Below are 57,671 nucleotides of genomic sequence, written 5' to 3'. Positions count from 1 at the left end.
GCTGGCGAGATCGCTTTCACTGAGACCCGAGGTCGAGTCGGACGAACTCGACGACGAAGACGAGGATGACGAAGACGAGGATGACGACGACGACGAAAGGGCCTCGGTCAGGGCATCGAACAGGGTCGATGCCTGATCGGACGAAACGTCCGTGGGACGGCCGGTGACGAATTCAGATTTGGAGACCGAACCGTCGCTATTCGTGTCCAGTTTGCTGAACAACGATTGCAGGTTCGATGCACCTCCGCTGATGGATGTGATGCTCATGACCAAACCTCCTGTTGGTGCGGCGCACCTGCACGATGTCCGCACCCCTTGATACGGTCGAGCCGGGGCGATCCTGTCGCGGAATTCGTCATTTATCCAACGCGAGGCTTTGGGCGGTCGTGTCTGGGGCGGAAATGTAAACAAAAGTAAACAAACCGGCCGTCGTGACCGAAAGACTTGCTGATTGCAGCGAAGTGCGTAGTATCGATCCGTTGGTCATTCCGGCGGAGAGATCATGTCCTTTGATCGTGACATTTCAGATGTCAAGAACTGGATGAACATGTTCCGGTGGGTGGTCAAGTTGATTCGCGATGATTACGGCGTCGAGGAAGAGAAGCTGACCCGGCATGCGCATATCGAGACCGATATCGGCCTCAATATGGAACAGGTCGAAGAAGTGCTGGAGATCACCTCGGCCGCTTTTTCCATCCGCTTTCCCCCCGGAACCCTCGACGAACTGGTCAAGTTCGAGGAATTGTGCATGCTGGCCGCGTGGCTGCATGGACTTTACAAACGGCCGGAATTTCTGGGGGCGGATTTTGCCGCCAAGGCGGCGTCGCTCAATCCCCGCGCTCAGGCAGGGTAGGGATTGGGTTAGTTAGGCCAGGGAATCGAGCCCGTTCTTTTCGGTCTCGGCGATGGTCGAATAGGCCTTGGCCATCGCCTCGAAGCTGGTCTTGGCCACCATCATCGACACGATTTCCTGTGCCGGATCGACCTCGCCCTCGGGCGGGAGCGGGACATAGGCCGCGCCCTGCAACGGACGCGACACCAGTGACCCACGTGCCGCCTGATAATCGGGAGTGCTCTGGTTGGCGATATTTGCCGCCGCCGTTTCGACCACACGAGTCTGGGCGTTAAGGCCGCTGACCAGCGAGGTGGTTGCAACCGGGGAGATCATAGCCGGGCGCCTTTTAGAATCATTTCATTCAATATAGTCCTCTTGCCGATCAAACAGCAAGCGGTGCGCTTCGTTTGTGTCGCGGCCGCCGCTGTTTTAGGATGGCGGGTACGATGTCCCATCCGCCGCATCCCGATCCCCTTGCCCCGCTCTTGTCCGATGCGCTTGTCCACGAACGGGCCGGTCGCTTCGCCGAGATGGAGCGCTGTTTGCGTACCGCGCTGCGCACCGTGCCCGATCATCCCGGCGCACTGTTCGCGCTGGCCCGGCTGGGGGTGCGTTTCGGTCATTACGAAGATGCTCTGACTCTGGCTGGGCGGGGCTTGGTCCGCGCTCCTCGTTCGCCCGAACTGCACCATCTGCGCGGGGTGGCCCTGGCTAATCTCGGGCACCCGGCCGAGGCGATCGCGGCGCTGGATCAGGCCCTGGCCCTGGCTCCGGGGTGGATTGACGCCCTGGTCGATCTCGCCCAGTTGCTGTTCCAGGCCGAACGCTACGAAACCCTGCTGGAGCGGCTGAGCGGGCTGGAGGGCAGGACCCCCCGCCATGCCGAGGCCCATGCCCTGCGCGGTCGGACCCTGTCGGTGCTGGGGCGGCAGGACGAGGCGCTGGCTGCGTTCGAGCAGGCCCGCGCGCTGGCGCCCGACGATGGCGGGATCGCGGCCGATCTCGCCGCGCTGCATATCGAGGCGGGGCGGGCAGAGCCTGCGCTGGAACTGGTCGAACCGTTGCTGGCCGCGTCCGATCCACCGCCGCGTCCGCTTTATCTGCACGGGATCGCGTTGGGGATGCTGGGCCGCGAGGCCGAGGCCGAGGCCGATATCGCCCGGCTGCGGGCGATGATGCTGGACGGGCTGGCCCGGCGCGGCGGCCTGCCGACCGAAGTGTATGTCCAACTCAGTCGGCGCTGTAACCTGCGCTGTACGATGTGCGGCCACGGGGTGTGGAAGGAAAACGACGGCTTCATGTCCGAAGCGGTGTTCGGCCGCGTGCTCGACCGTTGCGAGGAGGTCGGCATCCGCCGCCTGACCGTGCTGGCCGCCCAGGGTGAGCCGTTCTTGCATCCCCAGGTGTTTGAATTGCTGGAAAGCGCGGTGGTGCGCGGCTTTGTCGTTTCGGTCGTCACCAACGCCACCCCCTTTACCCCCGAGCGGATCGCCCGGCTGGCCCGGTTGGGGCTGGAGAGTCTCCAGGTGTCGTTTGCCGGGTGGGATGCCGCCAGCTACGAATCCGTTTATGTCGGGGCCAAGTTCGACCGCACCGTCCGCACCCTGACCGCGCTCCATGCGGCGCTGGCCCCGACTTCGACCCGTCTGGTGGTCAAGGCGGTCGCGCCCGACAATTCCCCCGATTATGTCGGCCGCACCCGCGCCTTCCTGGCCGGGCTGGGACTCGCCGCGATCACCACGGTTGCCCCCAACAATTTCGCCGGAACCGTCGAGACCGGGACATATTGGGAGCGGACCGGGCTGTGGTCCTATCGCAATCTCGACCGTCATCGCCGCACCGTCTGCCGTCTGCTGATGCGGGCGGTGGGGGTCTATGTCGATGGGACGGTGACCGCCTGCGGCTGTTATGACGCCAATGGCGCCCTGACCATCGGCGATCTGATGCAGGACAGTCTGAAGGACATCCGGAGCGGTGCGCGCTTTACCGCGATCCTGGAGGCATTTCGCTCGGGCGATCTGTCGGGGGTGCCGTTGTGCGGCAAATGCGACGACGCCTTCGGTTGACGAAGGCGCGAACGGGGAGGGGGAACGATGCGCTTCGTCTTTGCGATCCTGGCGGTCCTGCTGCTGGGAACCGGTTCCGCGCGGGCCGCCCAGGAGGGCGCGATATGGTCGGCGGCGCGTCACGGGCTGTCGGCGATGCCGATGGAGACTTGGCGCGACGGCACCACCGACAAGCCGTTCGCCGCCTATGTCGCCGATACCAAGGCCGCGCTGGATGCCGCCCGCAAGGCGATCGAGCCGGACGATGCCGTCCGCGCCGCCCATGTCGAACTGGTCGCGCCCCGGCAATGGCCGTTGGCCGAGGAATGCGGCGGTACCGCGAAGGACGGAGTGCTGCTGATCCACGGTCTCAGCGATTCGCCGTTCCTGATGCGCGATCTGGGCGACGCCCTGGCCCGGCTGCCGGGCAAGTGTCTGCTGGTCCGCTCGATCCTGCTGCCGGGGCATGGCTCGGTGCCGGGCGATCTGGTCCGCCCCACCGCCGCCGAATGGAAAGCCGCCGTCCGCTATGGCACCGACAGCTTTGCCGGTCAGGTCGGGCGGGTCCATCTGGTCGGCTTTTCGACCGGGGCGACGCTGGCGCTTGATCTGGTCCTCAACGGCACGCCGACCGCGCCGCCGGTCGCCTCGCTGATTCTGTTGTCGCCGTCGATCGGGCTGACCAACCGCTTTCCGCTCCACCGCATTCCGTTCGGGTTCGAGCTGTTTCAGGCGATCATGACCGCCGCCTCGGGCTTTGGCCCCGAAGGCCATTGGCTGCGCCTTGATGAGGATCAGGATTTCGCCAAGGCCGAATCCTTTCCGGTGATGGCACCGCGCCCGCTGATGGAGGTGATGACCGAAGTCGAGACCGCGACCCGGCCGCTGACTCTGCCGGTGCTGATGGCCTTTGCCGCCGAGGACGTCACCGTCGATGCCAAGGCGTCGATCGAGTTCTTCCGCAAGCGGGTCGGCAATCCCGACAGCCGCGTCCTGCTCTATGTCGCGCCTGCCACCCTGGCGGCCCAGCCCGATTATTACGGCGCGTTGGGGGCCGAGGACCGCCGCATCACCTGTTTGCGCGGTCTGGGCACGCAGGATGTCGGCTGCGCTCCCGAGCGCGGCGGCGCGGCCAAGCTGTGCGCCTTTGGCGATGCGCCGGGACTTTGCGTCACCAGCCTCAGCCATATCGGGGTGCCGGTTTCTCCCTCCAACCGCCATTACGGCATCGCGGGCGATTACCGCAATTGTCTGGCCTATGCCTCGAAGAAGGACTGGTCCAGCTTCTGCGGCTGCGTGACGCCGGAGCAGCGGGCCGGGGCGGCGCTGTGCCGGGGCGTTGCCCCTCTGGCCCAGGGGCCGCAGCGGCTGGGCGAGCCGACCAGGGCCGAGATCGACGCGGGTGGGCCGCTGACCGCGCGGCTGGGCTATAACCCGCTGTTCGACCAGATGGTCGGCTCGATCGCCGCGTTCCTGAAATAGGGGGGCGGTCGCGGCGCCAGGAAACAGACGGGGACAAACAAAAACCCCCGCACAGGGGGGGTGTGCGGGGGTCGTTGTGTATCTCTTCGGAGGGGGGGCATCCGAAGAGAGAAGCGTCGCGGCCCGGGAGGGGGAAGGCCGCACCATGGACGAGGCGGGGAGTTCAAGTCCGCCGAGGATCGAGACGCTTGTTCCGGATCGGGGTGACCGTTTGACCGAAACCTTATGATGACAGTATGCCCCGCCCGAGATTACCGCGACATTTCGCCAACATGATTTTTCTGTAATGAGGTCGGGGCGGCCCAAGTCCGTCCGCCGGGGACGCATGCAGCGCAAAACAGGCTGAACTGCTTGACTTCCTTTGCATTTCGCTGCATTCCCCGCCGACCGCGCCGGTTTCGCGCGGCGGTGATCGCTACGGTTACAACCCTACGATCTCTCTCTGCCCCTAAAAAAACACCTGATGAGGGCCAAATACCCGGACTGGCCCTTGATATATGCCGTGTGCATAGCTAATTCGTACTATGCTAATAGTATGCAACTCAGTTCGGGTAGGACCCATCATGATCGCTAAAAACAAAGTTGATTCATCGACAGCTGACGCTGCCTCGGCGACGCCCGCCCCTGCGCGTCGGAAATCGACTCGCGGCCGTCTCGACGATGGCAGCGCCAATCCGGTTGATATCCATGTGGGGTCGCGCGTCCGTTTGCGCAGGACCCTGTTGGGGATGAGTCAGGAAAAGCTGGGCGAGGCCATCGGCCTGACCTTCCAGCAGGTTCAGAAATACGAGCGCGGGGCGAACCGGATCGGTTCCAGCCGTCTGTTCGATCTGGCCCGCATTCTCGACGTGCCGATCTCGTTTTTCTATGACGACATGCCCGAGGAAGTGAAGGCGCTGTCGCCGGTGTCGATCGTCAAGGGCGACGCCACCTCTGCCGCGGTGGCGCATCAGGAAAAGGACGTGCTGGCCCGGCGCGAGACCCTCGAACTGGTTCGGGCGTTCTATAAAATCTCTGATCCCAAGGTGCGGGCTCAGGTCTATTCCCTGGCCAAGTCGCTGGCGAAGGCGTCTGGGGACGAGTGATCTTTTCCGGTCTCCCACCCCTTCGCCGTCGGCTTCGGCGGCGAAGGGGTCGAACCCGGCCCGTCCGTGTTATCGTTCGCCAAGGCGAGGGATGACGCGGGGAGGAACGGGTGATCGCATATGACTTTCCGCTGTGGCGGCCGCCGTCCGAAGGCGACAATCTGATTGTGCAGGCGACGTTGGGCTGTCGCTTCAACGCCTGCACCTTCTGTTCAATGTACAAGTCGAAAACGTTCCGGGCCCGGCCGCTGGCCGAGGTGATGGCCGATATTGACCGCGCCGCCGCCGACTGGCCCGATGCCCGGCGGGTCTTTCTCGCCGATGGCGATGCCTATTGCCTGCCGACCGAGGATTTGATCGCCCTGTGCGACCATCTCGCCGCCCGCTTCCCCGATCTGCAACGGATTTCCGCCTATGCCACCCCGTTCGACATCCTGCGCAAGGGAGCGGACGATATCGCCCGGCTGAAGGCGCGGCGGCTGGGTCTGGTCTATCTCGGGATCGAAACCGGCTGGGACGATCTGCTGAAACGGATATCCAAGGGATCGGCGGCGCAGATGGAAGCGGCGCTGGCCCTGGCGCGGAGCAGTGGCCTGAAAGTCTCGGCGACGCTGATCCTGGGGCTGGGCGGACGGAACGGGTGGCAGGAGCATATCGAGGCCAGCGCCGATCTGATCAACCGCGCCCCTCCGGTCTATCTCTCGACCCTGCAACTGGGGTTGGAAGAGAGCGTCGCTCCGCGCTTCCTCGACCGGATCGGCCCCGATTTCGTGCCCCAGGATGATCGCGGCGTGCTGATCGAACTGCGCGCTCTGATCGAGCGACTGGCCCCGCTTGCTCCGGTGATTTTCCGCTCCAACCACGCCAGCAACGCCCTGGCCCTGGCCGGAACCCTGCCGCGTGACCGCGACCGCTTGCTGGGCGAAATCGACGCGGTGCTGGAGGGCCGCGCCGGGGTGCGGCCGCGCTGGCTGCGGGGGTTTTAGAGTTTGTCCAGGTTCAGGGGGAAACACCTCACCCGTCTTGGCCGGGCTTGACCCGGCCATCCCCATGGCACCGGCCAATCCACTGTTTCCAATCAAGTTTCGACTCTGCCCCATTGACCACCGGGTCAAGCCCGGTGGTGACGGCCCCAAAAGCGATTCTGTGAAGATCTGACAACCTTACGTCACGCTCTATCCCACGACCGAGGGAGGGATGGCGCGGCGGGCCTGCTCGGCCAAAGCGGCAATCCGTTCGATGGCGTCGATGATCGGACCGTCGGCCGGGTCGTGCCGTTCCAGCCCGAGCAGGTGGCGGCAGAGCAGGGGCAGCCCGAGATTGCCCGCCGCTCCGGCCAGGGCGTGGGCGGTGGAATTGAGCGTGGCGGGATCGCCGGAGGTTGCCGCGAGACGCAATTGCTCGAGCGAGGCGGGAAGCGTGCTCCAGAAGCGGTCGAGCAGGCTTTGGAACGAGGCCACTCCCAGGGCGTTGCGCAGATCGCTCATCGCGGCAAGATCGACCAGCGCCTCGGTTCTGTCGTCGCGCCCGGTCCGCGCCCGGTCGCTCCATTTCGTCAGCATGTCGATCAGGCGGCGCAGATCGATCGGCTTCGAGATGTAATCGTCCATTCCGGCGTCAAGGCAGGTGGTGCGGTCGCCTTCCATCGCATTGGCGGTCATCGCGATGATCGTCACCTTGGCCTTGGGTGAGGGCAGGGCGCGGATTTGCCGGGTCGCCTCCAGCCCGTCGATGCGGGGCATCTGCATGTCCATCATCACCAGATCGTACTCGCCCGCCATCACCCGCTCGATCGCCTCGGCCCCGTCATCGGCGATGTCGGCGCGATGGCCGAGCTTGGCCAGTAATCCGACCGCGACCTGCTGATTGATCGCGTTGTCCTCGGCGACCAGGATGCGCAGCGGATGCGTGGTGATGGGAAAATCGGTGGTGGGGACGATTGTCTGGGCCGTGTCGGGGGGAAGCCGCCCCAGGCAGCGCAGCACCGCGTTCAGCAGGGCGCTTTGCCGCACCGGCTTGACCAGAATCTCGTCGATCCGCAGCCGTTCCATCTGCGGCCGCACGGCGGACAGATCGGCCGAGGTCGCCATCACCACCGGCAGCGACGCGGTGGCGGGATCGTTGCGCAGCAACACGGCGAGATCGAGGCCGCTCATCTCCGGCATCAGGTGATCGAGGATCGCGACGTCGAACCGGTCACCAGCGGCCACGTCATTGCGCACCGCCTCGATCGCGGCGGGGGCGGAGCCGAATGCGGTGACCAATGCTCCCCATCCTTCCAATTGCTGGCGCAGGATGTCGCGGTTGGTCGGGATATCGTCGACCACCAGAATCCGGGCACCGTCAAGTTCGATGCCGCTGGCCGCTTCGGAGGGAAGTTCGTCCGACCGCCGCAGCGGCACGGTGAACCAGAAGGTGCTGCCCTCGCCCTCGCGGCTGTCGAAGCCGATCTCGCCGCCCATCCAATCGACGATTCGCTTGCAGATCGCCAGCCCCAGCCCGCTTCCGCCAAAGCGCCGCGCCATCGAGGCGTCCGCCTGGGTGAAGGTGTCGAACAATTGGGGCTTTGCCGAATCAGGAATGCCGATCCCGCTATCGGCAACGGTGGCGGTCAGGAGCGTCCGCCCATCGGCGGCATCGCTGACCGCGACCACGATCGAGATCGTGCCACGTTCGGTGAATTTGACCGCGTTGCCGACCAGATTGAGCAGAACCTGACGCAGCCGTCCGGGATCGCCCCGGAACACCCCGCAAGCGCCGGGGGGGATCAGGCAGGTCAGGTCAATGTCGCGGCCACGGACCCGGGGGGACAGGATATCAATGACGCCTTCGAGCAGTGGGCGAATCTCGAACGCGGTTTCCTCGAAATCGAGTTTGCCCGCTTCCATTTTCGAGAAGTCGAGAATGTCGTTGATCACCGACAGCAGGGATTCGCTCGAATCGCGGATAGTCTGGGCGAAAATCCGCTGCTCTTCGGTCAGCCGGGTGTCGAGCAACAGGCCGGTCATCCCGATCACCCCGTTCATCGGGGTGCGGATTTCATGGCTCATCGTCGCCAGGAATTCCGACTTGGCCTGATTGCCCGCCTCGGCCTGGAGGCGGGCCTGATGGAGTTCGGTGATGTCGCTGGAGACACCGATATAATGCGTCACCACGTCGCCTCGTTTGCGAAGCGCACTGATCGACAGCAATTGGGGATAGATCTCGCCCGACTTGCGGCGGTTCCAGATCTCGCCGCGCCAGACTCCCTCGCGCCGCAGCTTGTCCCACAGCGCCTGATAGAATTCGGCCCCGTGTCGTCCCGAGCGGAGAATCGCAGTACTCTGCCCGATCACTTCGGGGCGGGAATAGCCGGTGATCGCGGTAAAGCCGGCATTGGCGGTGACGATCCGGCCTTCGGAATCGGTGACGACGATTCCTTCGCGGGTGGCGTCAAACACCTGATTGACCAGTCGGCGGTTTTCTTCGGTATGGCGCTGGAGCAGATAGAGGAACGACAGCAAAGCAAGACTGAGGCCCAGATAAGACACGCCGTATAGGACCGCCTTGCGCCGCCAGCCGCTCATGAATTCCACCTGCGCCCGCCCGATCACCACCACATAAGGCAGGCGATCAAGCTTGCGATAAGTGAACAGGCGGTGGACCCCGTCGATGCGGGAGTCGCTTTCATAGCTGCCGGAGAATTGTTCTCCGGCCAGCCCGGCCCGCAATTCCTCGCTGTTAACGGTGGTGCCGATCAGTTCGGGCCGCGCTGGATAGCGGGCGAGCAGGCGCAGATTGGAATCGATCAGGGCAACCGAGCCGAGCTTGCCGGTATCGATTTCGGCAAACAGGTTTTGGAAATAATGGGTGGGCAGGGCGGCCTGCATCAATCCGAGGAATCGGCCGTCAGGGCCGTTGATCCGCTGGCTGAGCGAAACGACCCAGACGTCGTTGATCCGGGCCTTGATCGGTTCGGAGACCAGCAAGCCGATATTGGGACTGGCTTTCTGCTGCTGGAAATAGGCGCGGTCGCTGACGTCGATCACGGGCAGATCGTCCGAATTGCCCGCATTGAATACGACCCGTCCGTCGACATCGACCACCCGCAGGCTGTTTTCCATCGCTTCGGGGGCAAAGGCCATCAGGCGCTTGAGGTCAAGATTGGCCGCCAGCCGGTCGCGGCGGCGGGTGCCGTTCATCACCGGGGCAAAATCATTGGCGGATTCGCCCAGGAGAATGCCGATCTTTTCCACCGCCGAGACGACCTGACGTTCCAGCACGCGGGACAGATTGTCGGAATCCCGCTGGACGATTTCGTATTCATGCCGATGTGATTCGACCAGATCGACCGAGAGCAAGGCCCCGAACCCGCCCAGCAGCAAACAGGCGGCGACATAGGTCGCGGTACGGAGCCAATAGCGGTTGTCGATCGGCTGGTGCGGTTTGAGGAACCGGGACAATCGAGGTGCCTTTGGGTCGGTCTGGTATAATACCGAAGATATGGTCATTCTCAGACGTACGTCTAGTCCGGGGCGCTGCCATCCGATAAAAAACCCCCGCACCAGGGGGGAGGGTGCGGGGGCTTAATTTAAGGCCGGAACCGGAAGGGGGGGGGGACGGTCCGGACCGGAGGGCTGCGACCGAAGCCGGGGGGAGGCTGGTCGAAGCGGCGGCGGGAGCAACTCCGCCAGGAACCGAAAAAGACGATGACCTTTCGTGGGGTGGCTGGTTGATCCAAAACTGATGATGACAGAATGCCACAGCGCGGATTACCGCAGCATTTCGCCGGGGTGATTGTTTTGTAATGATTCAAAAACAACGGAGCCCGCGCGGTCAAGGGCGCGGTCCTGGGGGTTCCTCTAGGGGGTGACGGCGGCGGGAGGGATCGGCTATAAACCGGACTTTCCGCCGCGTGAGTGCGGCGCTACGGGGAGCCCGATCATGACCGATGCCCTGCTGCCTGCCGTTCCGCTGCCCGAAGCCGAGCGCGACGGCGTTTATCGCGCTATCCTGACCCGGCGCGACACGCGGGGCGAATTTCTCCCCGATCCGATTTCGGACGAAGTGTTGAGCCGTCTGCTGATCGCCGCCCACCACGCTCCCTCGGTCGGCTATATGCAGCCGTGGAGCTTCGTCGTGGTGCGCGACCGCGCGGTGCGGACCAAGGTGCACGACGCCTTCGTCAAGGCTCATGCCGAGGCGGCGCTGATGTTTTCCGAGGACAAGCGCGATATCTATCGCTCGCTGAAGCTGGAAGGCATTTTGGACTCCCCGGTCAATATCTGTGTCACCTGCGACCGCGACCGCGCCGGTCCGGTGGTGATCGGACGGACCCACATTCCGACGATGGATTTGTTCAGCTCGGTCTGCGCCGTTGAGAATCTGTGGCTGGCGGCGCGCGCCGAAGGGCTGGGCGTCGGCTGGGTCAGCATCTTCGACAACGAGACGGTGCGCGAGGCGCTGGGGATTCCGCCGTCGATTCTGCCCATCGCCTATTTGTGCGTCGGCAAGGTGCGGGGCTATCACCCCACCCCCGAACTCCAGGCCGCCGGATGGCGTCCGCGTCTTCCCCTCGACGAACTGGTCCATTACGATCATTGGGGCGAGGTCCGCCCCGACAGCCCCCTGTCCGCCCTGCTGCGCGAAGATCAGCGCGCGGTGGCCGAGGGCCGTTTCATCGACGAGCGCTTGCCGTAAAGCGGCGCTCTCTCCATTTGCCGAAAACGTACTCACCTATCCGAGGTTCTTAGATGATTCCGCGCTACAGCCGCCCCGAGATGACCCGCATCTGGGAGCCCGCCAACCGCTTCCGCATCTGGTTCGAAATCGAAGCCCACGCCTGCGACGCCCTGGCCGAGATCGGCGTGATTCCGGTCGAGGCCGCCCGGGCGGTGTGGGAACGGGGCGATCTGGTCTACACCCCCGAACGGATTGAGCGGATTGACGAGATCGAGCGCGAGACCAAGCACGACGTCATCGCCTTCCTGACCGAGTTGGCCGAACATGTCGGGGCCGAATCCCGCTTCATCCATCAGGGGATGACCTCGTCCGACGTGCTCGACACCTGTCTGGCGGTGCAGTTGACCCAGGCCGCCGACCTGCTGCTGGCCGATATCGACCGGGTGCTGGCGGCGCTGGAAAAGCGCGCGTTCGAGTTCAAGGATCTGGCCTGCATGGGCCGTTCGCATGGCATTCATGCCGAGCCGGTGACGATCGGTCTGAAGTTCGCGGGCTTCCACGCCGCCTTCCAGCGCGCTCGCGTCCGGCTGGTGGCGGCGCGGGCCGACATCGCCACCTGTGCCATTTCCGGCGCGGTCGGCACCTTTGCCAACATCGACCCCCGCGTCGAGGTTCACGTCGCGGCGAAGCTGGGCCTGACGCCTGAGCCGGTTTCGACCCAGGTCATTCCGCGCGACCGTCACGCTTTGTACTTTGCCACGCTGGGCGTCATCGCCGGGTCGATCGAACATCTCGCCACCGAAATCCGCCATCTCCAGCGCACCGAAGTGCGCGAGGCCGAGGAATATTTCTCCCCCGGTCAGAAGGGCAGTTCGGCGATGCCGCACAAGCGCAACCCGGTGCTGACCGAGAACCTGACCGGGCTGTCCCGTCTGGTGCGCGGCATGGTCACCCCGGCGCTGGAAAACGTCGCCCTGTGGCATGAACGCGACATCTCGCATTCCTCGGTCGAGCGGATGATCGGTCCCGATGCGACCATCACCCTCGATTTCGCCCTCAACCGGCTGGCCGGTGTGGTCGAAAGCCTGGTGATCTATCCCGATGCCGTCGCCCGCAATCTCAATCAGCTGGGTGGTCTGGTGTTCTCGCAGCGGGTGCTGCTGGCGCTGACCCAGGCGGGGATGAGCCGTGAGGACAGCTACAAGGCGGTGCAGCGCAATGCGATGCGGGTGTGGCAGGAAGGGGCGAACTTCCTCGATCTGCTGAAGGCCGACGCCCAGGTCACCGCCCATCTGAGCGCTCCGGTGCTGGAATCGCTGTTCGACCTCGGCTACCACACCAAGCATGTCGACACCATCTTCCAGCGGGTGTTCGGCCGGGCCTGATCGGTCTCGCCCGACCGGATGGGGGCCACGCGGCCGCCCGTCCGGTCGGGGGCCTGTCGCCCAAATTGCTCTAGGAACCCCGCCAAGGCCGATGGTATCTCTATGGATCGGCCTGGAACGATCCGGCCGGTTCGCACCTTAAGGCTCCGACCACCGGGGCCGGATCGAAGAGGGCTGGATGAACGCCGGGGCGTTCGGAGGAAAACCGCAGGAAGTCGTGACGCCGGAAAGCCTGCTCTTCGACGCCGCCGAACGGATCGGCCGGCTGCGCGAAGGCCGTCTGGCGCTGCATCTGCATTTGTCCCGCCTGCTGCCCGCCAATCGCGAGGAAGGCCGGATTCGCATTGCCTTTCGCATGTTCGAATCGATGGTCACGGTCTATCGCGGCCAGATCTTCCTGTTGTCCAATTCCGACATCATGCTGATCTGCAAGGACGCGCAACTGTCCGATCTCGATGCGATCGTCTACAAGCTGCGCGCCTTGTTCTCGACGGATCCGCTGACCTATGCCGAAGCGGCCGACGGATCGGACCGCTTTGTCGCGCTGTACGATCTTGAGTGCGATTACGACGCCTTTTTCGCCCTGTGCGGCGAGATGCGCGACGCGGTGCGCAAGACCAAGGCCGATGTCGCGCCTCAGCCAAAGCGTCTGCCGCTCGAAGCCACCACCCTGGTTCAGGTGCTCGACGGGATCGGCAACACCGACATCGCCGGAGTGGTGCGCCGTCAGGCCTGCATCCGCATCGTCGAACACGAATCGGCCGAGGTCGAGTTCCAGGAATTTTACATGTCGATCGCCGACCTGCAAAAGGCGCTGGCTCCTGACATCGACATTCTGTCCAATCGCTGGCTGTTCCAGCATTTGTCGCAGGAACTGGACCAGCAGGTTCTGGCGGCGCTGGGCGAGTCCGGTTTGCGGGTTCCGCCCAAGGCCTTCTCGCTCAACCTCAATATGAGCACGATCGAGACCCCGGCCTTTCAGACCTTCGAGGCGAAGGTGCGCGGTCGGGCCGGGCTGGTGGTCGAGTTCCAGATGCTCGACATCTTCAACAATCTCGAAGGCTTTTTCCGGGCCCGCGACCGGCTGCGCGCCCGGGGTCATAAATCGGTGCTGGACGGGATGACCTCGGTCGGTCTCCAATTCATGGATTGCGAATTGTTCGACACCGATTACGTCAAACTGAGCTGGAGTTCGGACATGCAGGACGATATCCGCACCGCCGAAATCCAGCATTCCCTGGGCCCGGTCGGATTCGACCGGGTAATCCTGGCCCGGTGCGAGACCGAGGCCGCGATTACCTGGGGGATGTCGCTGGGAATCCGGATGTTCCAGGGCCGTTTCCTCGATTCGCTGATCGCCGCCACCACGATGGGGGCGTGCCGCAACGCCGCCGCCTGCACCTTGGCTCAATGCACCCAGCGGCACGGGGTGATCACCGGGACGCCGCGCGGCGAATGCGCCGATAACGATATGCTCGACCTGTTCCCGTCGCTTCAGACCCTGCGGTAGGACGAGAGGCCCAGCCGATGCGACCCCCGCCCCCCCCAACCGCCGCCGGTGCCCGCGCCAACAGCCAGGAAACCTTGCTGCTTGATTACGTCCGGCGGCTGGAACGCCACCGCCAGGACCGCAAGGCGGTGCATATCCATCTGTCGGCACTGCTGGCGCAGAACCGGCGCGACCATCATCTGCGGATGGCCACCGGGACGTTCGAGCCGCTGGTCAAGCTGATGCAGGCCCAGTTGTTCGTGCTGGCCAATGCCGATCTGATGGTGATCTACAAAGCGCAGGCCCAGGACGAGATCGAGGCGGCGGTGGTCAAACTGCGCTTTCTGTTCTCGGACGATCCGCTGATCAGCGAAGAGCATCTGGGCAACCAGACGGTGTTCAGCACCTGGTTCAGCCTGGACCGCGAATACGATCTGCTGCTGACCCTGGCCCAGAAGATGGTGCAGGAGGAATCGGCCCGGCGGTCCGTTTCGACCGAAGCCGCCGCCACCGAACGCGCCCGGATGCAAAAGCCGCAGGGCACGCCGTTTACCCCCGATCTGCTGATCCGGGTCGAAGCGGCGCTGGGTCAGGCCGATCTGGCCAATCTGCTGCGCCGTCAGGCGGTGTGCGCGATGGTGGGCAAGACGCCGCCGCAGCCGGTGTTCCATGAATTGTTCATCTCGATCGCCGATCTGCGCCAGACCCTGTTTCCCTCGGTCAACGTCAATTCCAGTCCCTGGCTGTTCCAGCAACTGACCGAGACGCTCGATCGCCGGGTTCTCAGCATGTTGAACAAGCATGACGACCGCACCCTGGAAGGCGATATCAGCATCAACCTCAATGTCTCGACGATTCTGGGGCCGGAATTCCTGGTGTTCGACGACAACGTCAAGGCCGGGATGCGCGGGACCATCGTGCTTGAACTGCAAAAGGTCGATATCTACGCCGATCTTGGCGCCTATCTGTTCGCCCGCGATTTTGCCCACGACCGGGGCTATCGCATCTGCGTCGATGGTCTGAGCTATGCCCAATTGCCCTTCGTCGATCGCGAGCGGCTGGGGGCCGATCTGATCAAGCTGGTGTGGGACCCCGCTTTGACCGAGGAGAAGGACAACCGCACCGACGCGCTGCGCCGGATCGGAGTTAACCGGATCATTCTGTGCCGCTGCGACAATCCGGCCTCGGTCGAGTTCGGTCACTCGGTCGGCATTTCGTTGTTCCAGGGCCGCCACATCGAAACCCTGATCCAGGGCGACCCGCGCAAGCGCCTGCGGGCGCGGCCCAGATCGTGAAGGCGATCGAGGTCAGGGGCGTCACCAAGCGATTCGGTTCGGTGGTGGCGGTCGACGATATCAGCTTTACCGTCGAGCCCGGTTCGGTCACCGCGCTGTTGGGCGGCAATGGCGCGGGCAAGACCACCACCTTGTCGATGTTGCTGGGTCTGCTGCTGCCGAGCAGCGGCGACATCGCCTTGCTGGGTCAGGACATGATCCGCCACCGCTATCGGGTGCTGCCGCGGGTCAATTTCTCCAGCCCCTATGTCGATCTGCCTCATCGCCTGACGGTGCGGGAAAACCTGACCGTCTATGGCCATCTCTATGGGGTGCCGGACCTGAAGGGGCGGATGGCGGATTTGTGCCGCGATCTCGATCTGACCGATCTGCTTGATCGCCCGGCGGGCAAACTGTCGGCCGGGCAGAAGACGCGGGTGTCGATGGCCCGCGCGTTGCTCAATCAGCCTGAATTGCTGCTGCTGGACGAGCCGACCGCCTCGCTCGATCCCGATACCGCCGACTGGCTGCGCGGCTATTTTCAGGATTATCGCCGCCGCACCGGGGCGACCTTGCTGCTGGCCTCGCACAACATGACCGAGGTTGAGCGGATGTGCGATCAGGTGCTGATCATGAAGACGGGGCGGATCGTCGATCGCGGCACGCCGGCCGAATTGTTCGCCCGCTATGGCCGCGACACGATGGAGGAAGTGTTCCTCGACATCGCCCGCGACCGCCGCCGTCCCGATGGTCCGTCCTGGGGGGAACCATGATTCTGTCGATCCGGCGGGTCGCGGGTCTGTGCCTGCGTCACCTCTACATCCTGCGCGGGTCGTGGCTGCGCCTGCTTGAAATGGCCTATTGGCCGTTGATCAACGTCGTGATGTGGGGCTTTACCAGCCAGTTTCTGTCGAACAACTCGTCCTGGTTCGCCCAGGCCGGGGGGGTGCTGATCGCGGGCGCGCTGCTGTGGGACGTGATGTTCCGGGGCAATCTGGGGGTGGCGCTGTCGTTCCTGGAAGAGATGTGGTCGCGCAATCTCGGCTATCTCTCGGTCAGTCCGCTCCGCCCCGGCGAAATGGTGGCGGCGATCCTGGTGATGAGCTTTATCCGCACCATGATCGGGGTATTGCCCGCCGCGTTGCTGGCGATCCCGCTTTACCATTTCTCACTGTTCTCGTTGGGCCTGCCGCTGCTGGTGTTCTGGACCCTGCTGACGATGATGGGCTGGGCCACCGGGCTGGCGGTGTCGGCGATGGTGCTGCGCTTTGGCCTGGGGGCGGAAAGCCTCGCCTGGGTGATGATCTTCGCGATCGGTCCGCTGGCCGGGGTCTATTACCCGATCTCGGTCCTGCCCGGCTGGCTGCAAAGCGTGGCCTGGGCGCTGCCGCCCGCCCATGTGTTCGAGGGGATGCGGGCGGTGATGATCCAGGGTGTTGTCCGCACCGATCTGATGTTGTCGGCTCTGGCGCTCGATCTGGTCTATCTCACCTTGGGGATCGGGCTGTTTCTCTATGCCTGGCACGGGGCGCGGGTGCGCGGTGCCCTGTTGAATGTCGGCGAATAGGGGGAGGGATGGCCTCCCCCTGGTCGTCCTGTCGCCGGTTCGCCGGGATTACAGCCAGCGGTTGACCTTGGCCTTGTAGGCCAAATAGGCCTCGCCGAACTTGTCTTCGAGATAGCGTTCCTCGGCCAGGATCACGTGCTTTTGCAGGGTGACGGCGAGCGCGATGCCGAACAGCACCATCCAGAACGAATTCAGCAGCAGCGCCAGCCCGAAATAGATCGCCACCAGCGACAGATACAGCGGGTTGCGGGTGAAGCGGTACGGCCCTTCGCCGACCAGGGCGGTGGTGCCGTGATGGGGATGAATCGGGGTGCCGCGGCGGTTCATCGCCAGGATCGCGGTGGTGGCGACGACGGCCGCCGCGAGCAGCAGCGACAGCCCCAGCCCGCGCGCCAGCACACCGGGCAGAATGTGGAGCGACGACGCCCACGCGAACAGGAACCCAGCGGCGAGATAAAGGGAAAAGATAACCGGCGGAGTTACCTTGATATCGGCCCGATCCGGAATATCATCCATAATGGTGTCCTCTCGTGGCAGCATCGCTTGGCGCGATCTCTGATGAGACAAACCCGGCTCCGCCCCTTCCACGCTCTTGGGCGAGACCGGGACGACGTGACGGGATGGAGACAGGATAAACCGGATTGGCGAGCAACGGGACACCCCTTCGTATTGAATGGGGCGTTCACGCGGAAAGGATAAGGATATGGATCTCAATCCCCGTCTTGCTCCGGGACGCCAACTGATCCAGGCCTATGGCGATGGCGGCTTTATGATCGCCGGGCAACGCTGGCAGGGATCGGTTCTGGTCTTTCCCGAAAAGACTTTGGCCTGGGCCTGTCCCGACATGACGGCGTTGGGGCTGGGCTGTCTGAGCGCGGTGACCGACGCGGCGCCCATTCCCGAATTGTTGCTGGTCGGATGCGGCCTGTCGCTGCGGCCGTTGCCGCCGACGCTGCGGGCGGATCTTGCCGCCGCCGGGGTTCGGGTGGAAACGATGGATACCGGCGCGGCCTGCCGCACCTTCAACGTTCTGCTGACGGAGGAGCGCCGCGTCGCGGCGGCGCTCCTCGCCGTCTGAGGCCTTTAAATCGTGATGCTTTTACGTTGCATCACGATTTAGGCGATTCATATATCCCCCTCGCCGGGCGCCACCTCCGGTGGCTTGGCCGCGGCCTCAATGGCCGCAAGCGCATCGTGCGTCATGTCTGACGCGCGATGCTTTAGATGAAGTAAGCCTTCAGCGGGTCGAACCCGTTGAAATTCACCGCCGAGTACGAAGTGGTGTAGGCCCCGGTCGAAAGAATGCGGACCTTGTCGCCGACCTTGAGGCTGACCGGCATTTCGTAATTGGTCTTTTCGTACAAAATGTCGGCCGAGTCGCAGGTCGGACCGGCCAGCACCACCGGGGCGGTATCGTCGCCGTCGTGGCTGGTCTGGATGCGGTACTTGATCGCCTCATCCATCGTTTCGGCCAGACCGCCGAACTTGCCGACGTCGAGATAGACCCAGCGGGTGTCGTCGTCATAGCCCTTGCGGCTGATCAGCACGACCTCGGTTTCCAGGATGCCGGCATCGCCGACCAGCGAGCGGCCCGGCTCGATGATCATCGCCGGGATGTTGTTGCCGAAATGGTTGGTCATCGCGCTCATCACAGCGTCGGCATACCGCTCGACCGCCGGGATGTCGCTGCGATAGCGGGCGGGGAAGCCGCCGCCGAGATTGACCATCCGCAGGTCGATTCCGGCGGAATCCAGCGCGGTGAACAGCATCGCCGCCTTGCCGACCGCGATGTCCCACTGCTTGAGGTCGGTCTGCTGGCTGCCGACATGGAACGACACGCCATAGGGGTCAAGGCCCAGGTCGCGGGCGCGGATCAGCAGGTCGCGGGCCATGTCGATTTCGCAACCGAACTTACGCGACAGCGGCCATTCCGCCCCGTCGCAGGTCATCAGGATGCGGCAGAACACCCGCGCGCCGGGAGCGGATTCGGCCAGCTTCTCCAACTCGGCCTCGCAATCGAAGGCATAGAGGCGGACGCCCTTTTCGTAGGCGTAGGCGATGTCGCGCTGCTTCTTGATGGTGTTGCCGAATGAGATGTTGTCGGCGGAAACGCCGCTCGACAGGCACAGATCAATCTCGCCGCGCGAGGCGACATCGAAATTCGATCCCAGCGAGGCCAGCATCCGCACGATCTCGGGAGCCGGGTTGGCCTTGACGGCATAATAGACGTCCGCGAGCGGAAGCCAGCGGCGCAGCCCCAGATAATTGTCTCGCACGACATCGAGATCAACCACGACGCAGGGGGTGACGGGGCGGACTTCTTCGAGGAAGCGAGCGATCTTGGCGGTCATGGCAAAGCTCCAAACGGACCCATCGGGTCCTTGAACAGGACAGATGGCGACGAAACCCCGTCCTCTGCCGGGCAGGCAGAGTCGGAGACGACGGTTTGACGGCACGGAAAAAGGGGTGCCGTCAGTCCCGTTTGGACGTACTTCGGACATCAACCCAGAGCAGAGCCCAGGCCTGCCGAGGCTTGAATTCCTGTGATTTGGGAATAGTGGTCACGGACGACGCCAAAGCGTGCCGGGCAATCGCGATCATAAGATTTCCTCCAAGCACACGGGGGTTTAGCCCGCTTGCACCCAGAAGACGCCTTTGACGTCGTTGCCTGACCATAACGTTGGTCAGAGGCACGTGCGCTGTACGTCTCACCTGAAGCCGCTATATACGCTGTTTTTGTCCCAGGAAAAGACAAAAAAATCCCGCTGCGTCAAAATTTCACAAAGCCCGCAGGGTTGTTCTTTGTTTTCAATGCCCTGGTCAAAACGGGTCGACGCCCTCCCCCCATCGATTGTAGGGGCGGTTTGGGGCGACCGCCCATTCCTGGTGGGTCGCCCCGTACCGTTTTGGTCAGCCCAGCAGGGGCGGCATCTGGGCGGCCAGGGTGCGGGCTTCGCTCGCCCGCTTGCCGCACAGGGCGAAACCGAGCGGGCTGCCGTCGGGGGCGACAAACAGGGCTTTCAGATCCTGGCCCTCGCCCTCGATCCGCCAATGCCCCTCGGCCCCCGGTATCGGAGGACAGACCGTGGTGGGGAGGACTGGAGTCTTGACCACCACCGGCAAGGCGGGCAGCACCAGCGGTGTTTCGGTCCCGGCCAGGGTTGCGGCGAGTGCCTTGGCCTGGGCCAGCAGCGGGGCGATGTAGGGCAGGGGACCGGCCTCGGTCTCGGCGCAATCGCCCAGGGCAAAGATCGCCGGGTCCGAGGTGCGCAGCAGACGATCGACGACGATCCCCCGCGCCACCGCCAGTCCGGCGGTTGCCGCCAACGCGGTGCGCGGGATCAGCCCGATCGCGGTCAGGGCCCGGTCGAACTGAATCTGGCTGCCGTCGTCGAGCGTCGCCAGACCGGGGGCGAAGGCGGTGACCGAGCGGCCGAGGTGAAGGGTGGCTCCGGCCCCGCCGAGCGCCGCGCTCATCGCCATGCCCAATTCGGGGGGCAGCAGGCGGCCCAGCGGCCAGGGGGCGGGATCGACCAGGGTTACGCCATGCCCGCCGGTCAAGAGGTCGTTGGCGAACTCGCAGCCGATCAGCCCGGCCCCGATCAGTAACACCCGGCTGGCGGGGGCCAGCGCCTCGCGCCAGACGGCGTAATCGTCCAGATCGTTGACGGTGAACAGACCGGCGGTGGCGCTGCCCTCGACCCGATAGGGACGGGGATCGGCTCCGATCGCCAGCACCAGTCGCTCATAGCCGATTTCGCCCCCGGTGCCGTCGGGACGGCGCAGGGTGAGGCGGCGACGGTCGCGATGGATCGCTTCGACCTGATGACGGGTCATCACCCGGATCGACAGGTCGGACGCGATCTGCGCGGCGCTTTTCTGGACCAGATCGGCCGGGCTTTTGCCCTGGGCAAAGGCGGCCGACAGCATCGGCTTGCTGTAGGATTCGCCGCCATCGCCGCTGATGACGGTGATCGGAACCGTGCCGTCGCGCCGCCGCAGCTCGCGGGCGAGGGTATAGCCCCCCAACCCGCTGCCGACGATCACCACGCCGTCCGGTGGGGAGGCCGGGCTCATCGCTCTAATCCTCCAATTCGGAGAAGTCGGCCTTGGTCACCCCGCATTCGGGGCAGATCCAGTCATCGGGCAAGGACTCAAACGGGGTGCCGGGGGGGATGTCTTCGTCGGGCAGACCAAGCGCCGGGTCGTAAACAAAACCGCAGACGGAACAGATATAGCGTTTCATCCCGCACTCTCCTCCCCTGGCGCCGTCGTTGCAACAGCGCGGATTCCCTTGATTGAAAGTCGGTGTTCCCCTCTGTTTCTTCAAGATACAGGACTCAACCGATTGTGGCGATGACGATCCTTTTCTGACGGGAACGCAAAAAGGCCCGCGTCGGAGGACGCGGGCCTTTCAGGCGGAACAGCAGCCGTTTGTGGCGAAGGGATCAGTCCAGCGCCTTGACGATCTGCTCGGTGACCTTCTTGGCATCGCCGAACAGCATCATCGTGTTGGGGCGGAAGAACAGATCGTTCTCGACCCCGGCATAGCCCGACGCCATCGAGCGCTTGATGAACAGAACCGTCTTGGCCTTCTCGACGTCGAGGATCGGCATCCCGAAGATCGGGCTTTTCGGGTCGGACTTCGCCGCCGGATTGGTGACGTCGTTGGCGCCGATCACGAAGGCGACATCAGCGGTGCCGAATTCGTGGTTGATCTCTTCCAGCTCGAACACTTCGTCATAGGGGACGTTGGCTTCGGCGAGCAGAACGTTCATATGGCCGGGCATACGGCCCGCCACCGGATGGATGGCGTAGCGGACGTCGACGCCTTCCTTCTTCAGCATGTCGGCCATTTCGCGCAAGGCGTGCTGGGCCTGGGCGACCGCCATGCCATAGCCGGGAACAATGATGACCTTCGATGCATTCTTCATGATGAAGGCGGCATCGTCGGCCGATCCGGCCTTGACCGCGCGGTCGGCACCGCCGCCCGCCGCCGCCGCGCCGTCACCCGCCACCTCGCCGCCGAAGCCGCCCAGAATGACGTTGATGATCGAACGATTCATCCCCTTGCACATGATGTAGGAGAGGATCGCGCCGCTGGAGCCGACCAAGGCGCCGGTGACGATCAGCAGCGGGTTGGCCAGCGTGAAGCCGATACCGGCCGCCGCCCATCCCGAATAGGAATTCAGCATCGAGACGACCACCGGCATATCGGCGCCACCGATCGGCAGGATCAGCAGGAAGCCGAGCGCCAGCGCCACCACGACGATCGCGACGAACAGGGTGACCGAGCCGCCCGAGAAGGCGAACAGCACCACCAGCGCCAGCAGCAGGATGCCCAGACCGGCATTCAGCGGATGCTGGCCCTTGAACACCAGCGGCCGACCGCTGACCAGACCCTGAAGCTTGGCGAAGGCGACCAGCGAGCCGGTGAAGGTGATCGCGCCGATCGCGGTGCCGAGGCTCATCTCGATCAGCGAGGCGGCCTTGATTCCGCCATCGGCGGACAGGATCGAGAACGAGGCCGGGGCCGCCAGGGCCGCCGCCGCGACAAACACCGCCGCCAGACCGACCAGGGAGTGGAACGCCGCCACCAGCTGGGGCAGGGCGGTCATCTCGATCTTCTTGGCGACGATGGTGCCGATGCCGCCGCCGATCAGGATGCCGAGCGGCACCAGAACCCAGGCGAAATCGGGGGTAATGATGGTGGTGATGATGGCGATGGCCATACCGGCCATGCCCCACCGATTGCCGTTCTGCGACGTTTCGGGGCTGGACAGCCCGCGCAGCGCCATGATGAAGCAGACTGCGGCGACGAGATAGGCGAATTGAGTAAGATTGCTTGCCACGATCGCGTCCTCCCTATTTCTGCTTCTTCTTGAACATGCCGAGCATGCGTTGCGTGACCAGGAAGCCGCCGAAGATATTGACGGAGGCCAGGATCACGGCGAGGAAGCCCAACAGGCGCGACGCGGGCGTGTCGGTCGCGGTGGCGACCAGCGCGCCGACGATGATCACCGACGACACGGCATTGGTCACCGCCATCAGCGGCGAGTGCAGCGCCGGGGTGACCCGCCAGACCACGTAATAGCCGACGAAACAGGCCAGTACGAAGACGGTCAACAGCGAGACAAAGCCGATGCCGTGCTCGCTCAAGGCCTGAAGATGCGCCGACTGGGCCAGCACTTCGTTGGCCTTCAGCGACAGGGCCTGGGAGTCCTGGGCGAGCTTGGCGGCGGCACGGACGATTTCTGCGGTATCCATGGCTGCTTGCCTCCTTAGCCGGCCAACGCGGGATGAACGACGTTTCCGTCACGGGTCACGCAGGTACCCTTCAGAATCTCGTCGTCCCAGTTGAATTTCAGACTGTGGCTGTCTTTATCGACCAGCGGGGTCAGGAAGTTCAGCAGGTTGCGGGCGAACAGCGCCGAGGCGTCAACCGCGATCCGGGCCGGGATGTTGCCGTGGCCGACCAGGGTGACGCCGTGCTTCACCACCACCTTATCGAACTCGGACAACGGGCAATTGCCGCCCGCCTCGACCGCCATATCGACGATCACCGAGCCTTCGCGCATGTCCTTGACCATCTCTTCGGTGATCAGCACCGGAGCGGGCTTGCCCGGGATCAGGGCGGTGGAAATCGCGATGTCGGTCTTCTTCAGCACCTCGGCGATCTTCGCCGCCTGCTTCTTTTTGTAATCGTCGTCCATTTCCTTGGCATAGCCGCCCTTGGTCTCGGCGTCCTTGCCCGCGTCGGGATCGACTTCGACGAACTTGCCGCCCAGGCTCTCGACCTGTTCCTTAACCGCGGGGCGGACGTCGAAGGCATAGACCACGCCGCCCAGCCGCTTGGCGGTGGCGATGGCCTGAAGTCCGGCGACACCGGCCCCCAGGATCAGGAAGCGGGCGGGGGCGATGGTTCCGGCGGCGGTCATCATCATCGGGATGGCGCGGCCGAAATGTTCGGTGGCGTCCAGCACCGCCTTGTAACCGGCCAGGCTGGCCTGGGACGACAGGATGTCCATGCTTTGGGCGCGGGTGATGCGCGGCAGCAATTCCATCGCGAAGGCGGTGATCTTGCGCGCGGCCAGGGCCTTGACCAGATCGCGGTTGGCCAGCGCGGCCAGACCGGCGATCAGCACGGCGCCTTCGGGGATCAGGGCGATTTCGGCATCTTCGGGGCGCTGGACCTTCAGCACGATGTCGGCCCCGGCCAAGGCGGCGGCGGCATCGGCGGCGATGGTGGCTCCGGCCTCGCGGAAATGCTCGTCAAGGATCGAGGCCCCGGCACCTGCGCCGGTCTCCACCACCACGTCGAATCCCATCCCCTTGAACTTCTTTACGGTGTCGGGAGACGCTGCGACCCGCGCTTCGCCAGCGCGCCGCTCTTTCGGTATGGCGATCTTCATGTAAACCTCATCCCTTGGTGCTACGGGCGTTACCCCCGTTTTACGGTGCTGACAATGCCTTTCCAAGAAGTCTTTGCCAAGCGGGTTCGCGCAGGTGGTTTATCGGGGGGAGGTGCGCGGCTATGACCTGTCCGCGTTCTTGTGCCATTTTTTACTAGCAATTAGTATATCCCGAATCTTGAAACGACCTGCGAGGGCGGATCCGATGGGGCTGTCACACCTTTTCACCCGCATGCGGATCACCGCTCGTCTTTGGTTGCTGGTCTTTCTGCCGCTCTGTGGGCTGGCGGTGGTTTTCGTCGCCGACACGGTGAAAACCCGCTCCGACATGATCGACGCGCGCGAAACCAGCTTGCGCCGGGTGGTCGAGACCGCGACCGGCGTACTGACCCATTACGCCGCCGAGGCCAAGAATGGCCGCATGACCGAGGCCGAGGCCAAGGCCGCCGTGATCGGCGTGTTGAAAACGATGCGCTATGACGGCACCGAATATCTGTGGATCAACGACATGGGCAAGCCGTTGCCCCGGATGGTGATGCACCCGGTTTCGCCAGCGCTCGACGGCACCACTCTTCAGGGGGCGAAGTTCGACAAGGCGACCTGGATGCGCCCCGACGGCGTGGGCGGCGTCCGCGAGGCTTTGGATCATGTCAATCTGTTCGCCGCCTTTGTCCGGGTGGTCGAACGCGGTGGTCAGGGCTATGTCGGCTATGAATGGCCCAAGCCGAAGCCGGGCGGCGGTGCCACCACCGAAAATTACGCCAAGATTTCCTATCTGAAGGGCTTTGCGCCGTGGGGCTGGATGGTCGGCTCGGGCGCCTATGTCGACGATATCGAGGCCGAGTTCCGGAACGCCTTGCTTCAGCGTGGACTGATGCTGGTGGGGGTGTTGCTGGTGTTCGGCGGCTTTGGCATCGCGATTATCCGCAGCGTTTCCTCGGGCTTTGCCGCCTTGCGCCACGACATCGACGTTGTTCACACCAGCGGCAGCGGCCTGTTGCTGTCGCCCGATCGCGGCGACGAATTCGGTCCGGTGGCCGAGGTTCTGGGCGAGATCGCCGAGAATCGTCGCAAACTCGTCGATCTGGAGAATGACCGCGCCGTCGCTCTGCGGCAGGCCGAAATCGAACGTTTCACCAGCCAGCGCACCGTGCTGCGCTCGCTGGTTCAGGCCGCCGGTCTGGGCAACGAAGCGATGATGACGCTGGCGCGGATGAAGCACGAAATCGACCTGTCGACTCGCGAAGTCGACCGGATGGCCCGCTCGATCGATCAGATGCGCGATGCGATCTCGGCGATCTCGACCGACAGCGCCGGGGCGGCCCAGGGCGCGGGCAGCGCGGGCGAGGCGGCCAGCGGTGGTTTGGGGGCCAGCCGCGAGGCGGCGTCTGCGTTCGGCCGGATCGTTGCTGCCGTCGGCGGGGCCGGGGCTAAGGTCGAGGGACTGGTCGATGCCTCCAATCAGATCGGCCAGATCGTCACCGCGATCGAGGCGGTGGCCGGTCAGACCAATCTGCTGGCGCTGAATGCCACCATCGAGGCAGCGCGGGCGGGCGATGCGGGCAAGGGCTTTGCCGTCGTTGCCAACGAGGTCAAGCACCTCGCCAACCAGACCGCCAAGGCCACCGTCGATATCCGGGCACGGATCGAATCGTTGCAGACCGAGATGTCGACCATCGTTACCGCGATCGACGACAGCACCCAGGCGGTCGATCAGGGCCGCGCCCTGGTCGATGCTCTGGGCGAGCGGCTGCAATCGATTGCGTCCGAGGTCGAGGCGGTCCGCACCAGCATGATGGCGATCTCCGACGTTTTGGATGGGCAGTCGCGCACCGCGACCCATCTCGCCGGTGGCACCGCTAATATCGTCACTCTGGCCCGCACCAACGATGAACGGCTGGCTCAGGTGCTTGAATCGATGGGGCGGATGAGCCGCCATCTCGATTCTCAGGTTGATTCCTATGTTGGCACCGGCTCGGGATCGATGCTGGTCGAAATCGCCAAGAAAGATCACATGGCGTTTAAACGGTCGGTGCTTGATGGGGTGTTGGGGCGGACCCAATTGCGGGCCGACGCGATCGCCGATCATCACCAATGCCGTTTGGGCAAGTGGTACGACGCGGTGACCGATCAGGAGGTTCGCAATTCCCCCGCTTATGCGGCGGTGGTCGAGCCTCATACCCAGGTTCATGCCGCCGCTCGGGCCGCCCTGGCGTTGGCCGCCGAAGGCCGCTTCGATGACGCCCTGGCCGAGATCGAAAAGATGGATGAAGCCTCGGGCGCGGTGGTGGAAAAGCTCACCGTCCTGGCCGAGGCGCTTGCCGTGGCCGAGGAAAAGGCTCTGCGGGCCGGGTAATACTTGAGCCCGACCGTCTCGGCATAAAGGGACCCAACGGGTCACGTCATCGGCCGGGCGGTATTGGGCCCAAGGGGCCGCGCGCCTCGTGGCGCGGAGCCAAGCGGCCCGGATGGGCCGCGCCCGGCGAATGAGGGCTTGCACGGATCGGTTTCGATCCGTGCAGCTTGGTATTAGGGCTCCCGCGTCAGGCTTCGAAATGTGCGGGCCGGATCAGGCGGGTCAGGACTCCGCCGACCCGGCCGAACAGCAGCGACAGCAGATAAACCCCTCCGGCAACCAGCACGATCGCGGGGCCGGAGGGCAGTTCGAAGTGGAACGACAGCACCAGCCCGGCATAGCCGGAGGCAAAGGCGATCAGGGCCGCGACCGCGACCAAGCTCCACAGGCCCCGGGCCCACATTCGCGCGGCGGCGGCGGGCAGCATCATCATGCCCACCGCCATCAGGGTTCCCAGCGCCTGGAATCCGGCGACGAGGTTCAGCACCACCAGCACCAGAAAGGCGAGGTGGACCCAGGCCCCGCCGCCGCCTGCCGCGCGCAGGAAGCCGGGGTCGAAACATTCGGCGACCAGCGGGCGGTAGAGCAGGGCAAAGCCGAGCAGAGTGACCGAGGCGATCGACGCCACCAGCAGCAGCGACAGATCGTCAACCGCCAGCACCGAGCCGAACAGCACATGCATCAGATCGACATTGCTGCCGTGGGCCGAGACGATCATCACTCCCGACGCCAGCGAGATCAGATAGAACGCGGCGAAATTGGCATCTTCGCGCAATGCGGTGAAGCGGGTGACCAGTCCCGACAGCAGCGCCACCGTCAATCCGGCGACGAAGCCGCCCAGCCCCATCGCGGGCAGCGACAGCCCGCCGAGCAGAAAGCCGACTGCCGCGCCGGGCAGGACGGAATGGCTGAGTGCGTCGCCCAACAGGCTCATTCGCCGCAACAGCAGGAACATCCCGACCGGAGCGCAGCCGAGCGCCAGGGCCAGACAGGCGACCAGGGCCCGGCGCATGAAGGAGAAATCGGCAAAGGGGGCGAACAGCAGGTCATACAGCATCGGAGCGTCCCCGTGGGCACAGGACCGGGGACTCGTCCCACGCCGCGCTGCTGTGGCGCAGCCGTTCGAGATTGTCCGGCACCAGAACGGTTTCGGTCGGTCCCCACGCCACCGCTTCCCGCGCCAGCATCAGGGTAAAGGGAAAAGCGCGCCGCACCAGATCGAGATCGTGCAGCACCGCGATCACGGTTCGGCCCTCGTCGCCCCAGTGCTGAACCACCGTCATCAGATCGTCGCAGGTGCGGGCATCAATCGCGGCGAATGGCTCGTCGAGCAGGATCACCGGGCCGTCCTCCAGCATCAGGCGGGCGAACAATACCCGTTGCCGCTGTCCCAGGCTGGGCGATCCGATCGCCCGCCGCTCGAAACCGGGCAATCCCACTGCCGCCAGCGCCGCCGCCGCCGCCGCCCGAGCCTCGGGAGCGATCCCGCCAAAAGCCCCGGTCCGCCGCCAGTGGCCGAGCAGAACGACATCAAGAACCGAGATCGGAAAACCGGGTTCCAACTCGGCCTGTTGCGGCAGATAGGCAATGCGGGCGCGCTCGGCGGCGGAAAGCGCGATGTGTCCGCCCAGCAGGGGCACCAGCCCCTTGATCCCCTTCAGCAGGGTGCTTTTGCCTGCACCGTTGGGGCCGATCACAGCGGTTAGCCGACCGGGCGCGAAGGTGCCGCTGAGGTGATGAACCGCCGGATGGCGATCATAGCCCAGGGTCACATCGTCGAGGCGCAGGATCATGGACCCGCCCCCCACCAGCCCAGCGCCCAGCCGACCGCCGCCCACAGCGGCACCAGACAGGCGACAGCCGCGGCCAAACGGGCGAGGGCGCTCCAAGCCAGCAGCGAGGGAGGCAGTGTGTTCGGGGAGGGCATGGGGGGTCCGGCTCAATTGCGACTGTTATAACATATCAATTCTGCGATCCCCGCAAGTCCCGTCTCGGGGGCGGGCGGCGAGGCTTGACAAAGGCCCGTCCGCCATCGCTACACTTCAAATCATACGTTGGGGTAAGGGAGTCTCCGGTCATGGATCGCCGTCATTTTCTCCGGGTCACCGGCCTGGCCGGGCTGGGGGTCGTCGTCGGCGGACGCGAGGCGGCGGCGCTGAAGCTGGTCGAATGCTCCGACGACAGCACCGACACCGCCTGTAAACGCATCGCCGAGCATGAGGGCTTTTTGCGCGACATGGACCGGATGCTGACCGAAAAAGGGATCAGCGACCCGGCCCAGCGTCAGGCTCTGCTTGCCGCCGCGACCTGCCCGGTCTGCGGCGTGCCGTTGATGCCGTCAGCGACCGGGGCATTCTGAGCGTCGGGTCGTTCTTTCGGCGGTGTCATGCCGCCTGCCTTCGCCCTCTCTTGGTGGGGGGCTTGGCCCTTTTCGCCGCTTTGGCACCGTTTGCGGCGGCGGCCCAATCCTGGACCGCATCGCATCAATTCCCGGCGGGCGATCCGCGCGATCAGGCCCTGCGTCGCCTTGCCGATGAATTGGCCGCCAGCGGCATCACGATCCGCATCTTTCCCCAGGCGACCTTGCTGTCACCCCGCGATCAGTTGAGTGGGCTGAACAATGGCAGCCTCGATCTGATCCTGATCCCCGCCGATTATCTGATCGATCGGGTTCCCCAGCTTGCGGCGCTGTCGCTGCCCGGTCTGGTCCGCGATCTCCCCCATGCCCGGCGTCTCAACGAATCCGCCCCGATGCGCGATCTGCATCGGCGGATCGAAGCGGCGGGTGCGGTGGTGATCGGGCAAAGCTGGACCGCCGGCACGGTTGCCGGGCTGCGGCGCTGTATCGTCGCTCCGACCGATGCCACCGGCTTGCGGGCGCGGGTACTGGGGCCGTTCTATGCCGAATTATGGGGCGCGGCCGGGGCGGTGCCGGTGACGGTGCCGACCTCGGAAATGCTGGCGACGCTGCTCGATCACGGGTTGATCGATATCGCCAGCACCAGCGTCACCACCTTACTGACGTCCCGGCTGCGGACCCGCTTTAGCTGTCTTACGCTGCCGGGGGGCGACGGCGCGATCTGGTATTTCTATGAGCCGATTTTGCTGGCCCGGCGGGCGTGGGAGGCGTTGGACGAATCGCGCCGTCAGGCGGTTCTTGCCGCCGCCGACCGCGCCGGGTCCTGGCTGACCGCCAATGCGTCGCGGTTCGAACGGCAATTGGCCGGGGACTATCTCGCCGCTGGAATCGAGGTGCGGACCATCGATCGCGACGCCCTGGCGGCGTGGCAGCGGCTGGCGCGGCGGACGTCGTGGAAGATGTTTCGCGAGCAGGTGGCGGGCGGTGCCGAGATGATCGAGCGCATCCAGGCGGTGGAGTAACGCCCCCCATCCTCTCTCGCGTCGGAAAGGATGGGGGTGAGTATGCCGTTATCGCCGCTGAAGCTGGTCGCGGCGTTCCAATTGTTCGAACAGGTCCAACACCCAGATGGCGCGGTCGGTGAAGCTCCACCACCGGATCGGCGGACGAATCTTACCCTTCGACGCTTCGGGCCAGTCGGGGATCGCGGCGACGGCATCGACCAGGAAGCGGGCTTCCTCGACCGGCGGAGCCACCACCCGGTGGGTGGGGATGAAGTCGCTTAGGACGATCTTGGTCAGCAGCAGCCACAGCTTGTGATACAGCGGCACGACGGCGCGCCCGGTGACGGAATCATAACCCCGCCGCCGCACCTTGTGGCCGATCTCGGCATACAGGAAGCGGGCGGCGTGGATCGCGCCCCGGCAGGCGGGGGGCAGGGCGGCGACACCCGCCTCCGAGCGGACATACAGCTCGTCGGCGGCCTTCAACAGCCGCTTGACCACCCGGCCCAGCGCCTTGTCGAACTTGGGGTCCTTCAGCCAGGCGTCGGGGTCGATCCCTTCCTCGCGCATCCAGGACAGCGGCAGATAGATGCGGCCCCTGCGGGCGTCCTCGCCGACATCGCGGGCGATGTTGGTGAATTGCATCGCGATGCCCAGGTCGCAGGCCCGCGCCACCGCGTCGGGCTCACGTACCCCCATCAGCATCGTCATCATCGCCCCGACCGTGCCCGCGACGCGGGTGGCATAGGCGTTGAGATCGGACAGGGTTTCGTACCGGCGGCCCAGTCCGTCCCATTCGAAACCTTCGATCAGGGCGGCGGGCAGGGTTTTCGGGATGCCGTAAAAAGCGACGACCTGGGCGAATTCGCGGTCGGCGGCGATCGGTGCCGGATTGCCCGCATAGATCCGGTCGAGCCGGTCGAGCAACCCTTCCAGCGCGTCGATCCCGCCGCCTTCATCGACGGCATCGTCGGCGAGACGGCAAAAGGCATACAGCGCGGTCGCGGGCTTGCACACCGAATTGGGCAGCAGCAGCGAGGCGGCGAAGAACGATTTCGACCCGCCTTTCATCAAGGCGCGGCATTCGGCGAAATCGGCCTCGGACGAGGCGGTTCGGTTAGATGAGGGCGTCGGCATCGGGCACCAGCCTGTCAATGACCTGAGCGGAGGACAGCACGCCCGGAAGACCGGCGCCGGGATGAGTCCCGGCCCCGACCAGATACAGCCGGTCAAGCTCTTCGCTGCGATTGTTGGGACGGAACCACGCGCTTTGCAGCAGGATCGGCTGCATGCCGAACGCGGCCCCACGGAACGATTGCAGCCGGTTTTGGAAATCAAGCGGCGTCGTCATCCGCGAGGAGACGACGTTGGCTTCCAGGTCGGGCAGCACGGTACGGCTGAGATAGGCGGCGATTTTCTGGCGGTACGCCTCGGCCTCGGTCGCCCAATCGGTCGTGCCCTCAAGGTTGGGAACCGGGGAGAGGACATAGAACGAGTCGCAGCCCTTGGGGGCCATCGACGGGTCGGTCGCGGTGGGGCGATAGAGGTACAGGCTGAAATCCTCGGCCAGAATTTTCTTGTCGAAGATGTCGTGGAGCAGACCGCGATAGCGCGGCCCGAGCAGGATGGTGTGGTGAGGAACGTCCTCATACCGCTTCCGGGTACCAAAGTACCACACGAAGGCGCTCATCGAGCTGACACTTTTCTCGATCCGCGAATCCGTCCAGCGGAAGCGCGGTTCGTCGGCCAGCAGGGTATTGTAGGTGGTGGCGGCATCGGCGTTCGAAACGACGATGTCGGCGTCGATCACCTCGCCGGATTCGAGACGGACGCCGACGGCGCGACCGTGCTCGGCCAGGATGCGGGCAACCGGGGACTTATAACGGATCTTGTTGCCCTGGCCTTCGATCAGCCCGACCAGACCCTGGACCAGCGCGCCGGTGCCGCCCATCGCGAAATGGACGCCCCAACGCTGTTCCAGGAACGAAATCAGGCTGTAGACCGAGGTTACCGAGTAGGGATTGCCGCCGATCAGCAGCGGATGGAAGCTGAACACGATCCGGAGCGCGTCGTCGGACAGATATTCCGAGGCGAACTGGTACACGCTGCGGTACGAGCGATGGAGCGCCATCGCCGGAGCCACCTTCAGCATGTCGGTGACCGACGAGAAGGGCATCGAGGACAGCTTTTCAAAGCCGACCCGGAACACCCCCTCGCTCGCCTTCATGAAGCGGTCATAGCCGGGCAGGTCGCCCGGGCAGAACTTCGCCACCTCGGCCCGCAGCCGGTCGCGGTCGCCGCAATAATCAAAGGTGCGGCCATCGTCGAACCGGATGCGGTAGAACGGGTCCATCAACCGGAGGTCGATGTCGTCCGACATCGTCTTGCCGCACAGTTTCCACAATTCCTCGAACAGGAACGGCGCGGTGATGATGGTCGGACCGGCATCGAAGGTGAACCCGTCCTGACGGAAGACGTAACCGCGTCCCCCCGCGGCGTCGAGACGCTCCAGCACGGTGACGCGGTAGCCTCGGGCTCCCAGACGGATGGCGGCGGCAAGGCCGCCGTAACCGCTGCCGATGACGACGGCATGGGGGCGGGAAGCTCCGTCCCGGATCGTATTCTGACTGTGCGCAAGGGTCACTGACGGGTCTCCGATCTGGTTTAGGCTTTGATCAGGCCGGTGAGGTGGGCGATGTTTTTCAGGAAGATGCGGACATGGGCCAGCGGCTTGGCCTTGACCAGTTCCTTGTTCATGTAGGCGTCGAAGGTCAGTTGCTGGACGTCCTTGTCGCGGCAGATGCTGACGAAGCGTTCGCGGCGCTCGTCGTTGCTGTACCAGAAGCTCTGCATCACGCCGAGGACACGGAACACGTTGCCGTGCGCCTTCATGAAGCGGCGCCGCGCGCTGGCCAGGGCCTTGGGCTTGCCGCTGAGCAGGAAGTCGGCGACCGCTTCGCCAGCGAGACGACCGCCGACCATCGCGTAGTAAATGCCTTCGCCCGAGGCCGGGGCGACGACACCGGCGGCGTCGCCGGCCAGCAGCACGTCGCGGCCGTTATCCCACACCTTGAGCGGCTCCATCGGGATCGGCGCGCCTTCCTGGCGCAGGGTCTCGGCGCTGTCCAGCCCGATCGTCTTGCGCAGGTCGGTGACCGCCTGACGCATCGAGAAGCCCTTCAGCGCGGTGCCGGTGCCGATGCTGACGGTGTCGCCATGCGGGAACACCCAGGCATAGAAATCCGGCGACAGCGGGCCCTGATAATAGACGTCGCAGCGGTCGGCCTCATAGCCCGCCGGGGGCTGCGAGGGGGTGCGGACGAATTCATGATAGGCGAAGACGTATTTCAGCTTGTCGGCACCGGGCACCGCCTGATGGCCAACGGCGGACTGGGCGCCGTCGGCACCGATCACGGCGCGGGCCTTGACCGCCGCCGGATTGCCATCGGAATCCTTGTAGCGGATCACCGCGACGCCGTTTTCGTCACGCTCGAAGGTCTCGAAGGTGCCGGTGCGGCGTTCGGCTCCGGCGGTGCGGGCGCGCTCGCGCAGCCACTCGTCGAAGGTCGAGCGGTTGACCATGCCGACATAGCCGCCTTCGATCGGAATATCGACGAACTGGTTGGTGGGGGAGATCATCCGCGCCTTGGTGATCCGCGCCACCAGCAGGCTGTCGGGAATCTCGAACTCGGCCATCAGCCGGGGCGGCACCGCACCGCCACAGGGCTTGATTCGACCGGCGCGGTCGAGCAGCAGAACCGAGAAGCCACGCCGGGCCAGATGGGTCGCGGCCGTCGCCCCTGCCGGACCACCGCCAACCACGACGGCGTCGAAAGTGTTAAGTTCGGTCATCGTCTTTCCCCCCGATTGGTGTTTCGGCTCAACCGCCGACCGGCCCCTCTGCCTCGCTCTGGCGAGACGCGGACCCACTTGACTGGAACACACTCACCGCCAGCCAGGCGGCGATAACGAACAACAGGGCTTCCATCGCAAACACGGCGGCGTAGGCGGCGGTAGGCGAGCCCAGCAGCCAGCGGGCCAGATCGCTCGCTGCGGTCGCGACCAGACCGCCCAGGGCAAAAGCGACCGCCTGCGCCGCGCCCCAGATCCCCATCCGGGTACCTTCGCGCGATTTGGTGCCGTGGCCGACCATCGACATCATCGAACTGATCGCCGACACCGCGAACGCGCCGTTGGCGACGCCCAGGATGAACACGGTCAGATCCAGCGGCCAGTCCGGCGCGACAAAGCCCGATCCGGCCAGAACCAGCAACATCAGCCCCGACCCGACACAGCCGATCATCGTCGAAGCCCGCATCGTCCCGGCCCAGCGCCGCGCCAGAACGGTACACAGCGACCCGGCCAGGATCATTCCCAGCAAGGCTCCGCCATGCTGCATCCCGGTGATCCGCGCCGTCTCGCCGACGGTGCGGCCATAGACGTGACCGGCGAACGGCTCCAGGATCAGTTCCTGGGCGTTGTAGGCCAGCATCGAGACGAAGATGAACAGGGTCAGGCTGCGGGCCTGCGGCTCGGACCACACTTCGGCCAGCGCCTGCATGAACGGCTGTTGCCGTTTCTCCGGCGGCGGTGCCGACTCGTGCGAAACCGGGCCTTCAACCCCCCACAGCGCGCCGCCGGTCAACACCAGGGCAAAGACGGCGACGCCGACGGTAACCTCGATCAAACGCTCGGCCGAGAATGGAGCCAGCAGCTTGCTGACCGACCCGGCGGTGATCGCCATCCCGGCGATCATCATCACCCAGACGATCGTCGCGGCGGCGGGGCGCAAAGCGGGGGCAACCCGCTTGGCCATCAGCACCAGCAAGGTGGTGCCCGAGGTGCCCGCGCCGATGCCGACCAGGGTGAAGCCGATGAAGGAAACCGCCAGACCCAGCGACAGCGAGGTCTGGATCAGCGGGATCGCCAGCGCGGCGGTCACGCCGCCGGTGGCCAGGATCACCTGGCCGCCCATGATCCAGGGGGCGCGGCGGCCGCCCTGATCCGAGCCATAGCCCATCCGGGGACGCAGGATCTGGACGGCGTAATGCCACGCCACCAGAATCCCGGGCACCAAGGCGGGCAGGGCCAGCTCGACCGCCATCACGCGGTTGACGGTCGAGGTGGCGAGAACGACGATGGCCCCCAGAGAGGCCTGGATCAGCCCGAGCCGGGCAATGCCAAGCCAGCCGAGAGGGGCGCCGGAACTCACCGGGCCACCCCGGCATTCAGCGCGATCGCGCTGACCATCATGCCCAAGACATAAAGAGTGATGCCGGTGGCATTGTACCACGGCGCCAGTTCGGCCGGGCGCTTCAGCAACTTGACCATCAGCACGCCCTGAATCGCCAGCAGCAGGGTGACGATCGCGGCTCCGGTCGAATGCCCCCACAGCAACAGCAGCAGGATCACCGCCACCTGCGGCGCGGCCATCACCTTGCAGGCCAGCACCCCGGCCTTGTCCGGGCCAAGCAGCACCGGCAGCGAGTTGACGCCCATCTGACGGTCACCTTCGACCGACTTGAAATCATTCAGGGTCATGATGCCGTGGGCTCCGGCGCTATAAAGCGCGGCCAGCACGAACACCTTCCAGTCGGGCAAACCGCCGGTCATCACGGCGGCACCGGTGATCCAGGGCAGACCCTCGTAACAGGCGGCGCAGGCGAGGTTGCCGTGCCAGCCGTTTTCCTTCAGCCGCCACGGCGGCGCGCTGTAGGCCCAGGCCAGCGCGAGGCCGACCAGAGCGGCGACGAACACCACCGCGCCAAGGTAATACGCGACCAGAGCCGACAAGGAGGTCCAGCCGATCGCGATGTAAAGGCCGGTCTGGCCTGGCAGGCGACCGGACGGGATCGGGCGGTTGGGTTCGTTGATGGCATCGACATGACGGTCGAACCAATCGTTGACGGCCTGACTGGTGCCGCACACCAACGGACCGGCGAGGGCGATTCCGGCAATGACGAAGCCGAGATGATCAATTACCGATTGACCGGAGGAGACGACGCCGCACGCGAAGGCCCACATCGGCGGGAACCACGTGATGGGCTTAAGCAGTTCCACCGAGGGCGCGATGATCGTGCGCGCTTTCACCAAATCCATGACCCTTTGTCTCCCTCGACACCGGCAAAGCGCCGCCATTAGACGCGGGCCAGAACGCCCGTCCTTTTGGATTTTACTCTGCGATCCCGACGACACCTCCCCCGGTGCCATCTGGGCGGCCAATTTAAGGGGGGAGATCGCTCGCTGGCAAGGCGAATTGCAGTGGTTCGAAAGAGGGGCTGATGCCCCGACTTTGGCGGAAATGGCCGACAGGAACGCTAGGTTGACACCCCCAGACCGACCGTATAGCATCCCGGGTCATGCTTCCGGCTGGGGGGAACGTCGGTAAGATGTCAGGACTCAATTTCGTCTACAACCTGGTCGATTCAATGGACAGATGCCCTTGGGGAACTGTGGCGGGGCGTAGCAACGTCCACCACGAGTCACCGCCACCCGCACCGCCCGCGCCCTTGTACACGCCCGAAGAGCGTCTTCGGCGCGATCAGACGCCCTGGACCCTGGTTCAAGGGATTCTGGCTCCCGTTCAATTCGTCGTCTTTCTGGTCAGCCTCGGGCTGGTGATCCACTATCTGGTCACCGGAACGGGCGAGACCGCCGCGACCGTGTCGATCGTCGCCAAGACGTTGATTCTCTACACCATCATGGTTACCGGAGCGATCTGGGAAAAGGTGGTGTTCGGCTGCTATTTGTTCGCCCGTCCGTTCTTCTGGGAGGATGTGTTCAGCTTCCTGGTTCTGACCCTGCACACGGTCTATCTGTGGGGTCTGCTGACCGGGTCGCTCAGCATCGAGCAGCAGATGTACGTGGCGCTTGCCGCCTATGCCACCTACGTCGTCAATGCGGGCCAGTTCCTGCTGAAGCTTCGCGCCGCCCGGCTCCAGGCCGCGGCCGAAGCTGCCGGCACGGGCGGGTCCGCGCAATGACCGTTCCTCCAGCTGCGACGTCCGTGGAGATCAAGTCTATGGGGTGTGACGACAGCGCCGTGCTGCGCGAACGCGGCCAGCGCGAGGTTTTTTGTGGCCTCGCGCCGATTGTCTGGCTGCATCGCAAGATTCAGGACGCCTTTTTTCTGGTCGTCGGATCGCGCACCTGTGCTCATCTGATTCAATCCGCCGCTGGCGTGATGATCTTTGCCGAGCCCAGATTCGCCACCGCGATCATCGAGGAACGCGATCTGGCCGGCCGTGCCGACGCCAACGCCGAACTCGACCGGATCGTGACGCGCCTGCTTGAACGCCGTCCCGACATCAAGATGCTGTTCCTGGTCGGCTCCTGTCCCTCCGAAGTGATCAAGCTTGATCTTGATCTCGCCGCCGACCGCCTGATGCGGACCGTCGGAACCGGGGTGCGGATCGTTCATTTCTCCGGCAGCGGTCTGGAAACCACCTTCTCGCAGGGCGAAGATGCCTGTCTGACCGCCCTGGTGCCGCACCTCCCCGCCGCCGAGGCGGGGGCGGGTCGCTCGCTGCTGGTGGTCGGGTCGCTGGCCGAAGTGGTCGAAGGACAGCTTCAGCGTCTGCTCGAAGGACTGGGGATCGAACGGGTCCGCTTCTTCCCGCCGCGCAGTTCGGACGACCTTCCCCCGGTCGGTCCCGACACCGTGGTTCTGCTGGCCCATCCGTTCCTCGCCACCACCGCCCGCTCGCTCGAAGCCCGCGGCGCAACCCGGGTGTCGGCCCCGTTCCCGCTGGGGGCGGAAGGCACCACCCTGTGGCTGAAGGCGGCTGCCGATGCGTTCGGCGTCGCGCCCGAGCGTTTCGAGGCGGTCACCGCCCCGGCGGCGGCACGGGCCAAGATGGCGCTCGACCGCTATCGCGAGGAACTGAGCGGCAAGAAGATTTTCTTCTTCCCGGATTCGCAGATCGAGATTCCGCTGGCCCGCTTCCTGTCGCGGGAGCTGGGGATGGAGTTGGCCGAGGTGGGCACTCCCTACCTCAACCGCCAGATGATCGCTCCGGAACTGGCCCTGCTGCCGAGCGGAACCCGGCTGTCGGAAGGCCAGGATCTCGAACGTCAGCTCGACCGCTGTCGCGCCGATCATCCCGATCTGGTGGTGTGCGGATTGGGGCTCGCCAACCCGTTCGAGGCCGAGGGCATCGCCACCAAGTGGTCGATCGAGCTTCTTTTTACGCCAATCCAAGGCTATGATCAGGCGGGTGACCTGGCGGAGCTCTTCGCCAGGCCGTTGTTGCGTCGGTCACGGCTGGTGGAGCTTGCGCCATGCAATTAACCCTCTGGACCTACGAGGGGCCGTCCCACATCGGCGCGATTCGTGTCGCCGCCGCGATGACCGGCGTCCATTTCGTTCTGCACGCTCCGCAGGGCGATTCCTATGCCGACCTGCTGTTCACGATGATCGAGCGCGGGCAGAAGCGCCCGCCGGTCACCTATACCAGCTTCCAGGGTCGGGAACTCGCCACCAACACCAGCGAATTGTTCAAGACCGCCGCCCGCGACGCGATCGAGCGGTATAAGCCGCAGGCGTTGCTGGTCGGGTCAAGCTGCACCGCCGAACTGATCCAGGACGATACCGGCGGTCTGGCCCGGGCAATGAACCTGCCGATCCCGGTGGTGCCGGTCGAATTGTCGGCCTTCATGCGCAAGGAAAACTGGGGCGCGAACGAGACCTTCTATCAGTTGGTCCGCGCTCTGGCTGGCCCGCATGTTCCCCCGCCCGGCACGCCGCGCCCGGCCCGTGCTCCCGGCCAGCGCCCTCGCTGCAATCTGCTGGGGGCGACCTCGCTGGGCTTCCGCCATCGCGACGACGTTACCGAGATCGCCCGTCTGCTCGACCGGATCGGGATCGACGTCAACGTTGCCGCGCCGCTGGGAGCCAGCCCGGCCGATCTCGCCCGTCTGGGCGATGCCGACTTCAACGTCGTGCTCTATCCCGAAGTCGCCGGAGCGGCGGCGGAATGGTTGAAGCGCTCGTTCGGTCAGCCCGCCGTTACCACCGTGCCGCTGGGGATCGGGGCTACGCTCGATTTCATCCGCGAGGTCGCGACTCTGGCAGGGATTGATCCGGCCCAGGCCCTGGCTCATGTGCCGTCGCGGTTGCCGTGGTATTCGCGGTCGGTCGATTCGAACTACCTCACCGGAAAGCGGGTGTTCGTGTTCGGCGACGCCACCCACGCGATCGGCGCGGCCCGCGTCGCGGCCAAGGAACTGGGCTTTACCGTCGTCGGGCTCGGCACCTATAGCCGTGAGCAGGCCCGCGATGTCCGCGAGGCGGCGAAGCTCTACGGGATCGAAGCGCTGATCACCGACGATTATCTGGAAGTCGAGGCCAAGGTGGCCGAGGCCCAGCCCGATCTGGTGTTGGGCACCCAGATGGAACGCCATGTCGCCAAGCGGCTGGGGGTTCCCTGTGCGGTGATCTCGGCTCCGGTTCACGTCCAGGATTTCCCGGCGCGCTATGCGCCCCAGCTCGGGTTCGAAGGCGCCAACGTGCTGTTCGACACCTGGATTCATCCGCTGATGATGGGGCTGGAGGAACATCTGTTGACGATGTTCCGGCACGATTTCGAATTCCACGAAGAGGCGGCACCGTCGCATCTCGGACGCGGCGCCGCCCAGGCGGCCGAACGTCCGGCCGATCCCGTTGCCGTCGCGGCCGCTCCGGCGGTTGTCACCGACACGTCCGGTCCCGTGTCTGCCCCCGTTGCCACCGGCGAGATCGTTCCGGTGTGGACGGCGGACGCGGAGAAAGAGTTGCTCAAGGTGCCGTTCTTCGTCCGCGGCAAGGCTCGCCGCAACACTGAACGGTTCGCTCGCGAGCGTGGTTTGGCCCAAATTACCGTTGAGGCGCTTTATGATGCAAAAGCGAATGTCGGGCGCTGAGTCGACGCCGATCCGCGTCGTCATCGTGACGATGGACAGCCATCTTGCGGCTGCCGTGGATCGGGCTGGTGCGGTGTTGCGGCAGGAAGTGCCTACCCTTGAACTGGTGATGCACTCGGCCGACGAATATTGCAACGATGCCGGGGCACTCGCGAGCTGCATCGCCGATATCGAAACCGCCGATATTGTCATTTCCTGCATGCTGTTTCTGGACGAGCACATCCGTGCCGTTCTGCCGGCACTGACGGCGCGGCGCGAAAACTGCGACGCAATGCTGTGCTGCCTGTCGGCCAGCGAAGTGATGAAGCTGACCAAGCTTGGCAAGTTCACCATGAATGGTGAAGCCAAGGGCATGATGGCGCTGCTGAAGAAGCTGAAGGGCGACAGTGGCAACAAGGGCACCAGCGGCCAGGGCCAGATGAAGATGCTGCGTCAGCTGCCCAAGCTGATGCGCTTCATCCCCGGCACCGCCCAGGATGTCCGCGCCTATTTCCTTTGCCTGCAATACTGGCTGGCCGGATCGGACGAAAATGTCGCCAACATGGTCCGCCTGCTGATCGAGCGCTATGCCGCCGGTCCGCGCAAGGGCCTCGCCCATTCGGTCAAGGTGTCCGACCCGATCGAATATCCCGATGTCGGCCTCTACCACCCGAAGGCCAAGAAGCGGATCGTCGAACATCTGAGCGAGCTGCCCCAGATCGGCGGCGAGACCGGAACCGTCGGCGTGCTGGTGCTGCGCTCCTATGTTCTGGCCGGTAATTCCGCCCATTACGATGGGGTGATCGCCGCGCTGGAGGCCAAGGGGCTGAAGGTGATCGTCGCTTTCGCCAGCGGGCTCGACCCGCGGGAAGCGATCGACCAGTACTTCTTCAAGGACGGCGTCCCGGCCATTGATCTGATGCTGTCTTTGACCGGCTTCTCGCTGGTCGGCGGCCCGGCCTATAACGATGCCCATTCGGCCGAGACGGTGCTGTCGAAGCTCGACGTGCCTTACATCGCCGCCCATGCCGTCGAGTTCCAGACGCTCGACCAGTGGCGGGCGGATTCGCGCGGCCTGATGCCGATCGAAGCGACGATGATGGTTGCGCTGCCGGAACTGGACGGCGCGATCTGCCCGATGACCTTCGGTGGTCGCCCCGCCTCCAGCGACGGTCAGAAGCGCCGCGAGATGGTGGTCGACGAAGAGCGGGCCGAGACCCTGGCCGCCCGTGTCGCCAAGCTGGTGACCCTGCGCCGGACCGAGCGTGCCAACCGCAAGGTCGCGGTGGTTCTGTTCAACTTCCCGCCCAACGCGGGCAAGGTCGGCACCGCCGCCTTCCTGGCGGTGTTCCCCTCGATCTTCAATACGCTGAAGGCGATGAAGGCGGCGGGATATCAGGTCGAGGTTCCCGAATCGGCCGACGCTCTGCGGGAGTCGCTGTTGCAGGGCAATGCCTCGCTGTACGGCACCCCGGCCAACGTCGCGGCGCGGATTTCGGCCGAAGACCATGTCCGCCATGAGCGCTATCTGAGCGAGATTGAAGGGCAGTGGGGACCGGCTCCCGGCCGTCAGCAGACCGACGGCGCCAGCATCTTTGTGCTGGGCCAGCAATTCGGCAACGTCTTCGTCGGCGTCCAGCCCGCTTTCGGCTACGAAGGCGATCCGATGCGCCTGCTGTTCGAGAAGGGATTCTCGCCGACCCACGCCTTCTCGGCGTTCTATCGCTGGATTCGCGATTCCTTCGGGGCACATGCCGTGCTGCATTTCGGCACCCATGGCGCGCTCGAATTCATGCCGGGCAAGCAATCGGGTCTGTCCGGGGCGTGCTGGCCGGACCGGCTGATTTCCGATCTGCCCAATTTCTATCTCTACGCTTCGAACAACCCGTCGGAAGGCACCATTGCCAAGCGTCGGGCGGCGGCGCAATTGATCAGCTATCTGACTCCGCCGATCACCCATTCCGGCCTCTATCGCGGTTTGCAGGATCTGAAGACCTCGATCGATCGCTGGCGTCAGCTTGAGCCGGATTCCGATCCCGAACAGCGGGCGTCGCTGGCCGACCTGATCCAAGCTCAGGCGGCGGCGGTCGATCTGGCCCAACTTGAACCGGCGTGGGGTCCGGACGACCGCCAGAAGGCGATCGAGACGCTGAACAACGAGCTGCTCGAACTCGAACTGACCTTGATCCCCAACGGCCTGCATGTCGTCGGCGAGCCGGAAAATCCGGAAGAACGTTCCGACATGCTCGACGCCGCCGGGATCACCGATCCGGAAAACCGGGCGCGGGTCGATGATCTGCTGTCGCGCGATTACGAACTTCCGGCGATCATCAACGCGCTGGATGGCCGCTATATCCGCCCGGCGCCGGGTGGCGATCTGCTGCGGACCACCGACGTGCTGCCGACCGGGCGCAATCTACACGGCTTCGATCCGTTCCGTATCCCGAGCGCGTTCGCGGTCAAGGACGGGGCGCGTCAGGCCGGTCGGATTCTCGAACGGCATCAGGCCGACGGTCACGGCGTGCCTGAGACGGTGGCGATCGTGCTGTGGGGCACCGACAATCTGAAGACCGAGGGCGGCCCGATCGCTCAGGCTCTCTGGTTGATGGGGGCCGAGCCGCGCCACGATTCCTATGGTCGTCTGTGCGGCGCGCAATTGATCCCGCTGGAAACGCTGGGGCGTCCGCGTATCGACGTCGTGCTGACCCTGTCGGGTATCTTCCGCGATCTGCTGCCGTTGCAGACCCGGATGCTGGCCGAGGCGGCGTTGCTTGCCGCCAGCGCCGACGAAGCGCCCGAGCAGAATTTCGTCCGCAAGCACGCTCTGTCGATCATCGAATCGACCGGCTGCGAGATGGCCGAGGCGGCGCTCCGGGTGTTCGGCAACGAAGACGGGGCCTATGGCGCCAACGTCAATCAGTTGGTCGAGGCCGGAGCCTGGGACGACGAGGACGAACTGGCCGACGCCTATCAGAAGCGCAAGGGCTTTGCCTTTGGCGTCAATGGGAAGCCCGCCCGTAACGATGCGGTGCTGAACAAGCTGCTGGCCAGTGTTGACGTTACCTATCAGAACGTCGATTCGGTCGAAGTCGGCGTCACCACCGTCGATCACTATTTCGACTCGCTGGGCGGCATCACCCGTGCGGTGAAGCGGGCGCGCGGCGGCACCTCGGCGGCGACCTATATCGGCGATCAGACCCACGGCGAAGGCACCGTGCGGACCCTGGCCGAACAGGTCTCGCTCGAAACCCGTACCCGCACCCTCAATCCGAAATGGTACGAGGCGCTGCTGGCCCATGGGTACGAAGGGGTGCGCGAGATCGAGGCCCAGGTCACCAATACCCTGGGCTGGTCGGCGACCACCGGCGAAGTGGCTCCCTGGGTCTATCGCCAGCTGACCGAAACCTACATGCTCGATCCCGAGATGCGCGAACGTCTGGCCAAGCTCAATCCGACCGCGTCGGCCAAGATCGCCAACCGTCTGATCGAGGCGCACGAACGCAATTACTGGTCACCGGATGAGGACATGTTGAAGGTGTTGCAGGAAGCCGGACGCGAGTTGGAAGACCGTCTTGAAGGCGTTAATGTCGGGGTCGCCGCATGAGAAACGAAACCGGTTCCGGCGACGGCTGTGACAGCCCGAGCCACTGCCCCGACGATGATGGAAGTGTCCAGGTGAAGCCCGATCCCCGCGTCAAGATCGGCTCCGCCAAGGTGTTCACGATCTATGGCAAAGGCGGCATCGGCAAGTCGACCACCTCGTCCAATCTGGCGGTCGCCTTCTCGAAGCTGGGCAAGCGGGTTCTGCTGATCGGCTGTGATCCCAAGCACGATTCGACCTTCACCCTGACCAAGCGTCTGACCACCACGGTGATCGACGTCCTGGAAGAGGTCGATTACCACCCGGAAGAGCTGCGGACCGAAGATTTCGTGTTCGAGGGCTATAACGGAGTGATGTGCGTCGAAGCGGGCGGCCCGCCCGCCGGGACCGGCTGTGGCGGCTATGTCGTCGGTCAGACCGTCAAGCTGTTGAAGGAACATCACCTGCTCGACGAGACCGACGTCGTGGTGTTCGACGTTCTGGGTGACGTCGTGTGCGGCGGCTTTGCCGCGCCGCTCCATTACGCCGACCGCGCCTTGATCGTCGCCGCCAACGATTTCGATTCGATCTTTGCGATGAATCGGATCATCGCGGCGATCCAGGCCAAGGCCCGTGATTATCCGGTCCGGGTGGGTGGCATGATTGCCAACCGCAGCGCCGCGACCGATCAGATCGACAAGTTCAACGATCTGGCCGGGATGAAGCGTCTGGCCCACATGCCCGAACTCGACGTGATCCGCAAAAGCCGTCTGCAAAAGGCGACTCTGTTCGAGTTGGATCCGTCGAACCCCGACGTCGCGACGGCGCAGACGGAATATCTGCGTCTGGCCACTCAATTGTGGGCCGGGGTTGAGCCGCTGGAAGCCGCACGGTCTCTGAAGGACCGTGAAATCTTCGATTTGTTGGGATTTAATTGATGCCCACCGCCAATTACCAACACCGTAAGGGCTGGGTCGCCACTTACTTTGACCGGACCGCCGCCGACGCCTGGGCCAAGCTGACGTCGGACAGCCCGGTCAGCCGGATTCGCGAGACCGTCCGTGCCGGGCGCGAGGAAATGCGCGGCACCCTGATGAGCTGGCTACCCGCTGATATGACCGGAATGCGGCTGCTCGATGCTGGCTGTGGTACCGGGCTGCTCGCCGTCGAGGCGGCGCGGCGCGGGGCTCAGGTGGTGGCGATCGATCTGTCGCCGACCCTGATCGGGGTTGCCAAGGAACGGATGCCCGACGATCTGGCCCCCGGCAGCATCGATTTTCGCTCGGGTGATATGCTCGATCCCGCGCTCGGCACGTTTGATTACGCCGTGGCGATGGACTCGATCATCCATTACGATACGCCGGATAAGGTCAAGGTCGTCGCCGCGCTGGCGGCGATGACCCGCCGTGCCGTGCTGTTTACCTTCGCGCCGCGCACGCCGCTGCTGATGGCCATGCATGTGGCGGGCAAGTTCTTCCCGCGGGGAGATCGTGGCCCGTCGATCGTTCCGGTCGAGGAGAAAGCCCTGTTGGCGACGATTGCCGAGACACCTGAATTGGCGGGCTGGAGTCCGGGGCGGACCCGGCGTATCCTGACAGGGTTTTATAAATCCCAGGCGCTGGAGCTGCGGCGGTCATGAAGAGGCTTACCAACAGCATTGCGCGCTCGTTGGTGGGAATCGACACGCGATTCCTGCCCTTCGCCGATATTGGCACGCCCGATCTTCCTCTCAGCCGTCTGTTCCGTCTGTCGCTGTTCCAGTTGACTGTCGGTATGGCGGTGGTTCTGGTTATCGGCACCCTGAACCGGGTGATGATCGTCGAACTCGGTGTCCCGGCCTGGCTGGTGGCGCTGATGGTGGCGTTGCCGCTGATCCTGGCCCCGTTCCGCACCTTCATCGGCTTTAAGTCCGATCATCACCGCTCCGCCCTCGGCTGGCGTCGCGTTCCCTATATCTGGATGGGAACGATGCTCCAGTTCGGCGGTCTGTCGATCATGCCGTTCGCTTTGCTGCTGCTGTCGGAGCCCTCGGTGGGTCCGAACGTGGTCGGTCAGATCGGCGCCGCCGCCGCCTTCCTGCTGGTCGGCGCTGGAATGCACACCGCTCAGACCGTCGGTCTGGCTCTGGCCGCCGATATGGCGCCGGAGGAAAGCCGTCCCCGCGTCGTCGCGATGATGTGTTCGATGCTGCTGGTCGGCATGGTGTTGAGCGCGGTGGTGTTCGGCATTTTGTTGTCCGATTTCACGCCGCAGCGGCTGATCGAGGTGGTGCAGGGTGCCGCCTTCGTCACGATGCTGCTGAATTCCATCGCTCTGTGGAAGCAAGAGCCGCGCGATCCCAATCGCGCCAAGGCCGCCGCGGCGAAGGCCGCGCAGCCCGAGCCTCGCTTCCGCGACGCGTGGAAAGAGTTCATGCAGGACCCCAACGCGACCCGTCGGCTGGTTGCCATCGGGGTTGGGACCGTCGGCTTCAGCATGCAGGACGTCCTGCTGGAACCGTTTGGCGGTCAAGTTCTGCATCTTCCGGTGGCCGCCACGACGGCGCTGACCGCTTTGCTCGCCATCGGCGGGTTGGGCGGCTATCTCGTCGTGGCGCGGGGTTTGGCCTCCGGTATCAACGTCCACCGCCTGGCCCAGTTCGGGGTGTTTTCCGGCCTGGCGGCTTTGGTCAGCCTGATCGTTTCCGCACCGACCCATTCGGTGGCATTGTTCGCTCTCGGAACAGTGCTGATCGGGTTCGGAACCGGTCAGTTTGTTGCGTCGACCCTGTCGGCTTCGATGGGGTTGGCAAAAAAAGGCGACAGTGGGTTGGCACTGGGCGCCTGGGGAGCGGTTCAGGCTTCTGCGGCCGGGATCGCGATTGCTCTGGGGGGGGTGACCCGGGATGGGGTGTCCAGTCTGGCGGCCTCTGGCTCGCTGGGCGTGGCCCTCAATGACCCGGCCACCGGCTACGCTGTAGTTTATACTATCGAAATCCTGATGCTGCTCGCCGCGCTGATCGCCATTGGGCCCCTGTTGCGGGGCCAGGGCAACCAAGCTGGTCAGCGTTAAGTCAATGTCCGGCCTCGCCGGGCTTCCAAGTTAATCTCTACGATTGAGGTCATACCATGGACATCGGCGCTTTCACTCCTTACGTAGACGCAGCTCAGCTTACGCTGTATGCGTTCTGGGCGTTCTTCGCCGTACTGGTCTACTATCTCCGCTCGGAAGACAAGCGCGAGGGCTATCCGCTGGTGACGGACGGACCGAACCCCGAGCGTCTGGTCGGCTTCCCGCCGCTGCCCGAGCCCAAGACCTTCGTGCTGCGTGACGGGTCGACCCGTACCGCTCCGCGGGCCGAGGCTCTGGTTCCGGTGACCGGCGCGGTTCCGGCCTACAAGTTCGACGGCGCTCCGCTGATCCCGACCGGCAACGCTCTGTTGTCCGGCATCGGTCCGGCCGCCTGGGCCGAGCGTGCTGACACTCCCGACATCGACGCCGAGGGTCACAACCGTCTCGTCCCGCTGCGTGTCGCCACCGATCTGTCGGTTGCGTCGGACGATCCCGATCCCCGTGGCTTCCAGGCCATCGGCGCTGACGGCAAGGTTGCCGGCACCGTTGCCGACGTCTGGGTCGACCGTGGCGATCTGCTGATCCGCTACTACGAAATCGCCACCTCGGGCACCCGGACCGTTCTGATCCCGGCTCCGCTGGTCAAGGTCCACGGCGACGACAAGAAGGTCACCACCGGTTCGGTTCCGGCCGCTCAGTTCGGTGCGGCTCCGGCTCTGTCGAACCCCGACCGCATCACCCTGCGTGAAGAAGACCGCGTCAGCGCCTATTTCGGCGGCGGCTATCTGCTTGCGACGGCTGAACGGTCGGAATCCTGGCTGTGAGCGATCACGACCATCATTTTGAAATGGTCCCGGGCTTGCCCGGGCCTCTTCCTCAGGGGGAGCGCCTGCTTTGGCAGGGCTCCCCGTCTTGGTGGCAGCTGACCTCCCGAGCCTTTCGGTTCGGGTGGTTGGCTGTTTACTTTGGACTTCTCGCGGTCTGGCGGGCGATTGCCGCCATCGCCGACGGGGGCGGGGCCTTCGATGCCGTGTTCGCCGGTGGCCTGATGGTGGTGGCCGGTTTGGCTGCGGCCCTGGTCCTGGTGTTGATCGGCTGGTCCAGCGCTCGGGCGACGACCTATTCGATCACCAACCGGCGTGTGGTCATTTCCCACGGCGTGGCGTTGCCGTTGTCGGTCAATCTGCCGTTCGGGATGATCGAATCCGCCGATCTGAAAACCTATTCCGATGGGACCGGTGATATCTCCCTTTCTTTGAGCGGAGATCAACATCTGGCCTATCTCGTGCTCTGGCCCCATGCCCGCCCCTGGCGGTTTTCCAAGGTCGAGCCGACATTGCGCGCCATTCCTGGCGCGGTAGCGATCGCCCGGATTCTGGGCGACGCCCTGGTTGAAGCCGCTCCGGCGCATCCCGCCGCTGCCGATCCGGTCGCGCGCGAAGACGCCGAAGTCTGATTCGGGAGATGTGATGAGCGGTCCGTTCGGCGATAAACCCATTCCGCGTCCCTTGTTGATCGGAGCCGGCGTCATGCTGGCTCTGGTCATCACTTTGGTCGGGGTGGCCAAGGTGACCGGCTACAAGCTGGGCCTCGCTCCGGCCGAGGCCGTTGCCGTCAACAGCCGCGACGTGATCTTCATCGATCAGCCTGATGGCGGCGTCGTGGTGCTGGAAGCGGGCAGCCGGGCCCAGATCGACGTCCTGGCTCCGGGGGCCTATGGCTTCGTCCGTGGCGCGATGCGGGCTCTGGCGCGCGAACATCGCGGGCTGGAGCGGGGCGAGGACGCTCCGTTTCGTCTTACCGCTTGGGATGATGGCCGCGTGACTCTGGACGATCTGACCACCAAGGCCCGGATCGAACTGAAAGCCTATGGCCCGACCAATGCCGAGGCTTTTTCCCGGTTGCTGACCGTCGGAAAACCGGCGTCATGAGAGGCACCCGGGTCTTCCCGGATTTGACCCGTTTCCCCCAAAACCACCTGCCGCAGGAGTAGCGGGACATGCTCGATTATGTCCTTCCTGCGGTCTATGCCTTGTTTCTGTGGTGGTTCGGGACCGGGGCGGTGTTGTTCCTCGATGGCCTGCCCTCGGTTACCTTTCGCAAAACAATGGTGGTGGCAACGGCGGTGTTCGCCGCCTCGATGCTGGGGTTGGCCGCGACGGCGGGCGAAGCCAGCGTTGCCGGAGCCTATGCCGCCTTTACCTTCGCGTTCTTCGCCTGGGCGTGGCAGGAGATCAGCTTCTATCTCGGCTATGTCACCGGGCCGCGCCGTCATGCCTGCCCCGAAGGGTGCCGGGGCTGGGTGCATCTTGGGCACGGAATTCAGGTGACGCTGTATCACGAGATCAAGATCCTCGTGACCGGGGCCGTGATGTGGTGGTTGACCGCCGACTCACCCAATCAATTAGCGTTCTGGTGCTTCGTGATCCTGTGGAGCATGCATCAGAGTGCCAAGCTCAACGTGTTCCTGGGCGTTCCCAATCTCAGCGAAGATTTTCTGCCCGATCATCTGAGCTTTCTGCGCAGCTTCCTGACCCGGCGCCCGATGAACCTGTTGTTCCCGGTGTCGGTCACCGTCACCACCGTTGCCGCCGCCTGGGTGATCGGATTGGCAGCGGCGGCCGAGGCGGGTAGCTTCGATCTGGCCGCCTATACCTTCCTCGCGACGCTTCTGGTCGTCGGTGTGCTGGAGCATTGGTTCCTGGTGCTGCCCCTGCCGACCTCGGCCCTGTGGGAATGGGGGCTGAAGACGCATGGATCACACCACGACAAGTCAACCGATGATGATTCGGTGCTACGCACGGCGGTCGCGCCGATTGTTCCGGCCAATTCTCCTGTCGCCAAGTCCTGACGCCTGAGCCCATTCCGCTCCGTGATCAGGGGGCGTCTGGCAGCGGGGACCGGCCGGGATGGTCCGAATATACCTGCGTACTACAGAAGCTTGACGTGCATTGTGCCGCGCCGCATCCTTCCTGCACGGCTTGTTTGTGATTTGCGCTGCTGATCTTCGGCATTTTCATACCCATCCGCACGTGACTCGGAGCATTATAACGTGTTGCGGTGTGCGCTAGGACCGGGGTCCCTCGGGTCACTAGTTGCGCCGGCCCTTCCCCCCTGGGCACCAATCTTATGGTCTATCCTCCTGGGCTTTTGCCTGGGTTATTTTGGAATCAATCTGAACTATCTCTTAAGTGTCGCTGTAGGCACAAACCCCGATTAGCGTAACATCGATCCGACCCTGGCTTCCCCCCTGACGTCACGGATCAGACTGTCAACAATGCGATCCGACCGCCACGGAGAGAAAAATGGATACCGCCCTTAGCAACGGAAAATTGAGATCTCTGTTCTGGTTTTTAGTTGGCAGTGATAAGGCCAGGATCGTCCTGGGGGTTGTTGCTGTATTCCTTTTTCTTATTTTCTTTAGCTATCGTATTGACGATGACCCCAATCTGAAGCCGAATCCGAAATTTGTCGTGGAAGGCGGCAGCCACGCCGTGACGATGGCGGCAACCCTGATGGACCTCGAGATCAACGAAACCGGCTGGGCTCCGAACAAGCCGTGGATCTATCCGATGGCCCACAGCAGCAACATGAAGGCCTATCAGATCGGCATTCAGTACGCCGTCGCGCGCTGGGCCAACGAAATGTCCGACTTCCTCGGCCGTGAGCGGGGATCGGGCGAAGCCGACCGCGATCTGATCTCGGCCAAGGGCAAGTTCAGCGAAGACCCGACCGAATACATCCTGCCCAGCAGCGTCACGATGTATAACGAAGGGGTCGAAAGCCTGGTTGAGTACAATCACCGGCTGGCCCACGGCGAGGCTAAGTACGACAAGATTCACAGCAGCCTGGCCGACTTCCTGGTCAAGATCAGCCGCGATCTCGGCAGCCAGTCCGCCGCCATCGAGGCCCTGGTCGAGCCGCCCGGCCGCGCCGTCGCGGTCTCCGAGCATGGCGGCGAACTCAAGCGGCCCTTGAGCGATTACATCCCGGGGGGATGGATTTTCGATGGCCGCCCGGCCCGCACCTTCTTTGCCACCAAGGGCCGGATGTACGCCTATTACACGATCCTGAAAGGCGTCGGCGAGGATTACAAAGACGTGATCGCCTCGAAGGGGGCGCAGCGGCACTGGAACAATATGCTGTCCTCGCTGCGCGACGGCGCGACGATGTACAAGACCTTCATCGCCAACGGCACCCCTGGCTCGTATTTCGTTCCGTCCGATATCGCGACCCAGGGCTTCTTCCTGATGCGGGCCGACAAGCAGATTCTGGAAGTCGCGGATATCATGAGCCGGTAGGGTTTGTGGGCTCTGCCCACACCCGCCAGGGGGCCGCGCCCCCTGGACCGGCATCCCTTGTCTTCACGGATTGGGATCAAAGGGCCTATGGCCCTTTGCGGGGAGTACGGGGCAGAGTCCCGTTTATTTTCCACCGAAGCCCCCAAAATGAAACACCCCCCTCTCCGCCGGAGAGGGGGGTGCCACAGCCCGCAAAGTGACTAAGCGGTACCGGACGAGTTGCCTTCGCCCAGAGCGGCCTGCGCCGCCGCGAGACGGGCGATCGGCACGCGGTAGGGCGAGCACGACACGTAATCAAGGCCGGCACTCTGGCAGAACGAGATCGAGGCGGGATCGCCGCCATGTTCGCCGCAAATGCCGAGCTTGAGGCCGGGCCGGGTGGCGCGACCGCGTTCGGCGGCGATGCGGATCAGTTCGCCGACACCGGCCTGATCGAGGCTGGCGAAGGGATCGCGTTCATAGATGCCCCGCGCCCGATAGACCTCGAGGAACGGGCCGGAATCGTCGCGGCTCATCCCGAAGGTGGTCTGGGTCAGGTCGTTGGTGCCGAACGAGAAGAACGCGGCGGTTTCGGCGATCTCGCCCGCCATCAACGCAGCGCGCGGCAGTTCGATCATGGTGCCGACAAAGTACTTCACCGCGTAATTCTGCTCGGCGAACACCGCCTGGGCTTCCTTATCGATGGCGTCCTTCAACAGGTCGAGTTCCTTGCGGGCTCCGACCAGCGGGATCATCACCTCGGGCACGACGCTACGGCCGGTCTCGCGCGAGACATGGACCGCCGCCTCGAAGATCGCCCGAGCCTGCATCTCGTAGATTTCGGGATAGGTGATGCCCAGACGGCAGCCGCGATGGCCCAGCATCGGATTGGATTCGTGCAGGGCGATATTGCGGGCGCGGATCAAGGCGGGATCGACCCCGGCTTCCTTAGCCACCTCAGCGATTTCGGCGTCGGTGTGGGGCAGGAATTCGTGCAGCGGCGGATCGAGCAGGCGGATCGTCACCGGCAGCCCGCGCATGATCTCGAACAGCTCGATGAAATCCTGGCGCTGATAGGGCAGCAGCTTGGACAGAGCGGCGCGGCGGCCCTCTTCGGTTTCGGCCAGGATCATTTCGCGCATCGCGATGATGCGGCGCGGATCGAAGAACATGTGCTCGGTCCGGCACAGGCCAATGCCCTCGGCCCCGAACTTGCGGGCGGTGGCGGCGTCCTGCGGCGTTTCCGCGTTGGCGCGGATCTTCAGGGTGCGGATGGTGTCGACCCATTCCATCAGCGTGGCGAAATCGCCAGTCATTTCGGGCTGGATCGTCGGCACCGCGCCGAGGAAGACCTCGCCGGTCGAACCGTCGAGGGTGATGACGTCGCCCTCGGACAGCACCTGACCGGCAACCTTCATCTGGCGGGCGGCGTGATCGACCCGGATCTCACCGGCACCGGCGACGCAAGGAGTCCCCATACCACGGGCGACAACGGCGGCGTGGCTGGTCATGCCGCCACGGGTGGTGAGGATGCCTTCGGAGACATGCATGCCGCCGATATCCTCGGGGCTGGTCTCGACCCGGACCAGGATCACCTTTTCCTTGCGGACATTGACCCAGTTTTCGGCGTCTTCGGCCGAGAACACCACCCGGCCCGACGCCGCACCCGGCGAGGCGGGCAGGCCACGGGCCAGCACCTTGCGCGGTGCCTTGGGGTCGAGGGTGGGGTGGAGCAACTGATCGAGCGAGACCGGATCGATGCGGCGGATCGCTTCCTTGCGGGTAATCAGCCCCTCGCGCGCCATATCGACGGCGATCTTCAAAGCCGCCTTGGTGGTGCGCTTGCCGGTGCGGGTCTGGAGCATCCACAGCCGCCCCTGCTGCACCGTGAATTCCATGTCCTGCATGTCACGGTAATGGGCTTCGAGCTTGTGGCGGATCGCGTTCAGCTCCTTGAACACCTCCGGCTGGCATTCTTCCATCGCAGGCAGGGTCGAACGTTGGGCGTTCTTGCCCTCGATGGTGATCTGCTGCGGGGTGCGGATGCCGGCAACGACGTCCTCGCCCTGGGCATTGACGAGGAACTCGCCATAGAATTCGTTGTCGCCGGTCGAGGGATTGCGGGTGAAGCAGACGCCGGTCGAGCAATCGTCACCCATATTGCCGAACACCATCGCCTGCACATTGACTGCGGTGCCCCAGCTTCCGGGGATGTCGTGGAGGCGGCGATAGGTGATGGCGCGCTGGTTCATCCACGAGCCGAACACGGCGCCGATCGCGCCCCACAGCTGTTCGTGGACGTCCTGCGGGAAGGGATGGCCGAGAACTTCCTGCACCTTGCTCTTATAGCGGGCGATCACCTTCTTCCAATCCTCGGCACCAAGATCGGTGTCGAGCTGAACGCCCTTATCGTCCTTGGCCTCTTCCAGAATTTCCTCGAAATTGTGGTGGTCGATCCCCAACACCACGTTCGAGTACATCTGGATGAAGCGGCGATAGCTGTCATAGGCAAAGCGCGGATCGTTCGAACATTTGGCCAGCCCCTCGACCGACAGGTCATTGAGGCCGAGATTGAGGATGGTGTCCATCATCCCCGGCATCGAGGCGCGCGCGCCCGAGCGAACCGAGACCAGCAGCGGGTCGGCGACAGAGCCGAAGGTGCGGCCCAGCGTCTCTTCGACCTTGGCCAGCGCGGCGATCACCTCGTCCTTCAGGCTGTCGGGATAGACCTCACCATTATCGTAATAATAGGTGCAGACCTCGGTGCTGATGGTGAAACCGGGGGGACCGGGATGCCGAGATTGCTCATTTCGGCCAGATTGGCCCCCTTGCCGCCGAGCAGATTCTTCATATCCGCCCGTCCCTCGGCCCTGCCACCGCCAAAGCTATAGACCCATTTCGTCATGGTCGATCTCGCGCCCTTCAGTGTCTGAACGAAAATTGCGTCCTCGCCCGCGCCGGACGGAACTTTGCGCCACAGATCATGCTCTTTCGTGGAACGAATGACCAGTCAGGAGTGTGGCGCAAAGATGACTTCCGGTTGCGGTTCCTATCCTTCGATCTTGCTGAAATCGGCGACGCGGCCCATCGCCGTCCCGATCGCCGCGAGCAGCCCCAGCCGGGCAACGCGCAGATCGGGTTGATCGGCGTTGACCGTCACCTGTTCGAAGAAGGCATCGAGCGGGCGGCGCAAGGTTGCCAGCGCCGCCATCGCGGCGGCGAAATCCTCGGCCTGCAACGCCGCTTCGACCGTCGGTCCGACGTGATCGAGTGCCGCCGCCAGGGCCTGTTCCTCGGCCTGAACCAGCTTGGCGGCATCGACCGGGGCGGCGAAGCTGGTGCCGTCCTTCTTTTCCTCGATCCGGACGATGTTGGCGGCGCGGCGATAGGCCACCAGCAGGTTGGAGCCGTCGTCGGAGGCAACGAACGAGGCCAGCGCCTCGACCCGCTTGCGCAGCAGGACCAGATCGTCCTGACCACCCAGCGCGAACACTGCGTTGATCAGATCGTGGCGGATGCCCTGTTCCTTCCAGGCGACGGCCAAGCGGTCGGCGAAGAAGGACAGGAGGTCGGCGACGGTCTGGTCGGCGTTGTTGGCGAGCGTTCCGCCGAACGAGGCCCAGGATGGGCCGAACACCGCGCTCAGTTTGATCCGCAGCCCGTTTTCGACGATCAGACGAATCACGCCGAGTGCGGCGCGGCGGAGCGCGAACGGGTCTTTCGATCCGGTCGGCTTTTCGTCGATGGCAAAGAAGCCGACCAGCGAATCGATCTTGTCGGCCAGCGCCACAGCGACCGCGATCGGCGCGGTCGGGCAGGAATCCGACGGTCCCACCGGCGAATAATGGGCGGCGATCGCCTCGGCCACCTCGGCCGCTTCGCCGTCATTGCGGGCGTAATAGCGCCCCATCACCCCTTGAAGCTCGGGGAACTCGCCGACCATTTCCGATGACAGATCAGCCTTGGCGAGCAGACCAGCCCGTTCCGCCAGCGCGGGATCGGCGTTGATCTGCGCCGCGATCGCCTTTGCCAACGCGGCGATGCGGTCGGCCTTGTCGCGCATCGTGCCGAGACCGGCATAGAAAGTCCGTTCCGCCAGCTTGGGCAGCCGCGAGTCGAGGCGGTGGCGGCGGTCGGTGTCCCAGAAGAATTTGGCGTCGGACAGGCGGGCGCGCAGCACTCGCTGATTGCCCGAAACGATCGCCTTGCCGCCATCGCTCGCCGCCATGTTCGAGACGACGATGAAGCGGGGCGCCAGGCTGCCATCGGCCTTCAACAGGCTGAAATATTTCTGGTGGGCGCGCATCGAGGTAATCAGCACCTCGGCGGGGACGTCCATGAAGGCATCGTCGATGCTGCCGATCAGCGGCACCGGCCATTCGACCAGCCCGGCAACCTCGGCGAGCAGGCCCTCATCGTCCTTCAGCGTCAGCCCCTCGGCCCGGGCCAGCGCCAACGCGCCGGTCAGGATCGTGTCGCGCCGCTCGGCCGGGTCGAGGATCACCTTGGCGGCGCGCAGACGCTCGGCATAATCGGCAAAGCCGGTGACGGCGAAGCTCTCGGGCGCGAGGAAGCGGTGGCCCCTTGTGACGTTACCGGCCGCGACCGGGCCGAACTGGACCGGGATCACCGCGCCGTCGAACAGGGCCAGGATCGACTGGACCGGGCGGACCCAGCGCACCGTATGGGTGCCCCAACGCTGCGATTTCGGCCAGGGGAAGGCGGCCATCGTCGCCTCGACCACCTCTTTCAGCAGATCGACGGTGGCGCGTCCCTTGCGCTCGATCACCGCGAACCAGAAGACGCCCTTGCCGGTGTCGCGCTGTTCCAACTGCTCGACGGTAAGTCCGGTCGATTTCAAAAAGCCGTCCATCGCCTGGGCGGGTGCGCCGACGCGGGGGCCGCGCTTTTCCTCGGACAGATCGGGACCGGCCAGCGGCAGCCCGTCGATCGCCAGCACCAGACGGCGCGGCGTCACCAACGCGCGGGCGGACTCGAACGTGATGCCCCCGGCGGTCAGACCGTCGGTGACGAGGCGGCGCAGATCGTCGGCGGCGCGGGCCTGCATCCGGGCGGGGATCTCTTCGGAGAGGATTTCCAGCAGAAACTCGGCCATGATCCTCACGCCTCCTTGCGGCTGGCGAGCCAGCCTTCGCAACATGCCTTGGCCAGGGCACGGACCCGGCCGATATATGCCTGACGTTCCGCCACCGAGATCACGCCGCGCGCGTCGAGCAGGTTGAAGCGGTGGCTGGCCTTGATGCACTGGTCATAGGCGGGCAGGGCGACGCCCTTCGCCAGCAGGGCGCGGCATTCGGTCTCCGCATCCTCGAAATGACGCAGCAACATCTCGGTGTCGGCGTGTTCGAAATTGTGGGCGGAATATTCCTGCTCCGCCTGAAGGAAAATCTCGCCGTATTTGACGCCGTCATCGTTGTAGCGGAGGTCGTAGACGTTCTCGACCCCCTGGATGTACATCGCCAGACGTTCCAGGCCATAGGTCAGCTCGACCGCGACCGGGTCGCATTCGATGCCGCCGACCTGCTGGAAATAGGTGAACTGAGTCACCTCCATTCCGTCGCACCACACTTCCCAGCCCAGGCCCCAGGCGCCGAGGGTCGGGCTTTCCCAATCGTCTTCGACAAAGCGGATGTCGTGTTCCATCGGGTCGATCCCAAGCGCCCGCAGGCTGTCGAGATACAGCGCCTGCGGGTCTTCGGGACTGGGCTTCAACAGCACCTGGAACTGGTAATAATGCTGAAGCCGGTTGGGGTTCTCGCCATAACGGCCGTCCTTGGGCCGCCGCGACGGCTGGACATAGGCGCACTTCCACCGATCCGGCCCCAGCGCGCGCAGCGTGGTGGCGGGGTGGAAGGTGCCCGCGCCGACCTCCATGTCATAGGGCTGAAGGATGACACAGCCCCGTTCGGCCCAGAAGGCTTGCAGGGTCAGGATCAGACTTTGGAAACTGGGCGCTTGGGTGCCGGTGCTGGCCATGGGGAACCGCCGTGGCAAAGGGGGGGACGATCAGACGGCCGCAACCCTAACCACGGGGCCTGGATGGGTCAAGCGTGGGAGCCCGCGAAATCAGGACGTTCGCGAGCGCAGCGCCTCCTGCCGCTCTTCGTTGATCCGGCGCAGGATCGGAGTCAGCACCAGTTCCATCGCCAAACCCATCTTGCCGCCGGGGACGACGATGGTGTTGCGGCGGCTCATCCACGAATCCTTCAGCATCTGGAGCAGATAGGGAAAGTCGACGGCAAAGCGGTCGGGCTTGCGGAAGCGGATCACCACCAGGCTTTCGTCGGCGGTGGGGATGTCGCGGGCGATGAACGGGTTCGAGGTATCGACCACCGGCACGCGCTGGAAGTTGATATCGGTCAGCTTGAATTGCGGCAGGATGTAATGGATGTAATCGTGCATCCGCCGCAAAATCGTTTCGGTCACCGCTTCCTCGGAATAGCCGCGATGGCGGGTGTCGCGGTGGATCTTCTGAATCCATTCCAGGTTGATGACCGGCACCACTCCGATCTTCAGATCGACATGGCGGGCGCAATTACTGTCCTGGGTGACGATGCAGCCGTGCAGCCCTTCATAGAACAGACAGTCGGTATCCGGCGGAATATCGTCCCAGGGGGTGAACTGGCCGGGGCCGATTCCCTGATCGACGAAGGGAACCGCCTCATCCTCATTGTGGATGTAAAGCCGCCGCTGCCCGCCGCCGGTCGCGCCATAGGTAGCGAACAATTGTTCCATCTCGGCGAACAGATTCGCCTCGGGTCCGAAATGGCTGAAGGTGCGGTGGTTGCTCCTCTCCGCCTCGATCATCGCCCGCTTCATGTCGGCGCGGTTATAGCGATGAAAGCTGTCGCCCTCGACGATCGCCGCCCGGATCCCTTCGCGGCGGAACATGTGTTCGAACGATTC

The 57,671-nt window shown here is 64.5% G+C and carries 48 protein-coding genes and 1 pseudogene (1 of these 49 running past the window's edge); 27 read left to right on the top strand and 22 right to left on the bottom strand.

The features are described from left to right. A protein-coding gene (locus K678_RS00925) for an EF-hand domain-containing protein (protein WP_021130574.1) crosses the window boundary here: on the bottom strand, positions 1-267 show its 5' portion. It extends 453 nt beyond the left edge of the window; only the first 267 of its 720 coding nucleotides appear in the window; the start codon lies at positions 265-267; its stop codon lies off the left edge, out of view. Between the two features lie 235 nt (positions 268-502). Here K678_RS00925 and K678_RS00920 point away from each other — a divergent pair, with 235 nt between their 5' ends. Beyond that, positions 503-853: a hypothetical protein gene (locus tag K678_RS00920; protein WP_021130573.1), complete on the top strand. Its 351-nt coding sequence runs from the start codon at positions 503-505 to the stop codon at positions 851-853. Positions 854-865: 12 nt separating this feature from the next. Here the strand turns inward: K678_RS00920 and K678_RS00915 are convergent, their stop codons facing one another. Continuing rightward, complete coding sequence (locus K678_RS00915; RefSeq protein ID WP_021130572.1) at positions 866-1,168, bottom strand: flagellar basal body rod C-terminal domain-containing protein; 303 nt, start codon at positions 1,166-1,168, stop codon at positions 866-868. 113 nt (positions 1,169-1,281) lie between these two features. Between K678_RS00915 and K678_RS00910 the strand changes: the two genes are divergently transcribed. From K678_RS00910 to K678_RS00895, 4 genes are all read left to right on the top strand, one after another. Beyond that, positions 1,282-2,901 carry a radical SAM protein gene (locus K678_RS00910; protein WP_021130571.1) on the top strand — a complete coding sequence of 540 codons (1,620 nt, stop codon included), beginning with the start codon at positions 1,282-1,284 and terminating at the stop codon, positions 2,899-2,901. 27 nt (positions 2,902-2,928) lie between these two features. Continuing rightward, on the top strand, positions 2,929-4,362 hold the full coding sequence (locus tag K678_RS00905; RefSeq protein ID WP_021130570.1) for an alpha/beta hydrolase: 1,434 nt from the start codon (positions 2,929-2,931) through the stop codon (positions 4,360-4,362). Between the two features lie 563 nt (positions 4,363-4,925). Then, on the top strand, positions 4,926-5,447 hold the full coding sequence (locus tag K678_RS00900; RefSeq protein WP_021130569.1) for a helix-turn-helix domain-containing protein: 522 nt from the start codon (positions 4,926-4,928) through the stop codon (positions 5,445-5,447). Between the two features lie 110 nt (positions 5,448-5,557). Next, positions 5,558-6,433, top strand: coding sequence for a radical SAM protein (locus K678_RS00895; protein ID WP_021130568.1), 876 nt, complete (start codon positions 5,558-5,560; stop codon positions 6,431-6,433). A gap of 189 nt (positions 6,434-6,622) precedes the next feature. Here K678_RS00895 and K678_RS17490 read toward each other — a convergent pair whose 3' ends face one another. Next, positions 6,623-9,889 carry a response regulator gene (locus K678_RS17490; protein ID WP_021130567.1) on the bottom strand — a complete coding sequence of 1,089 codons (3,267 nt, stop codon included), beginning with the start codon at positions 9,887-9,889 and terminating at the stop codon, positions 6,623-6,625. 481 nt (positions 9,890-10,370) lie between these two features. Here K678_RS17490 and bluB point away from each other — a divergent pair, with 481 nt between their 5' ends. From bluB to K678_RS00860, 6 genes are all read left to right on the top strand, one after another. Continuing rightward, on the top strand, positions 10,371-11,126 hold the full coding sequence (gene bluB / locus K678_RS00885; protein ID WP_021130566.1) for a 5,6-dimethylbenzimidazole synthase: 756 nt from the start codon (positions 10,371-10,373) through the stop codon (positions 11,124-11,126). A 53-nt stretch (positions 11,127-11,179) separates the two neighbouring features. Next, a complete protein-coding gene (purB, locus tag K678_RS00880) occupies positions 11,180-12,493 on the top strand; it encodes an adenylosuccinate lyase (protein ID WP_021130565.1) in 1,314 nt (437 codons plus the stop codon). A gap of 178 nt (positions 12,494-12,671) precedes the next feature. Further along, complete coding sequence (locus K678_RS00875) at positions 12,672-14,003, top strand: EAL domain-containing protein (protein ID WP_021130564.1); 1,332 nt, start codon at positions 12,672-12,674, stop codon at positions 14,001-14,003. 17 nt (positions 14,004-14,020) lie between these two features. Continuing rightward, positions 14,021-15,277 carry a hypothetical protein gene (locus K678_RS00870; RefSeq protein ID WP_021130563.1) on the top strand — a complete coding sequence of 419 codons (1,257 nt, stop codon included), beginning with the start codon at positions 14,021-14,023 and terminating at the stop codon, positions 15,275-15,277. Further along, positions 15,274-16,029, top strand: a complete 756-nt coding sequence (locus tag K678_RS00865; RefSeq protein ID WP_021130562.1) for an ABC transporter ATP-binding protein — start codon at positions 15,274-15,276, stop codon at positions 16,027-16,029. The genes K678_RS00870 and K678_RS00865 overlap by 4 nt, the downstream gene beginning before the upstream one ends. After that, the gene (locus K678_RS00860) at positions 16,026-16,823 is read left to right on the top strand and encodes an ABC transporter permease (protein WP_021130561.1); all 798 of its coding nucleotides are present in this window, start codon (positions 16,026-16,028) and stop codon (positions 16,821-16,823) included. Before K678_RS00865 ends, K678_RS00860 begins: the two co-directional genes overlap by 4 nt. Before the next feature lie 48 nt (positions 16,824-16,871). Here the strand turns inward: K678_RS00860 and K678_RS00855 are convergent, their stop codons facing one another. Further along, complete coding sequence (locus K678_RS00855) at positions 16,872-17,339, bottom strand: methyltransferase family protein (protein ID WP_021130560.1); 468 nt, start codon at positions 17,337-17,339, stop codon at positions 16,872-16,874. Between the two features lie 187 nt (positions 17,340-17,526). Here K678_RS00855 and K678_RS00850 point away from each other — a divergent pair, with 187 nt between their 5' ends. Beyond that, positions 17,527-17,901 carry an Mth938-like domain-containing protein gene (locus tag K678_RS00850; RefSeq protein ID WP_021130559.1) on the top strand — a complete coding sequence of 125 codons (375 nt, stop codon included), beginning with the start codon at positions 17,527-17,529 and terminating at the stop codon, positions 17,899-17,901. 142 nt (positions 17,902-18,043) lie between these two features. Here the strand turns inward: K678_RS00850 and K678_RS00845 are convergent, their stop codons facing one another. The 6 genes from K678_RS00845 to K678_RS00820 form a co-directional block, all read right to left on the bottom strand. Further along, the gene (locus K678_RS00845; protein WP_021130558.1) at positions 18,044-19,174 is read right to left on the bottom strand and encodes a type III PLP-dependent enzyme; all 1,131 of its coding nucleotides are present in this window, start codon (positions 19,172-19,174) and stop codon (positions 18,044-18,046) included. 559 nt (positions 19,175-19,733) lie between these two features. Next, entirely contained in the window at positions 19,734-20,900 is a 1,167-nt protein-coding gene (locus tag K678_RS00840) for an FAD-dependent oxidoreductase (protein ID WP_021130557.1), read from the bottom strand. 4 nt (positions 20,901-20,904) lie between these two features. After that, complete coding sequence (gene rd / locus K678_RS00835; RefSeq protein ID WP_021130556.1) at positions 20,905-21,069, bottom strand: rubredoxin; 165 nt, start codon at positions 21,067-21,069, stop codon at positions 20,905-20,907. A gap of 202 nt (positions 21,070-21,271) precedes the next feature. Beyond that, positions 21,272-22,621 carry an NAD(P)(+) transhydrogenase (Re/Si-specific) subunit beta gene (locus K678_RS00830; protein ID WP_051185804.1) on the bottom strand — a complete coding sequence of 450 codons (1,350 nt, stop codon included), beginning with the start codon at positions 22,619-22,621 and terminating at the stop codon, positions 21,272-21,274. Positions 22,622-22,688: 67 nt separating this feature from the next. Further along, entirely contained in the window at positions 22,689-23,090 is a 402-nt protein-coding gene (locus K678_RS00825) for a proton-translocating transhydrogenase family protein (RefSeq protein ID WP_021130554.1), read from the bottom strand. A 14-nt stretch (positions 23,091-23,104) separates the two neighbouring features. Then, a complete protein-coding gene (locus K678_RS00820; protein ID WP_021130553.1) occupies positions 23,105-24,235 on the bottom strand; it encodes a Re/Si-specific NAD(P)(+) transhydrogenase subunit alpha in 1,131 nt (376 codons plus the stop codon). Between the two features lie 205 nt (positions 24,236-24,440). Here K678_RS00820 and K678_RS00815 point away from each other — a divergent pair, with 205 nt between their 5' ends. After that, entirely contained in the window at positions 24,441-26,591 is a 2,151-nt protein-coding gene (locus tag K678_RS00815; protein ID WP_021130552.1) for a methyl-accepting chemotaxis protein, read from the top strand. 187 nt (positions 26,592-26,778) lie between these two features. On the opposite strand, the gene K678_RS00810 is transcribed toward K678_RS00815, so the two are convergent. From K678_RS00810 to K678_RS18460, 3 genes are read right to left on the bottom strand one after another with little or no spacing between them, the layout of a single operon-like run. After that, a complete protein-coding gene (locus K678_RS00810) occupies positions 26,779-27,648 on the bottom strand; it encodes a metal ABC transporter permease (protein ID WP_021130551.1) in 870 nt (289 codons plus the stop codon). Further along, positions 27,638-28,384: a metal ABC transporter ATP-binding protein gene (locus K678_RS00805; protein ID WP_021130550.1), complete on the bottom strand. Its 747-nt coding sequence runs from the start codon at positions 28,382-28,384 to the stop codon at positions 27,638-27,640. Before K678_RS00805 ends, K678_RS00810 begins: the two co-directional genes overlap by 11 nt. Beyond that, on the bottom strand, positions 28,381-28,518 hold the full coding sequence (locus tag K678_RS18460) for a hypothetical protein (RefSeq protein ID WP_155804398.1): 138 nt from the start codon (positions 28,516-28,518) through the stop codon (positions 28,381-28,383). The genes K678_RS00805 and K678_RS18460 overlap by 4 nt, the downstream gene beginning before the upstream one ends. 150 nt (positions 28,519-28,668) lie before the next feature. On the opposite strand from K678_RS18460, the gene K678_RS00800 reads away from it, so the two are divergent. Further along, positions 28,669-28,950 (top strand): hypothetical protein, encoded by a 282-nt coding sequence (locus K678_RS00800; protein WP_021130549.1) that lies wholly within the window; start codon positions 28,669-28,671, stop codon positions 28,948-28,950. 62 nt (positions 28,951-29,012) lie between these two features. Then, positions 29,013-29,972 carry a TRAP transporter substrate-binding protein DctP gene (gene dctP, locus K678_RS00795; protein ID WP_021130548.1) on the top strand — a complete coding sequence of 320 codons (960 nt, stop codon included), beginning with the start codon at positions 29,013-29,015 and terminating at the stop codon, positions 29,970-29,972. A gap of 48 nt (positions 29,973-30,020) precedes the next feature. Here dctP and K678_RS00790 read toward each other — a convergent pair whose 3' ends face one another. Genes K678_RS00790 through chlG form a run of 5 tightly spaced genes read right to left on the bottom strand, consistent with a single transcriptional unit; the run spans position 30,021 to position 36,053 of the window. Continuing rightward, positions 30,021-31,091, bottom strand: a complete 1,071-nt coding sequence (locus K678_RS00790; RefSeq protein WP_021130547.1) for a phytoene/squalene synthase family protein — start codon at positions 31,089-31,091, stop codon at positions 30,021-30,023. After that, a complete protein-coding gene (locus K678_RS00785; RefSeq protein WP_021130546.1) occupies positions 31,072-32,598 on the bottom strand; it encodes a phytoene desaturase in 1,527 nt (508 codons plus the stop codon). The genes K678_RS00790 and K678_RS00785 overlap by 20 nt, the downstream gene beginning before the upstream one ends. Positions 32,599-32,618: 20 nt before the next feature. After that, positions 32,619-33,806, bottom strand: a complete 1,188-nt coding sequence (locus tag K678_RS00780; RefSeq protein ID WP_021130545.1) for a geranylgeranyl diphosphate reductase — start codon at positions 33,804-33,806, stop codon at positions 32,619-32,621. Positions 33,807-33,834: 28 nt separating this feature from the next. Continuing rightward, on the bottom strand, positions 33,835-35,166 hold the full coding sequence (locus K678_RS00775; protein WP_021130544.1) for a BCD family MFS transporter: 1,332 nt from the start codon (positions 35,164-35,166) through the stop codon (positions 33,835-33,837). Next, the gene (gene chlG / locus K678_RS00770; RefSeq protein ID WP_021130543.1) at positions 35,163-36,053 is read right to left on the bottom strand and encodes a chlorophyll synthase ChlG; all 891 of its coding nucleotides are present in this window, start codon (positions 36,051-36,053) and stop codon (positions 35,163-35,165) included. The genes K678_RS00775 and chlG overlap by 4 nt, the downstream gene beginning before the upstream one ends. A gap of 410 nt (positions 36,054-36,463) precedes the next feature. On the opposite strand from chlG, the gene bchF reads away from it, so the two are divergent. From bchF to K678_RS00710, 12 genes are all read left to right on the top strand, one after another. After that, positions 36,464-36,937, top strand: a complete 474-nt coding sequence (gene bchF, locus K678_RS00765; RefSeq protein ID WP_021130542.1) for a 2-vinyl bacteriochlorophyllide hydratase — start codon at positions 36,464-36,466, stop codon at positions 36,935-36,937. Positions 36,938-36,975: 38 nt separating this feature from the next. Continuing rightward, entirely contained in the window at positions 36,976-38,244 is a 1,269-nt protein-coding gene (locus tag K678_RS00760) for a ferredoxin:protochlorophyllide reductase (ATP-dependent) subunit N (protein ID WP_021130541.1), read from the top strand. After that, on the top strand, positions 38,235-39,854 hold the full coding sequence (gene bchB, locus K678_RS00755; protein WP_021130540.1) for a ferredoxin:protochlorophyllide reductase (ATP-dependent) subunit B: 1,620 nt from the start codon (positions 38,235-38,237) through the stop codon (positions 39,852-39,854). The genes K678_RS00760 and bchB overlap by 10 nt, the downstream gene beginning before the upstream one ends. Then, positions 39,841-43,437 carry a magnesium chelatase subunit H gene (locus K678_RS00750; RefSeq protein WP_021130539.1) on the top strand — a complete coding sequence of 1,199 codons (3,597 nt, stop codon included), beginning with the start codon at positions 39,841-39,843 and terminating at the stop codon, positions 43,435-43,437. The genes bchB and K678_RS00750 overlap by 14 nt, the downstream gene beginning before the upstream one ends. Then, positions 43,434-44,351: a ferredoxin:protochlorophyllide reductase (ATP-dependent) iron-sulfur ATP-binding protein gene (bchL, locus tag K678_RS00745; RefSeq protein WP_021130538.1), complete on the top strand. Its 918-nt coding sequence runs from the start codon at positions 43,434-43,436 to the stop codon at positions 44,349-44,351. The genes K678_RS00750 and bchL overlap by 4 nt, the downstream gene beginning before the upstream one ends. After that, positions 44,351-45,052, top strand: coding sequence for a magnesium protoporphyrin IX methyltransferase (gene bchM / locus K678_RS00740; RefSeq protein WP_021130537.1), 702 nt, complete (start codon positions 44,351-44,353; stop codon positions 45,050-45,052). The genes bchL and bchM overlap by 1 nt, the downstream gene beginning before the upstream one ends. Next, complete coding sequence (locus K678_RS00735; RefSeq protein WP_021130536.1) at positions 45,049-46,464, top strand: BCD family MFS transporter; 1,416 nt, start codon at positions 45,049-45,051, stop codon at positions 46,462-46,464. The genes bchM and K678_RS00735 overlap by 4 nt, the downstream gene beginning before the upstream one ends. A 56-nt stretch (positions 46,465-46,520) precedes the next feature. Next, positions 46,521-47,288 carry a photosynthetic reaction center subunit H gene (gene puhA / locus K678_RS00730; RefSeq protein WP_021130535.1) on the top strand — a complete coding sequence of 256 codons (768 nt, stop codon included), beginning with the start codon at positions 46,521-46,523 and terminating at the stop codon, positions 47,286-47,288. Then, on the top strand, positions 47,285-47,920 hold the full coding sequence (gene puhB, locus K678_RS00725; protein WP_021130534.1) for a photosynthetic complex putative assembly protein PuhB: 636 nt from the start codon (positions 47,285-47,287) through the stop codon (positions 47,918-47,920). The genes puhA and puhB overlap by 4 nt, the downstream gene beginning before the upstream one ends. Positions 47,921-47,933: 13 nt before the next feature. Beyond that, positions 47,934-48,395, top strand: coding sequence for a photosynthetic complex assembly protein PuhC (puhC, locus tag K678_RS00720; RefSeq protein WP_021130533.1), 462 nt, complete (start codon positions 47,934-47,936; stop codon positions 48,393-48,395). Positions 48,396-48,463: 68 nt separating this feature from the next. Beyond that, complete coding sequence (puhE, locus tag K678_RS00715) at positions 48,464-49,315, top strand: putative photosynthetic complex assembly protein PuhE (RefSeq protein ID WP_021130532.1); 852 nt, start codon at positions 48,464-48,466, stop codon at positions 49,313-49,315. A 622-nt stretch (positions 49,316-49,937) separates the two neighbouring features. Then, on the top strand, positions 49,938-50,765 hold the full coding sequence (locus tag K678_RS00710; RefSeq protein ID WP_196802525.1) for a DUF2333 family protein: 828 nt from the start codon (positions 49,938-49,940) through the stop codon (positions 50,763-50,765). Positions 50,766-50,965: 200 nt separating this feature from the next. On the opposite strand, the pseudogene ppdK reads toward K678_RS00710, so the two are convergent. The 4 genes and pseudogenes from ppdK to K678_RS00690 all read right to left on the bottom strand — a co-directional run. Next, positions 50,966-53,649: pseudogene (gene ppdK / locus K678_RS00705) on the bottom strand (pyruvate, phosphate dikinase). A 144-nt stretch (positions 53,650-53,793) separates the two neighbouring features. After that, the gene (glyS, locus tag K678_RS00700) at positions 53,794-55,860 is read right to left on the bottom strand and encodes a glycine--tRNA ligase subunit beta (RefSeq protein ID WP_021130529.1); all 2,067 of its coding nucleotides are present in this window, start codon (positions 55,858-55,860) and stop codon (positions 53,794-53,796) included. Positions 55,861-55,865: 5 nt separating this feature from the next. Continuing rightward, on the bottom strand, positions 55,866-56,741 hold the full coding sequence (locus K678_RS00695) for a glycine--tRNA ligase subunit alpha (RefSeq protein ID WP_021130528.1): 876 nt from the start codon (positions 56,739-56,741) through the stop codon (positions 55,866-55,868). A gap of 90 nt (positions 56,742-56,831) precedes the next feature. Beyond that, the coding region (locus tag K678_RS00690) for a phosphoribulokinase (RefSeq protein ID WP_021130527.1) at positions 56,832-57,671 on the bottom strand (840 nt) is incomplete at its 5' end.

It is taken from the genome of Magnetospirillum fulvum MGU-K5, from assembly GCF_000442515.1.
GTDB lineage: Bacteria > Pseudomonadota > Alphaproteobacteria > Rhodospirillales > Magnetospirillaceae > Phaeospirillum > Phaeospirillum fulvum_B.
The sequence above is the reverse complement of the archived record's forward strand: the minus strand, read 5'-3'. Positions and strand labels throughout refer to the sequence as shown.

What these genes read in the sequence shown, in the direction of transcription:
- puhA (WP_021130535.1), top strand. Translation starts at nt 46,521, where the DNA reads ATGGACATCGGCGCTTTCACTCCTTACGTAGACGCAGCTCAGCTTACG.
- K678_RS00830 (WP_051185804.1), bottom strand. Translation starts at nt 22,621, where the DNA reads ATGGCGCTGCGCGGGCTGTCCAGCCCCGAAACGTCGCAGAACGGCAAT.
- K678_RS00850 (WP_021130559.1), top strand. Translation starts at nt 17,527, where the DNA reads ATGGATCTCAATCCCCGTCTTGCTCCGGGACGCCAACTGATCCAGGCC.
- K678_RS18460 (WP_155804398.1), bottom strand. Translation starts at nt 28,518, where the DNA reads ATGCCCTCCCCGAACACACTGCCTCCCTCGCTGCTGGCTTGGAGCGCC.
- puhE (WP_021130532.1), top strand. Translation starts at nt 48,464, where the DNA reads ATGCTCGATTATGTCCTTCCTGCGGTCTATGCCTTGTTTCTGTGGTGG.
- K678_RS00845 (WP_021130558.1), bottom strand. Translation starts at nt 19,174, where the DNA reads ATGACCGCCAAGATCGCTCGCTTCCTCGAAGAAGTCCGCCCCGTCACC.
- K678_RS00780 (WP_021130545.1), bottom strand. Translation starts at nt 33,806, where the DNA reads ATGACCGAACTTAACACTTTCGACGCCGTCGTGGTTGGCGGTGGTCCG.
- K678_RS00800 (WP_021130549.1), top strand. Translation starts at nt 28,669, where the DNA reads ATGGATCGCCGTCATTTTCTCCGGGTCACCGGCCTGGCCGGGCTGGGG.
- bchL (WP_021130538.1), top strand. Translation starts at nt 43,434, where the DNA reads ATGAGAAACGAAACCGGTTCCGGCGACGGCTGTGACAGCCCGAGCCAC.
- K678_RS00875 (WP_021130564.1), top strand. Translation starts at nt 12,672, where the DNA reads ATGAACGCCGGGGCGTTCGGAGGAAAACCGCAGGAAGTCGTGACGCCG.
- K678_RS00900 (WP_021130569.1), top strand. Translation starts at nt 4,926, where the DNA reads ATGATCGCTAAAAACAAAGTTGATTCATCGACAGCTGACGCTGCCTCG.
- K678_RS00915 (WP_021130572.1), bottom strand. Translation starts at nt 1,168, where the DNA reads ATGATCTCCCCGGTTGCAACCACCTCGCTGGTCAGCGGCCTTAACGCC.
- chlG (WP_021130543.1), bottom strand. Translation starts at nt 36,053, where the DNA reads ATGGATTTGGTGAAAGCGCGCACGATCATCGCGCCCTCGGTGGAACTG.
- K678_RS00815 (WP_021130552.1), top strand. Translation starts at nt 24,441, where the DNA reads ATGGGGCTGTCACACCTTTTCACCCGCATGCGGATCACCGCTCGTCTT.
- K678_RS00750 (WP_021130539.1), top strand. Translation starts at nt 39,841, where the DNA reads ATGTCGGGCGCTGAGTCGACGCCGATCCGCGTCGTCATCGTGACGATG.
- bchB (WP_021130540.1), top strand. Translation starts at nt 38,235, where the DNA reads ATGCAATTAACCCTCTGGACCTACGAGGGGCCGTCCCACATCGGCGCG.
- bluB (WP_021130566.1), top strand. Translation starts at nt 10,371, where the DNA reads ATGACCGATGCCCTGCTGCCTGCCGTTCCGCTGCCCGAAGCCGAGCGC.
- K678_RS00855 (WP_021130560.1), bottom strand. Translation starts at nt 17,339, where the DNA reads ATGGATGATATTCCGGATCGGGCCGATATCAAGGTAACTCCGCCGGTT.
- K678_RS00870 (WP_021130563.1), top strand. Translation starts at nt 14,021, where the DNA reads ATGCGACCCCCGCCCCCCCCAACCGCCGCCGGTGCCCGCGCCAACAGC.
- bchM (WP_021130537.1), top strand. Translation starts at nt 44,351, where the DNA reads ATGCCCACCGCCAATTACCAACACCGTAAGGGCTGGGTCGCCACTTAC.
- K678_RS00805 (WP_021130550.1), bottom strand. Translation starts at nt 28,384, where the DNA reads ATGATCCTGCGCCTCGACGATGTGACCCTGGGCTATGATCGCCATCCG.
- K678_RS00695 (WP_021130528.1), bottom strand. Translation starts at nt 56,741, where the DNA reads ATGGCCAGCACCGGCACCCAAGCGCCCAGTTTCCAAAGTCTGATCCTG.
- K678_RS00760 (WP_021130541.1), top strand. Translation starts at nt 36,976, where the DNA reads ATGGGGTGTGACGACAGCGCCGTGCTGCGCGAACGCGGCCAGCGCGAG.
- K678_RS00840 (WP_021130557.1), bottom strand. Translation starts at nt 20,900, where the DNA reads ATGAGCCCGGCCTCCCCACCGGACGGCGTGGTGATCGTCGGCAGCGGG.
- K678_RS00810 (WP_021130551.1), bottom strand. Translation starts at nt 27,648, where the DNA reads ATGCTGTATGACCTGCTGTTCGCCCCCTTTGCCGATTTCTCCTTCATG.
- K678_RS00920 (WP_021130573.1), top strand. Translation starts at nt 503, where the DNA reads ATGTCCTTTGATCGTGACATTTCAGATGTCAAGAACTGGATGAACATG.
- K678_RS00790 (WP_021130547.1), bottom strand. Translation starts at nt 31,091, where the DNA reads ATGCCGACGCCCTCATCTAACCGAACCGCCTCGTCCGAGGCCGATTTC.
- glyS (WP_021130529.1), bottom strand. Translation starts at nt 55,860, where the DNA reads ATGGCCGAGTTTCTGCTGGAAATCCTCTCCGAAGAGATCCCCGCCCGG.
- K678_RS00860 (WP_021130561.1), top strand. Translation starts at nt 16,026, where the DNA reads ATGATTCTGTCGATCCGGCGGGTCGCGGGTCTGTGCCTGCGTCACCTC.
- rd (WP_021130556.1), bottom strand. Translation starts at nt 21,069, where the DNA reads ATGAAACGCTATATCTGTTCCGTCTGCGGTTTTGTTTACGACCCGGCG.
- K678_RS00910 (WP_021130571.1), top strand. Translation starts at nt 1,282, where the DNA reads ATGTCCCATCCGCCGCATCCCGATCCCCTTGCCCCGCTCTTGTCCGAT.
- K678_RS00820 (WP_021130553.1), bottom strand. Translation starts at nt 24,235, where the DNA reads ATGAAGATCGCCATACCGAAAGAGCGGCGCGCTGGCGAAGCGCGGGTC.
- puhC (WP_021130533.1), top strand. Translation starts at nt 47,934, where the DNA reads ATGAGCGGTCCGTTCGGCGATAAACCCATTCCGCGTCCCTTGTTGATC.
- K678_RS00735 (WP_021130536.1), top strand. Translation starts at nt 45,049, where the DNA reads ATGAAGAGGCTTACCAACAGCATTGCGCGCTCGTTGGTGGGAATCGAC.
- K678_RS00905 (WP_021130570.1), top strand. Translation starts at nt 2,929, where the DNA reads ATGCGCTTCGTCTTTGCGATCCTGGCGGTCCTGCTGCTGGGAACCGGT.
- K678_RS00825 (WP_021130554.1), bottom strand. Translation starts at nt 23,090, where the DNA reads ATGGATACCGCAGAAATCGTCCGTGCCGCCGCCAAGCTCGCCCAGGAC.
- purB (WP_021130565.1), top strand. Translation starts at nt 11,180, where the DNA reads ATGATTCCGCGCTACAGCCGCCCCGAGATGACCCGCATCTGGGAGCCC.